The sequence below is a fragment of the Bacillus sp. mrc49 genome, assembly GCF_002803435.1.
In genome coordinates, this window is record NZ_PHNG01000800.1 from 691760 (window position 1) to 749430 (window position 57671).

54 protein-coding genes and 1 pseudogene (2 of these 55 running past the window's edge) are annotated in these 57671 nt (G+C 40.7%); 46 read left to right on the forward strand and 9 right to left on the reverse strand.

What is annotated here, in order from left to right; all coding sequences use genetic code 11:
• The 27 genes from CVN76_RS29705 to CVN76_RS32515 all read left to right on the forward strand — a co-directional run.
• Nucleotides 1-286, forward strand: partial view of an ABC transporter permease gene (locus tag CVN76_RS29705; RefSeq protein WP_061144673.1) — the 3' end only. The gene continues 758 nt to the left of window position 1, outside the view; only the last 286 of its 1044 coding nucleotides appear in the window; its start codon lies beyond the left edge, outside the window; it ends in the stop codon at nt 284-286.
• On the forward strand, nt 287-1246 hold the full coding sequence (locus CVN76_RS29710) for an ABC transporter permease (RefSeq protein WP_100534137.1): 960 nt from the start codon (nt 287-289) through the stop codon (nt 1244-1246).
• A gap of 221 nt (nt 1247-1467) precedes the next feature.
• Nucleotides 1468-2748, forward strand: a complete 1281-nt coding sequence (gene yfmF, locus CVN76_RS29715) for an EF-P 5-aminopentanol modification-associated protein YfmF (RefSeq protein ID WP_100534138.1) — start codon at nt 1468-1470, stop codon at nt 2746-2748.
• Entirely contained in the window at nt 2748-4034 is a 1287-nt protein-coding gene (yfmH, locus tag CVN76_RS29720; protein ID WP_100534139.1) for an EF-P 5-aminopentanol modification-associated protein YfmH, read from the forward strand. Before yfmF ends, yfmH begins: the two co-directional genes overlap by 1 nt.
• Before the next feature lie 19 nt (nt 4035-4053).
• Complete coding sequence (gene ymfI, locus CVN76_RS29725) at nt 4054-4779, forward strand: elongation factor P 5-aminopentanone reductase (RefSeq protein ID WP_100534140.1); 726 nt, start codon at nt 4054-4056, stop codon at nt 4777-4779.
• Between the two features lie 80 nt (nt 4780-4859).
• The gene (locus CVN76_RS29730; protein WP_061144677.1) at nt 4860-5117 is read left to right on the forward strand and encodes a DUF3243 domain-containing protein; all 258 of its coding nucleotides are present in this window, start codon (nt 4860-4862) and stop codon (nt 5115-5117) included.
• A 237-nt stretch (nt 5118-5354) separates the two neighbouring features.
• Nucleotides 5355-6146, forward strand: coding sequence for a DUF3388 domain-containing protein (locus tag CVN76_RS29735; RefSeq protein WP_057913349.1), 792 nt, complete (start codon nt 5355-5357; stop codon nt 6144-6146).
• Between the two features lie 8 nt (nt 6147-6154).
• A complete protein-coding gene (locus CVN76_RS29740) occupies nt 6155-7072 on the forward strand; it encodes a helix-turn-helix domain-containing protein (protein WP_332850705.1) in 918 nt (305 codons plus the stop codon).
• Nucleotides 7073-7252: 180 nt separating this feature from the next.
• Nucleotides 7253-7837 (forward strand): CDP-diacylglycerol--glycerol-3-phosphate 3-phosphatidyltransferase, encoded by a 585-nt coding sequence (pgsA, locus tag CVN76_RS29745; RefSeq protein WP_100534142.1) that lies wholly within the window; start codon nt 7253-7255, stop codon nt 7835-7837.
• A gap of 22 nt (nt 7838-7859) precedes the next feature.
• Complete coding sequence (locus CVN76_RS29750) at nt 7860-9092, forward strand: competence/damage-inducible protein A (RefSeq protein ID WP_100534143.1); 1233 nt, start codon at nt 7860-7862, stop codon at nt 9090-9092.
• A gap of 344 nt (nt 9093-9436) precedes the next feature.
• The gene (gene recA, locus CVN76_RS29755; protein ID WP_061144684.1) at nt 9437-10480 is read left to right on the forward strand and encodes a recombinase RecA; all 1044 of its coding nucleotides are present in this window, start codon (nt 9437-9439) and stop codon (nt 10478-10480) included.
• 355 nt (nt 10481-10835) lie between these two features.
• Complete coding sequence (gene rny, locus CVN76_RS29760) at nt 10836-12395, forward strand: ribonuclease Y (protein ID WP_100534144.1); 1560 nt, start codon at nt 10836-10838, stop codon at nt 12393-12395.
• A gap of 150 nt (nt 12396-12545) precedes the next feature.
• Nucleotides 12546-13343, forward strand: coding sequence for a TIGR00282 family metallophosphoesterase (locus CVN76_RS29765; RefSeq protein ID WP_100534145.1), 798 nt, complete (start codon nt 12546-12548; stop codon nt 13341-13343).
• Nucleotides 13344-13531: 188 nt separating this feature from the next.
• Nucleotides 13532-13792, forward strand: coding sequence for a stage V sporulation protein SpoVS (gene spoVS, locus CVN76_RS29770; RefSeq protein WP_029281188.1), 261 nt, complete (start codon nt 13532-13534; stop codon nt 13790-13792).
• Between the two features lie 124 nt (nt 13793-13916).
• Nucleotides 13917-14852 (forward strand): dipeptidase, encoded by a 936-nt coding sequence (locus tag CVN76_RS29775; RefSeq protein WP_100534146.1) that lies wholly within the window; start codon nt 13917-13919, stop codon nt 14850-14852.
• A gap of 217 nt (nt 14853-15069) precedes the next feature.
• Nucleotides 15070-16827, forward strand: a complete 1758-nt coding sequence (locus tag CVN76_RS29780; protein WP_061144688.1) for a 2-oxoacid:acceptor oxidoreductase subunit alpha — start codon at nt 15070-15072, stop codon at nt 16825-16827.
• On the forward strand, nt 16814-17680 hold the full coding sequence (locus CVN76_RS29785; RefSeq protein ID WP_100534147.1) for a 2-oxoacid:ferredoxin oxidoreductase subunit beta: 867 nt from the start codon (nt 16814-16816) through the stop codon (nt 17678-17680). The genes CVN76_RS29780 and CVN76_RS29785 overlap by 14 nt, the downstream gene beginning before the upstream one ends.
• 218 nt (nt 17681-17898) lie before the next feature.
• A complete protein-coding gene (locus CVN76_RS31335; protein ID WP_157805835.1) occupies nt 17899-18060 on the forward strand; it encodes a hypothetical protein in 162 nt (53 codons plus the stop codon).
• A 228-nt stretch (nt 18061-18288) separates the two neighbouring features.
• Nucleotides 18289-19329 (forward strand): L-threonine 3-dehydrogenase, encoded by a 1041-nt coding sequence (gene tdh / locus CVN76_RS29795; RefSeq protein ID WP_442857620.1) that lies wholly within the window; start codon nt 18289-18291, stop codon nt 19327-19329.
• Nucleotides 19330-19780: 451 nt separating this feature from the next.
• Nucleotides 19781-21325 (forward strand): tRNA (N6-isopentenyl adenosine(37)-C2)-methylthiotransferase MiaB, encoded by a 1545-nt coding sequence (gene miaB, locus CVN76_RS29800; protein WP_100534149.1) that lies wholly within the window; start codon nt 19781-19783, stop codon nt 21323-21325.
• 1 nt (nt 21326) lies between these two features.
• On the forward strand, nt 21327-21755 hold the full coding sequence (locus CVN76_RS29805) for a RicAFT regulatory complex protein RicA family protein (protein WP_100534150.1): 429 nt from the start codon (nt 21327-21329) through the stop codon (nt 21753-21755).
• Between the two features lie 213 nt (nt 21756-21968).
• Nucleotides 21969-22508: an outer spore coat protein CotE gene (locus tag CVN76_RS29810; RefSeq protein ID WP_061144692.1), complete on the forward strand. Its 540-nt coding sequence runs from the start codon at nt 21969-21971 to the stop codon at nt 22506-22508.
• Between the two features lie 217 nt (nt 22509-22725).
• Nucleotides 22726-25350: a DNA mismatch repair protein MutS gene (mutS, locus tag CVN76_RS29815; RefSeq protein WP_100534151.1), complete on the forward strand. Its 2625-nt coding sequence runs from the start codon at nt 22726-22728 to the stop codon at nt 25348-25350.
• 20 nt (nt 25351-25370) lie between these two features.
• Complete coding sequence (gene mutL, locus CVN76_RS29820) at nt 25371-27317, forward strand: DNA mismatch repair endonuclease MutL (RefSeq protein ID WP_100534152.1); 1947 nt, start codon at nt 25371-25373, stop codon at nt 27315-27317.
• A 569-nt stretch (nt 27318-27886) separates the two neighbouring features.
• On the forward strand, nt 27887-28405 hold the full coding sequence (locus tag CVN76_RS29825; RefSeq protein WP_100534153.1) for a hypothetical protein: 519 nt from the start codon (nt 27887-27889) through the stop codon (nt 28403-28405).
• 642 nt (nt 28406-29047) lie between these two features.
• Entirely contained in the window at nt 29048-29404 is a 357-nt protein-coding gene (locus tag CVN76_RS32025; protein ID WP_232732507.1) for a M15 family metallopeptidase, read from the forward strand.
• Nucleotides 29405-29813: 409 nt separating this feature from the next.
• Nucleotides 29814-29981 (forward strand): peptidoglycan-binding protein, encoded by a 168-nt coding sequence (locus CVN76_RS32515; protein ID WP_100534241.1) that lies wholly within the window; start codon nt 29814-29816, stop codon nt 29979-29981.
• A gap of 150 nt (nt 29982-30131) precedes the next feature.
• Here CVN76_RS32515 and CVN76_RS29840 read toward each other — a convergent pair whose 3' ends face one another.
• On the reverse strand, nt 30132-30569 hold the full coding sequence (locus CVN76_RS29840; RefSeq protein WP_157805836.1) for a DUF3997 domain-containing protein: 438 nt from the start codon (nt 30567-30569) through the stop codon (nt 30132-30134).
• A 731-nt stretch (nt 30570-31300) separates the two neighbouring features.
• Here CVN76_RS29840 and CVN76_RS29845 point away from each other — a divergent pair.
• Nucleotides 31301-31879: a hypothetical protein gene (locus CVN76_RS29845; RefSeq protein WP_100534155.1), complete on the forward strand. Its 579-nt coding sequence runs from the start codon at nt 31301-31303 to the stop codon at nt 31877-31879.
• A 155-nt stretch (nt 31880-32034) separates the two neighbouring features.
• Nucleotides 32035-32295 (forward strand): hypothetical protein, encoded by a 261-nt coding sequence (locus tag CVN76_RS29850; RefSeq protein ID WP_100534156.1) that lies wholly within the window; start codon nt 32035-32037, stop codon nt 32293-32295.
• Between the two features lie 133 nt (nt 32296-32428).
• Here the strand turns inward: CVN76_RS29850 and CVN76_RS32520 are convergent.
• The 3 genes and pseudogenes from CVN76_RS32520 to CVN76_RS29865 all read right to left on the reverse strand — a co-directional run.
• Nucleotides 32429-32602 (reverse strand): annotated as a pseudogene (locus CVN76_RS32520) (DDE-type integrase/transposase/recombinase); the annotation flags it as partial.
• A 116-nt stretch (nt 32603-32718) separates the two neighbouring features.
• On the reverse strand, nt 32719-33768 hold the full coding sequence (locus CVN76_RS29860) for a ketopantoate reductase family protein (protein ID WP_100534158.1): 1050 nt from the start codon (nt 33766-33768) through the stop codon (nt 32719-32721).
• 16 nt (nt 33769-33784) lie between these two features.
• A complete protein-coding gene (locus CVN76_RS29865) occupies nt 33785-34528 on the reverse strand; it encodes an acetoacetate decarboxylase (protein WP_442857621.1) in 744 nt (247 codons plus the stop codon).
• 165 nt (nt 34529-34693) lie between these two features.
• Here CVN76_RS29865 and CVN76_RS29870 point away from each other — a divergent pair, with 165 nt between their 5' ends.
• The 15 genes from CVN76_RS29870 (at nt 34694) to CVN76_RS29940 (ending at nt 49845) form a co-directional block, all read left to right on the forward strand.
• Complete coding sequence (locus CVN76_RS29870) at nt 34694-35581, forward strand: LysR family transcriptional regulator (RefSeq protein WP_100534160.1); 888 nt, start codon at nt 34694-34696, stop codon at nt 35579-35581.
• A gap of 374 nt (nt 35582-35955) precedes the next feature.
• Nucleotides 35956-37143: a hypothetical protein gene (locus tag CVN76_RS29875; protein WP_100534161.1), complete on the forward strand. Its 1188-nt coding sequence runs from the start codon at nt 35956-35958 to the stop codon at nt 37141-37143.
• An 18-nt stretch (nt 37144-37161) separates the two neighbouring features.
• Complete coding sequence (locus CVN76_RS29880; protein WP_100534162.1) at nt 37162-38394, forward strand: Zn-dependent hydrolase; 1233 nt, start codon at nt 37162-37164, stop codon at nt 38392-38394.
• Nucleotides 38391-39578 (forward strand): amidohydrolase, encoded by a 1188-nt coding sequence (locus CVN76_RS29885; RefSeq protein ID WP_100534163.1) that lies wholly within the window; start codon nt 38391-38393, stop codon nt 39576-39578. Before CVN76_RS29880 ends, CVN76_RS29885 begins: the two co-directional genes overlap by 4 nt.
• Nucleotides 39579-40113: 535 nt before the next feature.
• Nucleotides 40114-41016, forward strand: coding sequence for a hypothetical protein (locus tag CVN76_RS29890; protein ID WP_100534164.1), 903 nt, complete (start codon nt 40114-40116; stop codon nt 41014-41016).
• A gap of 189 nt (nt 41017-41205) precedes the next feature.
• The gene (locus CVN76_RS29895) at nt 41206-41979 is read left to right on the forward strand and encodes an SDR family oxidoreductase (RefSeq protein WP_100534165.1); all 774 of its coding nucleotides are present in this window, start codon (nt 41206-41208) and stop codon (nt 41977-41979) included.
• 356 nt (nt 41980-42335) lie between these two features.
• A complete protein-coding gene (locus CVN76_RS29900; RefSeq protein WP_157805837.1) occupies nt 42336-42548 on the forward strand; it encodes a hypothetical protein in 213 nt (70 codons plus the stop codon).
• A 741-nt stretch (nt 42549-43289) separates the two neighbouring features.
• Nucleotides 43290-44609, forward strand: coding sequence for a GntP family permease (locus CVN76_RS29905; protein WP_100534167.1), 1320 nt, complete (start codon nt 43290-43292; stop codon nt 44607-44609).
• Between the two features lie 258 nt (nt 44610-44867).
• Nucleotides 44868-45122, forward strand: a complete 255-nt coding sequence (locus CVN76_RS29910; RefSeq protein WP_157805838.1) for a hypothetical protein — start codon at nt 44868-44870, stop codon at nt 45120-45122.
• A 440-nt stretch (nt 45123-45562) separates the two neighbouring features.
• Complete coding sequence (locus CVN76_RS29915) at nt 45563-46138, forward strand: LysE family translocator (RefSeq protein WP_100534169.1); 576 nt, start codon at nt 45563-45565, stop codon at nt 46136-46138.
• A gap of 25 nt (nt 46139-46163) precedes the next feature.
• On the forward strand, nt 46164-46940 hold the full coding sequence (locus tag CVN76_RS29920) for an AraC family transcriptional regulator (RefSeq protein ID WP_100534170.1): 777 nt from the start codon (nt 46164-46166) through the stop codon (nt 46938-46940).
• A gap of 130 nt (nt 46941-47070) precedes the next feature.
• Nucleotides 47071-47448: a hotdog domain-containing protein gene (locus tag CVN76_RS29925; protein WP_100534171.1), complete on the forward strand. Its 378-nt coding sequence runs from the start codon at nt 47071-47073 to the stop codon at nt 47446-47448.
• A gap of 602 nt (nt 47449-48050) precedes the next feature.
• Nucleotides 48051-48449, forward strand: coding sequence for an IDEAL domain-containing protein (locus CVN76_RS29930; RefSeq protein WP_100534172.1), 399 nt, complete (start codon nt 48051-48053; stop codon nt 48447-48449).
• A gap of 116 nt (nt 48450-48565) precedes the next feature.
• The gene (locus tag CVN76_RS29935; RefSeq protein ID WP_100534173.1) at nt 48566-49024 is read left to right on the forward strand and encodes a flavodoxin; all 459 of its coding nucleotides are present in this window, start codon (nt 48566-48568) and stop codon (nt 49022-49024) included.
• Between the two features lie 47 nt (nt 49025-49071).
• Nucleotides 49072-49845 (forward strand): hypothetical protein, encoded by a 774-nt coding sequence (locus CVN76_RS29940; protein ID WP_157805839.1) that lies wholly within the window; start codon nt 49072-49074, stop codon nt 49843-49845.
• A 227-nt stretch (nt 49846-50072) separates the two neighbouring features.
• On the opposite strand, the gene vanY is transcribed toward CVN76_RS29940, so the two are convergent.
• The 4 genes from vanY to CVN76_RS29960 form a co-directional block, all read right to left on the reverse strand.
• Nucleotides 50073-50951 (reverse strand): VanY-A/VanY-F/VanY-M family D-Ala-D-Ala carboxypeptidase, encoded by an 879-nt coding sequence (vanY, locus tag CVN76_RS29945; RefSeq protein ID WP_100534175.1) that lies wholly within the window; start codon nt 50949-50951, stop codon nt 50073-50075.
• A gap of 117 nt (nt 50952-51068) precedes the next feature.
• The gene (locus CVN76_RS29950) at nt 51069-52166 is read right to left on the reverse strand and encodes a HAMP domain-containing sensor histidine kinase (protein WP_100534242.1); all 1098 of its coding nucleotides are present in this window, start codon (nt 52164-52166) and stop codon (nt 51069-51071) included.
• Nucleotides 52159-52854 (reverse strand): vancomycin resistance response regulator transcription factor, VanR-F/VanR-M family, encoded by a 696-nt coding sequence (gene vanR, locus CVN76_RS29955; protein ID WP_100534176.1) that lies wholly within the window; start codon nt 52852-52854, stop codon nt 52159-52161. Before vanR ends, CVN76_RS29950 begins: the two co-directional genes overlap by 8 nt.
• Nucleotides 52855-53393: 539 nt before the next feature.
• Nucleotides 53394-54080, reverse strand: a complete 687-nt coding sequence (locus CVN76_RS29960) for a cupin domain-containing protein (protein ID WP_100534177.1) — start codon at nt 54078-54080, stop codon at nt 53394-53396.
• A 335-nt stretch (nt 54081-54415) separates the two neighbouring features.
• Between CVN76_RS29960 and CVN76_RS29965 the strand changes: the two genes are divergently transcribed.
• On the forward strand, nt 54416-56308 hold the full coding sequence (locus tag CVN76_RS29965) for an OPT family oligopeptide transporter (RefSeq protein WP_100534178.1): 1893 nt from the start codon (nt 54416-54418) through the stop codon (nt 56306-56308).
• Nucleotides 56298-56663, forward strand: a complete 366-nt coding sequence (locus tag CVN76_RS29970) for a PqqD family protein (RefSeq protein ID WP_061142780.1) — start codon at nt 56298-56300, stop codon at nt 56661-56663. The genes CVN76_RS29965 and CVN76_RS29970 overlap by 11 nt, the downstream gene beginning before the upstream one ends.
• A gap of 537 nt (nt 56664-57200) precedes the next feature.
• On the opposite strand, the gene CVN76_RS29980 is transcribed toward CVN76_RS29970, so the two are convergent.
• Nucleotides 57201-57671, reverse strand: the 3' end of a protein-coding gene (locus CVN76_RS29980) for a sigma 54-interacting transcriptional regulator (RefSeq protein WP_100534179.1). 1551 nt of this gene lie beyond the right edge of the window; 471 of the gene's 2022 nt are visible here — the last part of the coding sequence; its start codon lies off the right edge, out of view; the stop codon is at nt 57201-57203.

A 57671-nucleotide genomic window follows, 5' to 3' on the forward strand; every position in this document is an offset into this window, starting at 1 on the left:
GATGGAAGGTCTGGGGACATTTGGCTATGCAGCGATCAAGGGCGGATTTACGGGAATCGGGTTTGATGGTATTGCCGTTGCCTTATTAGGAGCCAACTCCGCAATCGGAGTTGTCCTGGCCGCTTTCTTGTTCGGTGGACTTAAAGCAGGGGCAATCAATATGCCATTACAGACCGGCATCCCAAGTGAAATTGTGGATATTGTCATTGCATTGATTATATTTTTTGTTGCATCAAGCTATTTTATCCGCTGGATTGTGCAACGCTTTAAGAAGGGGGCGAAATAAGTGGACTTTTATCAGGTGCTACAAATCATCATTCCGTCCATGATTGCTTACGCTGCCCCGCTGATTTTCACTGCGCTTGGTGGTGTGTTTTCTGAACGATCTGGTGTTATCAATATAGGACTGGAAGGGCTTATGGTGATTGGGGCCTTCACAGGAATCGTTTTTAACTTAATGTATGCAGATGTTTTGGGAGCCTGGACACCATGGCTTTCCGTTTTAGTGGCCATGATTGCTGCGTTGGTATTTTCAGCACTTCATGCAGTCGCGTCCATAACATTCCGGGCGGATCAAACCGTAAGCGGGGTGGCTATTAACTTATTGGCAGTCGGGCTTACCTTATTTCTCGTTAAGAAGATTTATGATAAAGGACAAACGGATATCATCACCGAAACTTTCCCGAGGATCGATATTCCTTTGTTAAGTGATATCCCTTTCATAGGTCCAATATTGTTCTCCAACGGCTACTATATTGCTTATCTGGCCATCATCGTGGCAATTTTCGTTTGGTATATCATTTTTAAAACACCATTTGGACTCCGACTCCGTTCGGTAGGGGAGCATCCGATGGCTGCTGATACGATGGGCGTAAATGTGACCAAGATCCGCTATCAAGCTGTCCTTCTATCAGGAGCCTTCGCGGGTATCGGGGGAGCCATTCATGCGACTTTGTTTGCGAATGACTTTAGCCATACTACCATCAATGGACAAGGCTTCATGGCCATTGCCGCGATGATATTCGGTAAATGGAATCCGCTTGGAGCAATGGGGGCTGCACTATTCTTTGGCCTGGCACAAAGTTTAAGCATCGTCGGTTCCAGCCTTCCGTTCATAAAAGACATACCGTCCGTGTTCTTATTGATTATGCCATATATCTTGACAATCATTGCCCTAACCGGATTCATTGGACGTGCAGATGCTCCAAAAGCATCTGGACAGCCATACATCAAAGGTAAAAGATAAATTATGCAACCGGTCAGTCAACATTGCTGACCGGTTTTTCCGTAGATACGTGCAAAAGATCAGATCATAATTGCAGAGGGCATAGTGAAAACCCAAAAAAAGTAGCTGTTACTTGCATGATTTTTCCTTTCACATGTATATTTTAAGTAGATGTTTAAAAGGGTTGCTATATACAAACAATAAGCTACTAAAGGTGATTTATATAATGAGGAGGATTATTCATGTCTATCGCTTCCGATACAATAATGGAAAAAAGCGGCTACAAACTTCATGTGGTCCGTACGGATAAATATAAAACGAATACGCTTGTGCTGAAGATGAAGGCTCCATTGACGAAAGAGAAAGTTACATATCGTGCATTGGTGCCATATGTATTACAGAGCAATACGAGTAAATATCCCACGACGCCTGAGCTTCGATCCTATCTTGATGAGTTATACGGCACAGGCTTTTATGTGGATGTTGCTAAAAAAGGAGAATATCAAATCGTTAGTTTCACTATCGATATCGTCAATGAAAAATTCCTTAGTGATTCCACACCGCTTCTTGAAAAAGCTTTTAACTTATTATCTGAGGTGATCTTTCACCCGAAAAAGAATGGCGAGGCCTTTGATCCTAAAACGGTTTCCAACGAAATCCGTTCATTGAAACAGCGGCTTCAATCCATTTCCGATGATAAGATGCGCTATTCAGCTACAAGGCTTGTGGAGGAAATGTGCAAAACTGAACCATATGCCCTCGAAGCAAGCGGAAACCTGGAGGACTTGGAAACGATTACGCCAGAGTCCCTTTTCTCTTATTATCAAAAAATGCTGGCTGAGGATGAAATCGACTTATATGTAATCGGTGACATTGATGAATCAGAGGTGGAGGCTTTAGCTGATAAGTATGTGTCATTGAAGGATCGGGCACCGGTACGTTTGCCAAGGAACACGGGCAAGGAAGTGGAAAAGGAAAAGGAAGTCATCGAAAACTCGGATGTCAAACAAGGAAAACTGAATATCGGCTACCGGACCCATGTTGCCTATGGTGATCCGGATTATTATGCACTGCAGCTTTTCAATGGGATTTTTGGTGGTTTTTCACATTCAAAACTATTCATCAATGTTAGGGAGAAAGCCAGTTTAGCGTATTATGCAGCTTCAAGGCTCGAGAGTCATAAAGGGCTATTGATGGTGATGGCGGGCATTGAAAATGCGAACTACAAGCAAGCACTCGAAATCATTCATGCTCAAATGAATGAAATGAAGCAAGGAAATTTCTCCGATGCCGAACTGGAACAGACGAAGGCGGTCGTAAAGAATCAGCTTCTTGAAACGATTGACGTTTCTAGAGGGCTTGTTGAAATTTTATACCATAATGTGATTTCCGGTCAGAATATTTCATTGGACGATTGGTTTGCTAAAACGGAACGGACGACGAAGGAAGAAATCGTTGCCGTCGGTCAGAAGATTCAGCTTGATACAATTTATTTCCTAACAGAAGCGGGGGTGCAAGAGTAATGGAGAAAATAGAATTCACTCAATTGAAGGAAGAACTTTTCCATGAAAAAATGGCCAATGGCCTAGAGGTATATATCCTTCCGAAAGAAGGATTCAATAAATCATTTGCGACGTTCACGACGAACTACGGTTCAGTGGACAATCATTTCAAGCCTTTGAATGAAACCGAATTTTCTAAGGTGCCCGATGGAATTGCCCATTTCCTTGAACATAAGCTTTTTGAAAAGGAGGATGGCGATGTTTTTCAGCAATTCTCAAAGCAGGGGGCATCTGCAAATGCCTTCACTTCTTTCACCCGTACGGCCTATCTGTTTTCCAGCACGTCCGATTTCAATAAAAATTTGACGACCTTAATCGATTTTGTCCAAGATCCCTACTTTTCGGAGAAGACGGTAGAGAAGGAAAAAGGCATCATAGGACAGGAAATCAATATGTATGACGATAACTCTGACTGGCGGCTTTATTTCGGGACGATTGCCAACATGTATCATCATCATCCAGTGAAAATCGATATTGCTGGTACTGTGGCATCGATCGCCGATATTACGAAAGATATGCTTTATGAATGCTATAACACGTTTTATCATCCGAGCAACATGCTTCTGTTCGTTGTAGGGCCTGTCGATGTCGAGAGTACAATGAAGTTAATCCGCGATAATCAAACGAGCAAAGGCTATAGTGAACAGCCTGAGGTGGAGCGCAAATTCGAAGATGAGCCAAACACCGTTGCCAAGAAAAAGGAAATCTTAAAGATGAATGTCCAGACTCCGAAGGTCATGCTTGGAATCAAGGCCATCAATGTTCATCAATCAGGTATACAGCTCTTGAAAAGGGAATTGGCGACCAATATTTATTTGGAAATGCTGTTTGGCAAAAGCTCGCCATTGCATGAAGAATTGTATGAGGAAGGACTGATCGATCAAAGCTTCTCTTATGACTATACACAGGAGCAGGGCTTTGGATTTGCATTGGTTGGCGGGGACAGTTCCAAGCCTGAAGAATTGACGGAGTCAATATTTACGATCCTGCAAAATTCCAAAGCCGGGACCGGTTTGAATGAAGAAAGTCTGCAAAGGACGATTAAGAAAAAAATCGGTTCTTTCCTTCGTTCGCTGAATTCACCGGAGTATATCGCTAATCAGTTTACCCGATATGCATTCAATGATATGAACTTGTTTGATGTGGTTTCGGTACTGGAAAAACTAACGATTGAAGATATCAGGAAGGTCGCCGTAGATTTAATTGCAGATGAACGGATGACAGTGTGTCAGATACTTCCTAAATAAAAGTAAAGGGGGCTGGAATGTGGGGAAACGTTTTGCCCTTATAACTGGTGCCAGCGGAGGCATCGGCAGGGAAATCGCCATTAAGCTTGCCGAAGAGAATTATTCACTTTATTTACATTATAACAGCAATGAAGAAGCAATCATGGAGTTAATAGAAGAGCTTAATCCGCATCAGGTGGAGCTCATTCCGATACAAGCGGATTTATCTACACCGGACGGATACAAGGTATTGGCGGAAAATATCTTCGCCCTTCATGCGATCGTTCTCAATAGCGGGAATAGCTATTATGGGCTCATATCTGATATGGATGACAAGGTTGTTAGTGAAATGGTCCAATTGCATGTAACAAGTCCTTTCCAATTAACGAAGGAACTGCTTCCAAAGTTGATGTATCAAGATCGGGCTGCCATTGTTGCCGTCACATCCATATGGGGGCAGACGGGAGCATCTTGTGAGGTATTATATTCGATGGTCAAAGGTGGGCAAAATGCTTTTATCAAAGCGTTAAGCAAGGAAGTCTCACTTAATGGAATCCGGGTGAATGCAATTGCCCCAGGTGCAATTTCGACATCCATGCTTGAATCTTTCAGTGCTGACGATTTGGAAATCATCAAAGGTGATATCCCGATGGGCAGGATGGGAAGCGCTAAAGAAGTCGCCGAGGCTGTTTTCTATTTACTTTCCGACAAAGCATCTTATATCACTGGACAAATCTTAGGCGTCAATGGTGGATGGTACACATGATTTTTTTTATGCTATGTATAATTTCCTCTGTTCCTTCACAAAATATCTATGTACTATTTTGAAGGAAAGGGTGACCATTCATGTCTGTACTAGACAATTGGGATCAATGGAAAAATTTCTTAGGCGACAGATTAAATCAAGGTGAGCAACAAGGATTATCAGGAGGCGCTGTGAACAACTTGGCTTTTGAAATCGGTGATTATCTAGCTAAGCAGGTTGAGCCCCAGAATGATCAAGAAAAAGTCCTTGCTGATCTTTGGTCAGTCGCTAACGAAGAAGAAAAACATGCCATGGCAAGCGTTATGGTCAAGTTAGTCGAGAACAACGGAACAAAGTAAACACTTCAAGCCAAAGGCCCTGTTATTTATTAACAGGGCCTTTGGCTTGAGGATGACCGGTAATTATCCTCGAATATAAAAATGGAGACTTTTATAGGGTTTTTCCTTTTAACTTCTCATGAAATGCTATATTATAGAAGCTAGACAATAATTATGCGTACAGACCTTGAAATTTACGATGGATAAGTTTTGCTCAGATGTTTGGGGTAAAAGCTTCTAGGCTTAAGGAGTGTTATCGTGGAGAAAAAAGAATGGTATTTTGAATATGAAATCCAAGTCAACCGTCCGGGTTTATTAGGGGATATATCATCCCTCCTGGGAATGCTGTCCATCAACATCATCACGATAAACGGTGTGGATGAAGGCAGACGCGGTTTACTTTTAAAAGCGGAAGATAGCCGTAATATAGAAAGATTCGAATCAATCCTCCATACGATGGATACGATAAAGGTCATTAAGCTTAGGGAGCCTAAATTACGGGACCGACTGGCTGTCAGGCATGGCCGTTATATCCAGCGCGATGCGGATGAGAAGAACACCTTTAGGTTCGTTCGTGATGAGCTGGGCTTGCTTGTCGATTTCCTGGCCGAGCTGTTTAAACAGGAAGGCCATAAATTAATCGGGATACGAGGCATGCCGCGTGTCGGCAAAACCGAATCGATCGTAGCCTCGAGTGTATGTGCAAACAAAAGATGGTTGTTCGTGTCGTCAACCCTTTTAAAGCAGACCATTCGCAGTCAGCTTATCGAGGATGAATATAATAATGATAATTTGTTCATTTTAGACGGAATTGTTTCCACTCGCCGTGCGAATGAGCGGCATTGGCAATTGATTCGTGAAATCATGAGACTTGATGCGGTCAAGGTCATTGAACATCCGGATGTATTTGTCCAAAATACGGAATATACTCTCGAAGACTTTGATTATATTATTGAGTTGCGAAACAATCCAGACGAGGAAATAACATATGAAGTTGTCGACCAAAAAGACCAGTTTTCGGGGTCCGATTTTGGTTCCTTTGACTTTTAAGATGGCAGGTGTTTGATTTGACTGAGTTAGGTAATCGATTAAAGGAAGCTAGGGAAGCCAAAGGCCTTAGCTTAGAAGATTTACAGGATGTAACGAAGATCCAAAAGCGTTACCTTGTTGGCATTGAAGAAGGAAATTACAGCATGATGCCTGGAAAGTTTTATGTACGGGCATTCATCAAGCAATACTGTGAAGCGGTCGGCCTTGATTCAGAAGAGATTTTTGAACAATACAAGAGCGAGGTTCCTTCCGTCTATAGCGAGGAACTACCGGAACAGCTTTCAAGGGTCCAATCCCGGAAAACGCTACCCGCAGGAAATTCCAAAGTGGTTGAAATGTTACCGAAGATATTGGCAGTCGTTTTGGTCATTGGTGCGGCCATCTTGATATATGTACTGGTATCTAGCTATATGAGTAAACCGGATAATGCCGATAAAAAGGACGACAAACAGAGTGAATCCGTGGGCTACGGCAAGAGTGAAGAGTTCGACAAGGAAGAAAAGAATGCAAGCAAGAAACAGAACGAAGAAAAACAACCCGCTTCTTCCGATAAGAAGAATGAAGATGACCTTGATGCTAAAAAAGATGAAGAAAAGAAAGAGCAAAAACTCGACGTTATCAGTTCCAGCGGTAAAAATAGCACGTATGAATTGAAAGGTACGGATACCTTCAAATTAAAAGTGACATCCAAGGGTTCACCTTGGGTTGGCATTAAAAATGGTGAAGGCAAGTTGCTTTACCAGGGTACCATCGATAAGGACAAGAGCGAGGAAATTGATTTCACCAACGAAAAAGAAGCCGTCATCAATATAGGCAGGGCATACGAAACTGAAATTTTTGTGAATGATGAGAAGCTGGAGTATTCCATTTCACCGACTGAAGTGAATACGCAATTGGTCACGATACAATTTACGAAAGCCGAATAGTCATCTTAATAGATGACTATTTTTTCTCTACATACTAATAAGCCGGGTTTCGGCATATAAGATTGGGTTTTGAGTTAAATTATACATAAATGCACCGGATGGCCCTTCGCCATATCATTTTAAGATCTATAACGCATTGCCCGGCCCAAAGGGCTGGCGTAAATTTTGGAGGTAAATGTTTTGAATCTGCCTAATAAGATTACAGTAGCAAGAATTTGCTTAATACCAGTTTTTTTAATCATCATGCTCGTCCCTTTTTCATGGGGCACGCTGACATGGGGGGAATACAGCTTGCCAGTTGCACACTTGGCTGGGGCCATCCTCTTCATAATCGCTTCCACTACGGATTGGATCGATGGACATTTTGCAAGGAAATATAATATGATCACTGACTTAGGGAAATTTCTAGATCCTTTGGCCGATAAGCTTCTGGTTTCGGCTGCCCTGATTGTATTGGTCGATTTGGATTTGATGTACGGTCAATCCTGGATTGCCATTGTCATCATAAGCCGTGAGTTCGCCGTGACGGGATTGCGTCTTGTGCTTGCCGGCACTGGGGAAGTCGTAGCAGCGAACCAGCTTGGTAAAATTAAAACGTGGGCGCAAATTGTTGCGATTTCGGCATTGTTGCTGCATAACCTTCCCTTTGCCCTCATTTCACTTCCATTTGCCAATCTCGCCTTATGGATTGCCTTAATCTTCACGATATGGTCAGGGTTGGATTATTTTGTAAAAAACAAACAAGTATTTGTTAATTCCAAGTAAAACGAATGGTGGTCATGAAAAGATGGATGCAGAAATCATTGCAGTAGGCTCCGAGCTTCTTTTAGGACAAATCAATAATACTAATGGGAGATTCTTATCACAGCAGTTTGCCCAAATGGGAATCAATGTTTTTTACCATACTGTGGTTGGGGATAACGATCGTCGTTTGCAGCAAGCAATAGAGATTGCAGAATCAAGGGCGAACTTGATTGTCTTTACTGGTGGACTAGGTCCTACCAAGGATGATTTAACGAAGGAAACGATTGCTCGCCATATAGGCAAGAAACTCGTTTTTAACGATGAAGCCTTGCAATCCATTGAAGCTTACTTTCAAAAACGGGAACGCCCCATGACGGAAAATAATAAAAAGCAGGCTCTTGTTTTAGAAGGCAGTGAAGTGCTGGCAAACGATCATGGCATGGCACCGGGAATGGTTTTGTCCAAATCCGGGATTACATATATGCTCCTGCCTGGGCCACCTAGTGAAATGGAACCGATGTTTTTAAGTTATGGCTATGAATCGATCATGAATAAATTGGATAAGCATGATCGAATCGATTCGAAAGTACTTCGATTCTTTGGCATCGGTGAAGCGGAATTGGAAACGGTGATAGATGATCTACTTGTCAATCAAACGAATCCTACGATTGCACCGCTGGCTTCCGAAGGCGAAGTGACATTAAGGATCACGGCGAAGGACTCGTCCAAACAAAGATGCGAAGAGCTTATTTTATCCGCAGAAAAAGAAATTATGGACAGGGTTGGGAAGTTTTACTACGGAGCTGATAATACTTCGCTTATAAAGGAACTTGTAAAAGAATTGACGGTCCGCAAGCTTTCGATTGCCGCGGCGGAAAGCTTGACCGGGGGGATGTTTCAGGAACAGTTGACAACCATCCCGGGTGCCGGTAAAGTCTTCAAGGGCGGCATTGTAAGTTATACGAATGATGCGAAGTCGAGTGTCCTAGGCGTCAGCGGCGGAATCATTTCCGAGCATGGTGTGGTCAGCGGTGAGTGTGCCAAGGAAATGGCTTCCAATGTCCGGAAAATGCACGATGCGGACGTAGGCATAAGCTTCACGGGTGTTGCAGGGCCCGATGAACAAGAAGGCAAGCCTGTAGGTACCGTATTCATTGGCATTTCGTATCGTGATGGAAACACGCACTTTAAAGAGTTGAATCTATCAGGCAGCAGGGAGCAGAACCGCATTAGAAGCGTCAAGTATGGCTGTCATTACTTGCTTAATGATTTGTGAATGAGGGGGCAGAGCTTTTATAGCTCTGCTTTTATTTAGTTTAATGAGTTTGTTTCCTGTATAAAGGGGAAAAAGAAAAAAATAATTCCATGATTTTCAATTACTGCGGATGAAGTGGAATGAAAATGAAGTTTCATTTAAGGTAAAACGCTTTTTTTTGAAGAATATCCGAAAAGAAAAAAACGAATGAATGTTCGACTTTTTGCTTGGCAAAATAGAAAAAAGAGTATATAGTAAAGATAGGTTTTGAGACAAGATACAAACATTTGTCTCGCAGATTTTTGCTAACGTAAGAGCATCATTAATCGGACAGCCGATTATTTGAATATAGAGGAGGAAATTGAGTGAGTGATCGTCAAGCGGCTTTAGATATGGCTTTAAAACAAATTGAAAAGCAATTTGGTAAAGGTTCCATTATGAAACTTGGAGAACAGTCTGATCGAAGGATTTCAACGATTTCAAGTGGTTCATTGGCATTGGATGTAGCATTGGGAGTGGGCGGATATCCAAGGGGACGGGTCATTGAGATATATGGACCTGAAAGCTCAGGTAAAACGACTGTTGCATTACATGCGATTGCAGAAGTGCAAAAAACTGGCGGTACTGCAGCATTCATTGATGCCGAGCATGCTTTGGATCCAGCCTATTCGGAAAAACTAGGTGTGAATATCGATGAGTTACTGCTGTCACAGCCCGATACAGGTGAACAAGCCTTGGAAATCGCTGAAGCGCTAGTTCGCAGTGGAGCGGTGGACATCATTGTCATCGACTCGGTTGCAGCCCTTGTTCCTAAAGCTGAAATCGAAGGTGAAATGGGAGATTCCCATATGGGTCTGCAAGCCCGGATGATGTCCCAGGCGTTAAGGAAACTATCTGGTGCCATTAATAAATCAAATACCATCGCCATTTTCATTAACCAAGTCCGTGAAAAAATCGGGGTAATGTTCGGGAATCCGGAAACCACTCCAGGAGGCCGGGCATTGAAGTTCTACTCGACTGTACGTCTGGAAGTGCGTCGTGCGGAACAGTTAAAACAGGGCAATGAAATCGTCGGTAATAAAACCAAAATCAAAGTTGTGAAAAACAAAGTTGCGCCGCCATTCCGTCAAGCGGAAGTTGATATCATGTATGGTCAAGGTATTTCGCAGGAAGGTGAAATCATTGATATGGGTGCAGAGCTTGATATCGTCCTTAAAAGCGGTTCGTGGTATTCATACAACGAAGAGCGTGTTGGACAAGGACGGGAAAACGCGAAGATGTTCTTGAAAGAAAATCAAGATATCGCTCTGGAGATTTCTCAGAAAATCAGGGATCATTATAATCTTGATGGAGAGCATGAGCTGCCGCCAGAGGAAGCGGAAGATGAACATTTTGAATTACTTGATTGATGGTAGGAAAAGGCCTAAGCTTATTTGCTTGGGCCTTTTCTATAAATATTATGAACTGAAAAGTGCGAAATTTTCAGCGAATTCAGTGGCTGGAAAACAGAATTGCCGTCTCCTTCCATGAAGAATGTAGCACATTCCAGTGGTGAATATTTAAGAAAACTTGAATAATCATTGATACATAAGGGACAAACGCTTGACAATGAAAATTCTCAACTATACAATTAATATGTATATTTTACAATTTTTCAAACTAAAATTTTGAAAATTAAGTGCTGTATATTGAATTTATGTGCAATGTACTTGCCGACAGTTCAACATTTTATGTAAAAAGTTCATAGCAAGGGGAGGTGAAACGATGGAACCCATGACAATCATCTTCACTTTGCTTGGCCTAATCGTCGGTGCAGTTGTTGGTTATTTTATTCACAAATCAAAATTTGAGAGTAAAATAGCAGGGGCAAAGGGCTCTGCAGAACACATCCTTGAGGATGCAAAACGTGAAGCGGAAGCACTTAAGAAAGAAGCCTTGTTGGAAGCAAAAGATGAAATTCATAAAATTCGTTCAGATTCTGATCGGGAATCCCGTGAAAGAAGGAATGAATTACAAAAACAAGAAAATCGGTTATTGCAAAGAGAAGAGAATCTGGACCGTAAGGATGATACGTTAGACAAACGTGAAAACCTTTTGGAGAAAAAAGAAGATTCTCTAAACCAAAGACAACAGCATATTGAAGAGATGGAAAGCAAAGTGGACGAGACGGTTCGTAAGCAGCAAACAGAGCTTGAACGTGTTTCAGGTTTAACTCGTGAAGAAGCTAAAGCAATCATTATAGACCGAATGGAAAACGAGCTGGCTCACGATGTAGCGCTTATGATTAAAGAAAGTGATACCCGTGCCAAAGAAGAAGCTGATAAAAAAGCAAAAGAAGTTCTTTCTCTTGCCATTCAGCGTTGTGCGGCTGATCATGTTGCAGAAACCACCGTTTCTGTAGTGAATCTTCCAAATGATGAAATGAAAGGACGGATAATCGGACGTGAAGGACGAAATATCCGGACGCTAGAAACGCTAACAGGTATTGACCTTATTATTGATGATACTCCTGAAGCTGTCATTTTATCTGGATTTGATCCAATTAGACGTGAAACGGCACGCTTGGCTCTTGAAAAACTTGTTCAGGACGGACGGATCCATCCGGCTCGAATTGAAGAAATGGTTGACAAAGCAAGACGTGAGGTAGATGAACATATTCGTGAAATTGGTGAACAAACAACTTTCGAGGTTGGCGTTCACGGTCTCCATCCAGACCTAATCAAAATACTGGGACGTTTGAAGTTCCGTACAAGTTACGGACAAAACGTGCTTAAGCATTCAATTGAAGTGGCGCAGCTTTCAGGGTTGCTGGCTGCTGAGCTTGGAGAGGATGAAGTCCTTGCCCGCCGTGCCGGTTTATTGCATGATATCGGGAAAGCGATCGATCATGAAGTGGAAGGCAGCCACGTTGAAATTGGCGTGGAATTGGCAACCAAGTATAAAGAGCATCCTACTGTTATTAACAGCATCGCTTCACATCATGGCGATACGGAGCCAACTTCCATTATTTCAGTGCTTGTTGCAGCCGCTGATGCTTTATCAGCTGCAAGGCCGGGCGCTAGAAGCGAAACACTTGAAAATTACATTAGAAGACTTGAAAAGCTTGAGGAGATTTCCGAATCCTACGATGGAGTGGAAAAATCATTTGCGATTCAAGCCGGGCGCGAAGTGCGGATTCTAGTGAAACCAGAGCAAATAGATGATCTTTCGGCCCATCGACTCGCACGTGATATCCGCAAACGGATTGAAGAAGAGCTCGATTACCCAGGTCATATAAAAGTCACGGTCATCCGTGAAACAAGAGCAGTCGAATACGCTAAATAAAAGTCGTTAAAGAAAAAGCGAAGAGGGGCAAACCTCTTCGTTTTTTCTTGTTTTTAACAGGTAACGGCTCCGATATTCATCCGATATTATGTTACAATACATACTTGATATTCTTATCACGAGAAATGTGAATCTAGAAAGGGTTTTACAATGAAACTGCTATTTATTGGAGATGTCGTAGGGTCTCTAGGCCGTGAAATGGTTCAAGAATACCTTCCGAAATTAAAGGAAAAGCATCGGCCGCATATTACGGTCATCAATGGGGAAAATGCGGCAAGTGGCCGTGGAATCACGGAAAAGATTTACCGAAACTTTTTAGAGTGGGGCGCACAGGCGGTGACAATGGGAAACCATACATGGGATAATCGCGATATATTCAATTTCATTGATGATGCGAAATATCTCGTCCGTCCAGCAAACTTTCCTGACGGTGCACCGGGAGAAGGAATGAAATTTTTAAAATTGAACCAGCAGGAAATTGCGGTCATCAATTTACAAGCCAGGACATTCATGCCGGATTTAGATTGTCCATTCAAAAAAGCGGAGGAGCTTGTGGCGATGGCGCAAAAAAGGACACCCATCATCTTTGTTGATTTTCATGGTGAAGCAACAAGCGAAAAGCAGGCTATGGGGTGGTTCCTTGATGGCAAAGTTACAGCCGTTGCCGGAACGCATACACACGTTCAGACTGCCGATAACCGCATATTGCCTGCGGGAACTGCTTACATATCGGATGTGGGCATGACAGGGCCGTATGATGGTGTCCTTGGCATGGAAAGAGGCGCGGTGCTCCAACGGTTCCTGACAAGCCTTCCTGTCCGTTTCGAGGTGCCTAAGGAGGGCAGGACCCTATTAAGTGCGATCCTTTTGGAAATCGATGACAAAACCGGTAAGGCAAAAAAAATAGATAGGATCCTCATTAATGAGGATCATCCCTTTTATCATTGATTGATTAAATGAGGTGGATGGACAGTCAAATGCTGTCCATCCATTTTTTCATTCAATATAAATCTTGTTGGACAATCCCGGTTTTCTTTGTCATACAAGTTTTACTTGATGAATATAGTAGCAGTGGAAAGTGTTATAACTATTGAGCCTATGATCATAATCGGCAGGGAAGACAAGGAGGACTAGGAATGGAAATATTAAAGGTTTCAGCAAAATCTAATCCTAATTCTGTAGCAGGCGCACTAGCGGGAGTGCTCAGGGAAAGAGGGGCAGCCGAAATTCAAGCTATCGGTGCAGGTGCGTTAAATCAAGCCGTCAAGGCAGTAGCAATCGCAAGAGGATTCGTCGCACCTAGTGGAGTTGACTTGATTTGTATTCCTGCCTTTACAGATATACTTATTGATGGTGAAGAGAGAACGGCTATTAAGTTAATCATTGAACCAAGATAACTTCATGAAGGGGTGTCCTGTTTGTCCATTGGCGAGCAGGCTCTTTTTTGTCTTAAAATGACGGTACGGATTATAATGGAACATGTAAACATTAAATGAATGGGGACAGGAAGGGGGGATCAAGTTGGCGATTTTTGATGCACATTGTGATGTGTTAATGAAGATGTTCATCGATCCGGAACTATCTTTTTTGGATAGTGACACATTACATATAACCAAGCGGGGATTATTGGATGAAGGGGGAAAAGTCCAATGTTTTGCGATATACATCCCTGAAAAAGTCCATCCGGATATGAGATTCCAGGCGGCATTGGCCATGGTTGATATTTTTCATGAAAAGATAGTATCTGAGCCAGAAATGAAATTCGTAAAGACGAAGTCTGACATTGAATCTCTTAAAGAAACTGAAATCGGTGCAGTGCTGACGCTGGAAGGGTGCGATTGCATCGGGAATGATTTATTGAAACTGAAAACGCTCCTTCACCTTGGCGTTACCTCTGTGGGGCTAACATGGAATCACGCGAACTTGGTAGCTGATGGGGCATTGGAAACGAGGGGAGCGGGTTTAACGGATTTTGGGGCAGAGGTGGTGGCCTTGCTAAATGAGAAGGCAATTTGGTGCGACGTATCTCATTTATCAGAAGCTGGATTTTGGGACACCATAAAGAGGGCGGAATTTCCCATTGCCTCCCATTCCAATGCACATTCTCTTTGTTCCCATCCGCGAAATTTAAAAGACAGCCAAATAAGAGCCCTTTTACAAAAAAACGGAGTGATTGGGGTAACCTTTGTCCCGCAATTTTTATCCAATGGAGACTCCGCTTCGATAAAGGATATTGTGGGGCATATAGACCATATATGCAGTTTAGGGGGAGAGCATCAAATTGGATTGGGATCGGACTTTGATGGCATCGATCATATGGTGGAAAATCTAACCTCATATAAGGATTATCATATTTTGATCAATGAATTGAACAGGCTTTATTCCAGTGAGTTTGTCAAAGGGCTTCTTTTTGGGAATTTCGCCAGTCACTTTCCTGGAAAAACGGAAAGATTTTAGAAGATTTTTAATTCATACTATATAGATATGAATAAATATTCTGAAAATATAAAAAATAGAATCAAAAAGGTTGCAATTTAATGATTTAACCGATAGAATTGAAAGCGTTTAGTACACCTTTCCTAAATTAGAACGATTTAATTTACATAAACGAATGTTCTGAAGAGAGGTGCATTTAAATGCATTTATATACGAACGTTCTAAAGGAGTGTAAGACATGATCAATCAACTTTCATGGAAAGTTGGCGGACAACAAGGTGAAGGTATTGAAAGTACAGGAGAGATTTTCTGTATCGCCCTCAATCGCTTAGGATATTACTTGTATGGCTACCGTCATTTCTCATCCCGAATCAAGGGTGGACACACGAATAATAAAATTCGTGTAAGTACTACCGAAACTCGTGCTATCTCTGATGATTTAGACATCTTAGTCGCTTTTGACCAAGAAACGATTGACGTCAATTATAAAGAATTACATGAGGGTGGCATCATAATCGCGGATGCAAAATTCAAACCTGTCTGCCCAGAAGATACGAAGGCAGAATTATATATTGTTCCATTTACTGAAATTGCAGCAGAACTAGGAACATCATTAATGAAAAACATGGTTGCCATCGGTGCGACTTGTGCAGTCCTTGGAATGGAAATTTCCGTTTTCAACGATGTTGTTGATGAAATCTTCGGCCGTAAAGGCGAAGAAATCGTCAAGAAGAACATGGATGCCATTACCGCTGGCTACAAGGCAATGGAAGTATTGCTTGGAGAAAAACTGGGTGCAATGGAGCTGGAAAAGGCAGATGGACAAAAACGATTGTTCATGATCGGTAACGATGCCATCGCATTGGGCGCAGTTGCAGGCGGTTGCCGCTTCATGGCGGCCTATCCAATTACCCCCGCTTCGGAAATCATGGAATACCTGATTAAAAAACTTCCGCAATTGGGCGGGACGGTCATCCAGACTGAAGATGAAATTGCGGCAGCTACAATGGCGATAGGGGCAAACTATGGCGGTGTTCGTGCCATCACGGCTTCAGCTGGTCCTGGACTATCCTTGAAGATGGAAGCGATTGGTTTGGCTGGCATTACCGAAACGCCGATCGTCATTGTCGATACGCAACGTGGCGGTCCATCCACTGGGCTTCCTACGAAGCAGGAGCAATCGGATTTGATGGCCATGATTTACGGCACACACGGTGAAATCCCTAAAATCGTCATGGCTCCAAGTACAGTTGAGGAAGCTTTTTATGATACGGCAGAAGCATTCAACCTTGCAGAAGAATATCAATGCCCAGTCATCGTATTATCGGACTTGCAGCTTTCTTTAGGTAAACAGACGGTTCAGCCGCTTGATTACAGTAAAGTGGAAATAAGGCGCGGGAAATTGGTGGACCATGAAATTGAAGAGTCTGAAAACAAGTCCTACTTCAAGCGCTATGAAGTCACGCAAGACGGCGTTTCACCTCGAGTCGTACCTGGTATGAAAAACGGTATCCACCATGTTACGGGAGTTGAGCATGATGAAACCGGAAGACCTTCGGAGACGGCTTTGAATCGTAAGGCGCAAATGGATAAACGGATGCGTAAGCTGGATAACTTAACGAATACATTCAATACACCGGTATACAAAAAAACTCCGCATGAAGAGGCGGATTTATTAATACTTGGTTTTAATTCCACACGCGGGACGATCGACGAAGCGATCGGCCGATTAGAAACGGATGGCATGAAAGTGAACCATGCGCAAATCCGTTTGATACACCCATTCCCTGCTGATGAAGTCCTTTCTTTAGTGCAAGCGGCGAAGAAGGTAGTGGTTATCGAAAATAATGCGACTGGACAATTGGCTAATATCATCAAGATGAATGTCGGACATGTCAATAAAATCAAAAGCATCCTAAAATATGATGGAAATCCATTCCTCCCGCATGAAATTCACACACAATGCAAGGAGATGTTCGAATATGGCAACGTTTAAAGAGTTCCGTAATGATGTAAAACCTAACTGGTGCCCTGGTTGCGGGGATTTCTCCGTTCAGGCTGCCATGCAGCGCGCGGCGGCTAATGTAGGGTTGGAACCAGAGAATTTGGCTGTCGTTTCCGGTATTGGCTGTTCAGGCCGGATATCTGGTTACATCAAGTCATATGGTTTCCACGGCATCCATGGCCGCTCACTTCCAATCGCACAAGGAGTGAAAATGGCCAACCGTGAATTGACCGTTATAGCCTCTGGCGGTGACGGAGATGGCTTTGCAATCGGGATGGGTCATACCATCCATGCGATCCGCCGTAATATCGACATTACGTATATCGTCATGGATAACCAAATCTATGGATTGACAAAAGGCCAGACTTCCCCTCGATCAGCGGCAGGGTTCAAAACGAAGTCCACGCCGGAAGGATCGATTGAGCAGGCTGTTTCACCAATGGAATTGGCATTATCCGCCGGCGCAACCTTTGTTGCCCAAAGCTTTTCCACTGACCTGAAGGACTTGACGGCAATCATTGAAGCGGGAATCAATCATAAAGGTTTTTCCTTCATCAATGTGTTCTCTCCTTGTGTAACATATAACAAAATCAATACGTATGATTGGTTTAAACAAAACTTAACGAAATTGAATACGATCGAAGGTTACGATTCTACAAATAAAGAACAGGCCATGCAGACGCTGATGAAGCATGACAGCCTTGTGACGGGGATTATCTATCAAGACCCTTCACGACCTTCTTACCAGGAATTGGTCCCTGGATATGCTGAAGAAGCTTTGAACAAATCTGACCTGACTCTGGATCAAGCTCATTTTGATAAGCTTGTTGCAGAATTCATGTGAAAAATGAAAAGGGTTCACCCCTCAAGATGGGGTGAACCCTTTTTGTGTTCTATTGAAAAGCTGTTACAAGAGGGTTTCCTCATCCTCTCAGGTTTAGCTTACCAAAAGTTACGATTACATCCGCAGCCGAATGAGAAGAAATTGCAACGATTTCTTCTACAACAACAGTTGTTATTGTTATTGTTGTTGTTGTTGTTGTTGTTGTTGTTGTGATGGTGATGATGGTGCTGCACGCGGTTACAATCACGGTCATTATCGCGGTCCCGATCACGATCGTTGTCGCGTTTTTGACAACCTTTCACCGCACGACAAAAATCGTCTGCAATCCGATCGTTATCGTTATTGTTGTTGTTATTATGGTGGTGATTATTGTTACATGACATATAAGTCACTCCTTGGTTTGTTTTTTTGTTGTACAAGATATCTTATTCAATAGCGGACAAGATGCTATAGAAACATGACCCATTTAATAAAAATGTACGTATGCCCCCTAAATCCAATGAAGGCTGGTACACAAGCGATTATGGTATTTTTTAGAGTAGTATTTCATACATTTACATATTAAGGATGATGAAAGAAACAGCCCTATTTCAGGGGGAATGTACATGTTGAGAGGTAAAATGAATGCAGTTGTCAAACATCACCGAGGTTATGGAGCACAACTGCAGGTTGTCGATATTCCTGAATTTCGTGAGGACGAGGTTTTGATTCGGGTAAACATGGCTTCAATCTGCGGAACGGACATCCATATATACACTTGGGATAAATGGTCACAGGGAAGAGTGAAACCGCCATATGTATTCGGACATGAATTTTCTGGGGAAGTAGTGGCAGTAGGAGCAAATGTGGCCAATGTATCAGTTGGTGATTCTGTTTCTGCAGAAACACATATTGTTTGCGGTAGATGCCGGCAATGTTTAACGGGGCAGTTTCATATTTGTAAACATACAAGCATAATCGGTGTCGATACACATGGGTGCTTTTCGGAGTATGTGGCGCTGCCGGCCAAGAACCTATGGAAAAATCCAATCGATATGCCCACCGACATTGCTACCATCCAAGAACCGATGGGGAATGCTGTCCATTCCGTGCTTGCTGGCGATGTACTTGGCAAAACGGTAGCCATCATTGGTTGTGGACCGATTGGGCTGATGGCAGTGGCCGTGGCAAAGGCCGCGGGAGCTGACAAAGTGATCGCTCTTGATATAAATGAATATCGCCTTCAGCTTGCAAAAAAGATGGGAGCTACCCACCTCATTCAATCGAATAAGGATGACCCTTTGGAGATCATCCAACGGCTTACAAATACGGACGGGGTGGATGTGGTTTGTGAAATGAGCGGCAATCCAGCAGCAATCGATCAAGGGTTTAAGATGGTGACAAATGGTGGAAGGGTATCCATCCTAAGTTTGCCAGCGCAGCCCGTCATGCTCAATATAACCGAGGATATTGTCTTCAAGGGCCTTACTGTCCAAGGAATCACCGGCAGGAAAATGTTCTCAACCTGGCAGCAGGTGTCAAGTTTGCTAGGAAGCGGGAAAGTGGATGTAAAACCGATGATTACGCACCGCTTCTCATTAAGCGACTTTGAAAAGGGCTTTGATTTGATGATAAAAGGTCAATGTGGCAAGGTACTCCTGATTCCCTAAGAGATAAAAGAATTCATATAGAAACGGCACAAACTCGCGAGTAAAAGGCCCGAATTGGCGAGAAAAGCGGCCAAACTCGCGAGTAAAAGGCCCAAATTGGCGAGTAAAGCCCAAACTCACGAGAAAAGCTTCAGAAGCGAGAGTAAAAGGGATAAATTCGAGGAATGGCGTTTTCCTCTATTTTCAAAATGTTAGGAATTAGGCTTCCTCCTTTGTGTTCTTAAATTACCTTGAATGTTAAATATTCCTTACAATTGCGGAGGACATGACAGAATGATTGTTTCTTGTTCTTAAAAGCTTTATACTAAGTTAATGTGGGTATATCACACTAAAAAACGTACCATGACTGGTAATTTCAAAAATGAAAGCTGCATAAAAGCGTTTGTAGCAAGATAGGTGTTGTAATAGTTGGTAATAGAAATAAACTAACTATTTTGAAAGGAGAATAACCATGAACGAGAAACAAAGATTAGAATCACAGCAAGTGAATGCTGAAAATCCAGCGGACAAAAAATCCGATAAGGATTACAGCAAATACTTTCAAGCGGTTTATATTCCGCCTTCTTTAAAAGATGCGAAAAAGCGCGGGAAAGAAGAAGTGGAATATCATGATGATTTTGCAATTCCAGAAGCATTCCGCGGAATGGGAGAAGGCAAAAAATTCTATATTCGTACATATGGCTGCCAAATGAACGAACATGATACGGAAGTTATGGCGGGCATTTTTACGGCACTTGGCTATCAGCCGACAAACACGGTCGATGATGCTAATGTCATTTTACTTAACACATGTGCGATCAGGGAAGGCGCAGAGAATAAAGTATTTGGTGAGTTGGGACATCTGAAATCATTGAAGTTGGAAAAGCCGGACTTATTGCTTGGTGTATGCGGCTGTATGTCCCAGGAAGAATCAGTCGTCAAGCGGATTCTTGAAAAGCACCACTTTGTGGATATGATCTTCGGAACCCATAATATCCACCGTCTGCCGCAAATTCTTAATGAAGCTTATCTTTCCAAGGAAATGGTCATTGAGGTTTGGTCCAAAGAAGGCGATGTAATTGAAAACCTTCCAAAGATACGAAAAGGAAAAACGAAGGCATGGGTCAATATCATGTATGGCTGTGACAAGTTTTGTACATATTGCATCGTACCTTATACAAGAGGGAAAGAAAGAAGCCGCAGACCGGAAGATATCATCCAGGAAGTACGTCATCTTGCCGCTCAGGGCTACAAAGAAATTACGTTACTCGGACAGAATGTCAACGCATATGGGAAAGATTTTACCGATATTGAATATCGTTTTGGTGATTTGATGGATGAAATCCGCAAAATCGACATTCCGAGAATTCGTTTCACGACGAGTCATCCCCGAGACTTTGATGATCACTTGATTGAAGTTCTCGCTAAAGGCGGCAATCTTGTCGATCATATTCACCTTCCTGTTCAATCGGGAAGTACCGACACACTAAAAATCATGGCTCGCAAATATACACGGGAACAGTATTTGGAGCTAGTAAAGAAGATTAAGGAAGCCATTCCGAGTGCATCATTAACGACTGATATCATTGTAGGCTATCCGAATGAAACGGAAGAGCACTTTGAAGAAACGATGTCTTTATATCGCGAAGTCGGGTTTGATGCAGCATATACTTACATTTATTCGCCACGTGAAGGGACACCGGCTGCTAAAATGCAGGATAACGTACCTATGGAAGTGAAAAAGGAGCGCCTGCAGCGCTTGAATGCCCTCGTTAATGACACGTGCGCCTTGAAAATGAAAGAGTATGACGGGCAAGTTGTTGAAGTGCTGGTAGAGGGTGAAAGCAAGAAGAATGCGGAAGTATTAGCAGGTTATACAACGAAAAATAAGCTCGTGAACTTCAAAGGACCAAAATCTTCCATCGGTCAAATCGTGAAAGTGAAAATCACTGGAACGAAAACATGGTCACTAAACGGAGATATGGTTGAAGAAGCAGCGGCAATCGAGGTGGAGTAAGATGACGAAATATACTAAAGATGACATTCTGACAAAAGCGGCAGAGCTTGCAGAAATGATTGCCAGCACGGAAGAAGTCGATTTCTTTAAACGGGCAGAAGCTCACATCAATGAAAATCAAAAAATCCGCGAGATGATTGCCAGTATTAAAAGTTTGCAAAAACAGGCGGTCAATTTCCAGCATTATGGCAAGGATAAGGCGTATAACCAAGTTCAGACCAAAATCGATGCACTGGAAAAACAATTGGATGAGCTTCCTATCGTCCAGCAATTCAAACAATCTCAAGTTGATGTAAATGATCTATTGCAAATGGTTTCGTCACAAGTATCGAATAAGGTAACGGACCTGATCATTGAAGCTACTGAAGGCGACATCCTTCGCGGCGAAACAGGTTCACACGTACAAGCTGGCGGCGGAAGCTGTTCATGAATATCAAAAAGCCCTTCTGATAAATAGAAGGGCTTTTTTAACACCCGGAAATCCTTATACAGCGCCCATTCGTGACACATATCCCAAAACATGCGCATAAAATAACCTAGGTTTAAAACATTACAGCAGTTTTCAAACAAAAAAAATTCTACGCACACTAGACTTTTACCACGCATAGGATGAATGGAAACTGTATGAGGAGGGTTCGCTAGCATGTCACAATATAGAGAGATAATTACTAAAGCGGTGGTGGCAAAGGGACGTAAATTCACAAAGTCCTCTCACACCATTTGCCCGGCTCATCATCCTTCTAGCATTCTAGGTTGTTGGATCATCAACCATAAATACGATGCCAAGAAAGTCGGCAAAAAGGTAGAAATTCACGGCAGCTACGAAATCAACGTTTGGTATTCCTATAACCATAATTCAAAAACGGAAGTTGTCACTGAAAAGGTGCAATATACCGACGTGATTTCGCTGAAATACCGTGATCCCGATTGCCTTGATGACCATGAAATCGTTGCAAAAGCTGTCCAACAGCCGAATTGCTTAGAAGCTTGCATCTCGCCATGCGGACAAAAAATCATTGTTCACGTGGAAAGGGAATTCTTTGTGGAGGTCGTCGGCGAAACGAAAATTTGTGTCGCCGTTAGTCCAGATGGCCGCTGTGAAGATGACTGGGGCTGTGATTTCGATGATGAGGAATTCGAAGATTTAGATCCGGATTTCCTAGATGAATTCGAAGACGAATAAAATATAGAAAGTAACTACCGGATGACACATTTTCATCCGGTTTTATTTATTTTGGATCGGGACGAGTCCATCCCAGAGTTGGCCGACATGTCCCGTTATTTTCACTGCGGATCGAGTTTCCATGCAATTTTGAATACAGGCAATGTTGCTTTCTCGTATGTTATAATGAAGGATATGAATGAGAAAATAGATTATAGTTTGGAAAGGTTTTGAAGGAATGGCTGGATATACTCCGATGATACAGCAATATTTAAAAATTAAGGCAGAGTATCAAGATGCCTTTTTATTTTTTCGTTTAGGCGATTTTTATGAGATGTTTTTTGATGATGCATTGAATGCCTCCCAGGAGCTTGAAATCACATTGACGAGCCGGGAAGGCGGAAGTGAAGACCGAATTCCGATGTGCGGCATTCCATATCACTCGGCTGCTAACTATATTGATATCTTGATAGAAAAAGGATTCAAAGTAGCTATATGTGAACAGACGGAAGATCCAAAACAAGCAAAAGGTGTAGTCCGCAGGGAAGTGGTCCAGCTGATTACACCGGGAACGAAAATGGATAGCAAAGGCCTTCGTGAAAAGGAAAATAACTATATTGCCACCATCACTTCTTTTCCTGATGGTCCATTCGGATTTGGATACAATGATCTTTCGACAGGGGAAAATAAGGTCACTTTGATTGAGAGTTTCGACGAAGTTCTCAATGAATTCGCGATACTTGGTGCGAGCGAAGTGGTCATTGCAGATGATTTCAATGAAGAATGGAAAAAAAAGCTGCAAGAACGGGGAGCCGCGGCCCTATCGATCGAGAATAACCTGATCGAAAGCGAGTCGTTCCTTTCCTTGCTGCAGCAATTGAAAGACCCAAAACAAGCTGCAACCACCTCCCGTTTGTTGAATTACTTATACCGTACACAAAAGCGCAGCCTGGATCATTTACAGCCAGTACTGGCTTATGAGACGTCACAATATATGAAAATCGATTATTATAGTAAACGGAATTTGGAATTGACTGAAACCATCCGTTCCAAAGGAAAGAAGGGTTCACTATTATGGCTGCTTGATGAGACGAAAACGGCGATGGGCGGAAGGCTGCTGAAACAATGGATTGACAGGCCGCTCATTAATAAAAAACAGATCGAGCGGAGGCAGAGCCTTGTTGAAACCTTGAAAAATCAATACTTCGAACGGCAGGATTTACGTGAACGACTGAAGGAAGTCTACGACCTGGAGCGGCTTGCCGGAAGGGTCGCTTTTGGTAATGTAAATGCAAGGGACCTGATTCAGTTGAAACGCTCTTTGCAACAAGTTCCAATCATCCGTGAAATTGTCAAGTCGATGGCCTCCAATCAGGAAATATCGGTTCTTGCCGGGAAATTGGATCCGTGTGAAGAAGTGACGGATCTGCTGGAAACTGCGTTGGTTGAAAATCCCCCGTTGTCCGTAAAGGAAGGGAATATCATCCAGGACGGTTTCCATGAGGAGCTGGATACATACAGGGATGCCAGCCGAAACGGAAAAACGTGGATTGCCCAGCTGGAACGCCAAGAGCGCGAACGCACTGGAATCAAATCATTGAAGATCGGTTATAATCGTGTGTTTGGCTATTATATCGAAGTCACACGGGCCAATTTGCATTTGCTTGAAGAAGGGCGCTATGAACGGAAGCAAACGTTAACGAATGCTGAACGCTATATTACCCCTGAATTAAAAGAAAAGGAAGCTTTGATTTTACAAGCAGAAGAAAAGAGCATTGGTCTGGAATATGACTTATTCCTCAATCTGCGTGAAGAGGTCAAAAGCTATATCCCCCGTTTACAGGAGTTAGCCAAAGGCGTCAGTGAACTGGATGTCCTTCAATGCTTTGCGACGATCAGTGAAGAACGTCATTATGTGAAGCCTGTCTTTTCGGATAGCCGGAGAATCGTTTTGAAGGAAGGACGTCATCCGGTAGTGGAGAAAGTGCTCCAATCACAGGAGTATGTCCCCAATGACTGCATGATGGATGGTGAGCGGGAGCTGCTTCTGATAACAGGCCCGAATATGTCGGGGAAAAGCACATATATGCGTCAGGTTGCGCTGACATCGATTTTGGCGCAAATCGGCTGCTTCGTTTCGGCAAGCATAGCCGAATTGCCTATTTTTGATAAAGTGTTTACCCGGATCGGCGCGGCAGATGATTTGATTTCAGGTCAGAGTACATTCATGGTCGAGATGCTTGAAGCGAGAAATGCGATTATGAATGCAACCGAAAATAGCTTGATATTATTTGATGAGATCGGGCGGGGTACATCCACTTATGATGGGATGGCACTTGCTCAGGCCATCATTGAATATATACATGAGGAAATTGGGGCAAAGACCCTTTTTTCAACGCATTATCACGAATTGACTATCCTGGCATCGGAATTGCCTAAGTTAAGTAATATCCATGTCAGTGCTATTGAGCAGAACGGAAACGTCGTTTTCCTTCATAAAATCAAAGAAGGGCCAGCGGATAAAAGCTACGGAATCCATGTTGCCAAGCTTGCTGATTTACCGAAGCCGTTAATTGAGCGGGCGGCAGCCATATTAGCACATTTGGAGGAGGAAAATGGACAAGCAAAGGCCATGCCTGAACAGCCGGTTGATCTGGTAAAAGCCCCTATTGCCGAAGTGGTTCCGGAATCTGCCGATGAGGCACAGCTTTCCTTCTTTGGCGAAGAGGCTCCTAGAGGAAAAGCGACCTCCTCACCTAAGGAAAAAAAGGTGCTGGATGATATTAAATCTCTTGATATTCTTGAAATGACGCCGCTGGAGGCGATGAATATCCTTTATAAATTGCAGAAGAAACTTAAATGAAATAAAGCGAGGCGATGGAAATGGGAAAAATCATACAGCTGGACGAGTCTTTATCGAATAAAATCGCAGCCGGCGAAGTTGTAGAACGCCCTGCCTCAGTCGTAAAGGAACTGGTTGAAAACGCCATTGATGCAAACAGCACAATCATTGAAATTGAATTGATCGAGGCGGGACTTGGCTCGATTCGGATTGTGGATAACGGCGATGGGATTTTGGCTGATGATGTAGAGGCAGCATTCAAACGGCACGCCACAAGTAAAATAAAGGATGAAAATGACTTGTTCCGAATTCGAACGCTAGGTTTCCGCGGTGAAGCGATGCCAAGTATCGCTTCCGTTTCCCGCTTCGAAATGAAAACAAGCACAGGCGATGGGGCAGGTACGCGCATCCTTCTCGAAGGCGGCATGGTCAGTGAACTTGAAGCTTCGTCGAGCCGTAAAGGAACGGATATCCTCGTTTCCGATCTATTTTACAATACACCTGCAAGATTGAAATATATGAAAACCATTCATACAGAGCTTGGAAATATCACCGATGTCGCCAATAGGCTCGCCCTTTCGCACCCGGATGTTTCGATACGATTATCACACAATGAAAAGCGTATCCTGCATACGAATGGTAACGGTGATGTCAGGCAGGTGCTGGCGGCCATCTATGGTATGAATATTGCCAAAAAGATGATCCCTGTTCAAGCAAGCTCACTGGATTTCACGATATCTGGCTATATCGTGATGCCTGAGATCACCCGGGCTTCAAGGAATTATATTTCAACCATGATAAACGGCCGTTTCATCAAAAACTATGCACTTGTGAAGGCCATCCTTGATGGATATCATACGCTTCTGCCGATTGGCCGCTTTCCGATTGCCTTGCTGAATATTGAAATGGATCCGATACTTGTCGACGTCAACGTCCATCCATCAAAAATGGAGGTAAGGCTCAGCAAGGAACAGGAACTGTACAGTTTAGTATCGGAAACGATCAAATCTGCGTTTAAGAAGCTATCCCTCATTCCAAGCGGGTATGCACCGCCTGCCCCTAAGCCGGAACAGGCAAAGAGTGAGCAAACAACGCTGGATTTGGACCATGTCGTGGAGAGCGGCAAGCGTGTTCTTGAAGAAGCGAAGAAAGAAGCGTCACTTTTGAAGGATACATTGATCCGTGAAAAGCAGGAACAAAAGAATCATGAGGCTTTCATTTCGGATTTCAATCTAGAACCAATCAAGGAATTGATCTACAGCAATGAGGAACAGCAGCAAATGGCCGACGTCTATATCCCGGTATTGCCAGAGGGAGAAAGCAAACCATATTACGAATCGGCTGAAAAGTATACCACCTACACAGTCGAGCTAGAGGAAGAAGTCGAAGAGGACGAATCGGCAAGCCGGGTCCCGCCGATGTATCCAATTGGGCAGATGCATGGAACATATATATTCGCCCAAAACGAAAATGGCTTATATATCATCGATCAACATGCCGCCCAGGAACGGATCAAATATGAATATTTTAAAGAAAAAGTCGGGCAAGTCGAAAATGAGCTGCAAGATATGCTCGTCCCGATCACGCTTGAATTTTCGACAGACCAATGCATCAGGATAAATGAATATCAGCATGAGCTGGAAAAAGTCGGCGTCTACTTAGAGGAGTTTGGCTACAACGCCTATATTGTCCGGTCACATCCGCAATGGTTCCCAAAAGGGATTGAACAGGAAATCCTGGAAGAAATGATCGAACAACTACTGTCGATGAAAAAGGTCGACATCAAAAAACTGCGCGAAGAAGCAGCCATCATGATGAGCTGCAAAGCCTCCATCAAGGCAAACCGCCATCTGCGTAATGACGAAATACAAGCACTGCTCGATGAACTAAGAAGGACGACCGATCCCTTCACATGCCCGCACGGAAGGCCCATCATCATCTCCTATTCCATTTACGAAATGGAGAAAATGTTCAAACGGGTCATGTAAGTAAAAGCAATGGAGAACCCTGATGAAAAGGGGTTCTTCATTGCTTTTTTCGTTAAATGACCACATTCATAGGTCCATGCCCTTTTTTTTCTAGAGCTTTTGAAAAGTTTTCTGCAGAGGAGTCCTGTATATTCTGAGTAACATGACTATATTTGTCTAATGTTAAAGGGGCTTGTGGGTGTCCTAATCTTTCTGATACCACTTTTGAAGTTTCTCCGATTTTCAAAAATCTCTTCAAGCCCTATTAAAAAAGGAATAAATTAACCACGTACAATATTTAGATTGTCATACAGCTAAATTAGCGATTTTCCAATTTATTAAAGGTGGGTATAACCGAAAAAGAATTAATGATAGCGTTGGCTATCAAACCCCACGAGCCGTTGTAGATCGAATTAGGAATACAGCTTAAGATTTAACTTTTTAGTGTCGAAAATATTGACTTAAATCCAAAGTTTAAAAGGTCGACCCAGTATAACGTTGTAAAAAAATTGGTTGAATATGTAATTTAGTTAAGATATACTTGTTTCGTGTTTCACTGTGAGTGTGAATACATATAAGGAGGGGATATAATGACATTACACCATTATATAGCTGCTGAAAAAAAACTTCCTATGGGTAGCTTTGGATTAAATGCAACAGATATAGAGGTAGATAAAGTAAGACTACCCGGAAAGAAATACAAAAATAGAGTGTACGATAAAGAGAGAGTAAGTGTTTATCAAACTGAAGATACTTCTCTAGGTATTGAAGTCATTGAAGTGGATAACGGCTATAAAGAAGTAAACAAGCATTTTAATCATTCTTTGGTTTATGAAGTAGTGGGATATTTACAAAATCCAGGAAAAAGTATAAAAGAACTATTTAAATATGTAGATCAAAACTTATCTGAAGGGGAATCAATTGAAGTTTATTCCTGCTTAGATGGTGAGGAACAAAAACCTAGAGACAACAATTTAGATGTTGTAATAAACTTAAAAACATATCAGTTAGGTAAGCATATTAAATTGGATAAAAAGAAATATCTACAACAACTTGGAGAATCTTTCAAGTTAGAAAACAAACAATTTATTCAAGTGATTAAAGAGTGAATATTCAAATATTACTATAAAAAAACTCACAAACCTTAGGTTAGTGAGTTTTTTTATAGTAATGGTGTTATTTTAAAATTTATCATAACCACCCTAGTTTTGTGTAATTTTGATTTTGTTTAATATTCCCAGTAAAATATATGTCGAAAGACAAAATAATATATCGAAAATGGTAGGTAGGAGGTGATAGATGAGAAAATAGTATAAAAACACAGGAATTTAGGAGGGGTTTATTTTTCGAAAAATAGTACTTATTGTGGTTTTTTTTGATTTTCTTAACATGTACAACGCTAGTAATATTAAAAAATAATTCTGTTGAGAATGATGATAAGAAAAAGGAAATAGTATTAGTAAACTAAAAAGTTGTGCCTGTTTCTTAACTTTGTAAGATTGTAATTCTTCAATCCTCTCATTAGTAATAGAAATATTTCTTTTTCCGCTATGTGTTTTAGGTGTTTGTAAAACAAGGCCTTGACCTGAAATATAATAAAGGGAGTGCTGCACAAGAAAGCCAAGGAATAAGAAGAAGTGTTGAAAAATCAAGGATTAAAATGAGTGCCCACCGGGTGGCTTTTTATTATGAATGAACATGAAAAGGATATATGAAAATTACAAACCTTACTGGATAGATCAGTTATAAAAATGGGAGTTCGGATTAATTCGGTTGTGAAGGCCTCTGCACTTGAGGTGATTAGAAAAGCGTATAAGGAAGGGATTTACGTCCAAAAAAGTTCAGGTTATCGCTCAATGGAAGAACAAGCTACACTAAATGGTCAAAGTCGTCTTTATAGCTACAATGGTAAAAATTATAGCAATTTAGCCAAGCCAAAAGTGACGCAAGCGAAACGTGGACAATCTATTCACAATTTTGGATATGCCATTGATTATTTTCTTGTTAGTGATGATGGAAAAACAGCATTGTGGACTGTAAATGCGAAATGGAGACGAGTAGCTGCCATTGGGAAAGAACTTGGCTTTGAATGGGGAGGAGATTGGTAAGGCTTTAAAGATTATCCGCATTTAGAAAAGACAGGTGGCTTGTCCTTTACACAGCTGCAGGCCGGCAAAAGACCGAATCTAACCTTGAAATTTAAGTCAGGTTCAGAAGCAATTGTTGCTGAGCCAACTAAAAAAGAAGTAGCTCCTGAGGTAAGTAAGAAGCCCTTCAAAGGCAAAGGAGATAACACTATTATTTCCATTCAGAAGACATTAAATAGTCGATATGGTTGTAATCTCATTGTTGGACGGTATAATTGGATCTAAAACTAAGTCAGCACTTAGCTAAGCATTAAAAACAGAACTTAACAAGCAATATAATAGAAAACTTGTTGTGGAGGGAAAATGGGGAGCTAAGACGAAGGCGGCCATTGTCACTGTTCAAAAGGGTTGAAAAGGCAATCTCACTTGGATTCTACAGGCTGCACTTTATCTTGAAGGATCACTTGATTCCACCTTTGGGACAAATACCCAAAAGGCGCTGAAGAAACTTCAAGGTAAAAAGGGTTTATTCGTAGAGGGGAAGCAGGTGAAAATACAGTTGCTAAATTATTTGCATGATAAAGTTGCTAGTATTTAAACACAAAATAATAATACGGTAATATTTTCTACAAGCACTCAATCATCATCATTTTAGAAGCCCTTACACTTTACTGAGTAGGGGCTTCTATATCCATTTATACAATTATGATATAACATATATTAGTTTTAGCATTAATACAATTTTTGCTCAGCGAATATCTTCTACATTTTTCAACTTAATATCTTTTGATATACTTAACTCGGATTTTTTATCAACAAAGTTTTGTTCATCTAATGGTCCAGTTACCACTCCAGTTTTAATATCTATTATCCAATAATGATAGTTTTCCGTAGCTGGAATCTCTGTATTATTAGTATTTTCGGGGTCATCCAATAATACAACTTGCTTAGCTAAAATGAAATTTTTATCCCATCCAACTTCCACAACTTTTACTGGTACAGCTGCACTGTCCCAAGAACCTTCACTAATTTTAGGGCTAATAGTAACTTGATGCTCTGATGTGCTAACTATAGAATAACTCCCTGGTAAATCAACTTCATAATCCGATAGACCTGAACATCCAGCTAGCGAACAATAAAAACATAGAAAAATAAAAATATATTTTAAACCACTCGTTAACCGCACTAAAAACCCTCCTTTTTTCTTTTTTACCAATGTATCACTAAATCTATCAAACTTTTTTTGAGAACTTTAAACTCATTACAAAAACACTAAACAGCCGTTAGATATGTAATCTCTTTGTGGATAGTATTCCCTCTAAAACTAAGTTAGCCCTCATGAAAGCATTACAGACAGAACTTAACAAGCAATTTAAAAACTTGTTGTGGACGGGACATGGGGAGCTAAAACTAAAGCAGCCATTGTTACCCTTGAAAAAGGCGCGAAAGGCAATCTTACTTGGATAATACAAGCAGCGCTTTACACGAAAGGATATAACCCTGGATCACTTGATTCCATCTTTGGAAAGGCCACAGAAACGGCATTAGAATAATTCCAGAAAGCTAAAAAGATTACGGCAGATAAGAAGGCTGGCAAAGCTTCTTTCACTGAATTATTTGCTGCATAAATAAAAAAACATTGGAGAAAGAATAATTATGGTATTAACTCCACAGGTACCTCCATTAAAAATGCCCTTACTCGCTGTGAGATAATTAGAGGTAATAATATCAAGTTCAATATAAAATAGTATTCTACCATATTGAAAGAACTCAAACATTATTTGTTTAACCCTTTTCTTTTTTGGAAATTTAGTATAACATTACATTTGTGACATAAAAAGCTAAATTTATAATACATATGAACTATTAACAGTTAGATACACATTGCATATGTACTATAAAAAAGGTGCAAGCACGATGTTTAAGAAAATATCAAGGATTATGATAATGGTTTTATCAGTGGTTATGATAGCTGGAGGAATCTTACCGAGCGTGGGACATGCTCAAGAGAAAAGTGAATCAATTAATAATGACATTGATTCAGAGAGTACAAAAAGTACAGTGTTGACTGTAGATAATTCCATGACAGTTAGTAAACAAAACTCCATCATTAATGATTGTCTAAGTGACCCAGATGTTGAAGAGTTAATTGTTCTTGATGAATCATTATTAATAGAGAATAATGATAACGAAAATGACACTACCCCCAACGCACGTGCTATATTTAATAAGTATAAAGTTAATAATGTACGAGGAGGGTCTGATGTAACAGGATCTAGTGGAATTGCCACTGCTATTGGTGAGGTAGGAATAGTATTAAATATTGGTCAGACAAAATCAGTGGCTACTACAATTAGTGCGGATTTTGGTACTAGTAATGCTGCACTATCAGGGGCTTTAGGTTATAGTGTTACGGGTTCAACAAGTATAACAATTTCTGGTACATATAAAGTTCCTAGTACAGTAAACGAAAAAAAGTTAAAACGTGTAAAATAACGGCGTATCCTATATATAAAACTAAACTATATGATGTACATAAAATGCCATGGAATTCCTTTACTTGGTCTAAACAAGGAACAGGCAAGTCAAAAAAAGCTTATGGTGTATCATATAAAAAAGTATATACCTATAAATAAAGGATGGAAGTTTAAATGAAAAAAAAGCATATAGTTATCATTTTAATGCTGATTATAATTATTGGAAGTTTGCAGATTCCTAGTCTACTAGAATCAATATATCCATTGGCTAAAGAAGATAGAACTGAAGCTTTTTATAATATTAGATATTTATTGCAAGGGACTTTTTCTTTGGTAGGTATAATATTTGTTAATATTATACTGTTAATATATTTCAAGAATAGTGATGTTGATAAAAAAACTAGTCAAATAAGTAATTCAAGCCCTCTTCGATGAGGGCTTTTCTTTAATACCGCCATTTATGACTTTTTACATTTCCCTGTCGATACCTTAATAGTTGTCTTACTTTTTTGATGCCTTGACTTTTATGTATGACAGCAATCTTTCCCTCAAAGCGATTGGAGGTAACCAGTTTCATTAGCTTGATGGGCATGCGGCTGGACCCTTTATCTACTTTTATCACACGAGGTTTAGAAACATACAAAAAAGCCAAGGCTTTCTTGATAAAGCGCTTGGCTGCTTGTTTATCTCTAGATTCACTTAGATAAAAGTCAATGGTATGCGTTTCTAATTCAACTGCACGTTATAAGTACAACTATTGTACTATAACCTTGATATAACTTAAATAAATTTTGCTTTTCCACACTAATCAAACACCTTTTTTAGAGTAGTGGTATTAGTATGTCAAATTTTGAGAGATTACTTGCAGATATCTTCAGTTTTCTGTTTATTCAGGTTTTCAAAAAATTGAATATTGATTTCGAAAGTCGGTACTGATTGTGCTTCTTCGGCTTGTTTTACCAATTTTACAACTCTATCGTTATAAGGTGTAGAAAGTCCTTTGCCTTCAGCCAGCCGCGGAACGACCCCATTTATATAATCAATTTCAGTCTTGCGTTCCTTTTCCAGGTCCTGCAGCATGCTTGCTTTTAACAGTCTGGATGGTTCCATGAAATTGCGAAGTGTTTTGACACGTTCAGGCATTTCATCTTCGCTATTCATTTCTAATGAAGCAATATCGAATGTATTCATTTTGGCGAATTTCACACCGTTTGCGTGGCCGACTTTGATCGTTTCGTCGGCAATATGCGCCGCACTCACAATACCGACCTCATGATCAAGTACTCCGCCATACTCGGTGTTAAGTGCCGCGGATAAACCACTGAATGCATTGTTGATCAATAATTTTGACCATTTCGTTCCAACCAGGTTCTCGGAAATGTGGGTGCCGCCCACAAGGTCTAAAATGGATTTGACTTGCTTGATTCTATCTGTTATTTGACCGTTTAATTCTCCAATTTGAAAAGCATACTTTTTAAAGTGGTTGAACTCTGTGGTAAGACTTGAAACTCCAGGTTCAATAAACGTAGCGCCAAATTCAACTGACCCGGCAATTACACGTTCCCGCCCGACTATTGAACCCACCTTTTCTTCCGGGATACCGTTTTGTAAGGAGAGCACTACACTTTGGGCGCCCAAAAATGGGAGCAAGCCTTGCAGGACTGAATCATTATAAAGTTGCTTTGTTAATAACAAGACTAAATCATAGGTTCCAGACATGTTGTCAGGTGTAATGGCTTTCACCTTTGCTTCAAAATCTGTAGTGCCGGTAATTTTTGCTCCTGACTGATTTAAAGCGTCAACATGAGCTTGATAGACGTCAATCAACTCTACATTTTGTCCTCCAGCAGCAATATATGCTCCTGCGATGGTTCCTAAAGATCCTGCTCCTAAAACTGCAATTCTCATGTTTTTATCCTCCTTATTATTCAGCTAAATAATCGTATATAACCGTTGGTGAAGCCAATGTAAGCTCCGTGATGATATGAGAAGCCGAAATGACCTCCAGGACGGGCAGATCGGCCATTGGTGCAAGAGCATGGGCGCAAAGCTCCAGTCTTGCAGGTCCTGACCAGGCACCAAGTATTTTAATATCATTAATTTGGCTCCGGACCAATTCACAAATCCTTGGATATCCATCATATCCCGGCATCTTTTTCAGCATATAATTTGGCTTGACTATTTCTTTAAGCGCTTCAGAATGATCAAGCGGAAAATGCTTGTACCCCATCGTTGCTGTAGCTACTCTCAAAGTCCCATAATCCAAGAGACCGACCAAGGTGTCGGAATCGACATATAAACTAGGCTTGCCCAGTTTTTTGGGATACGCGGCTATTTCGCGGCCGGATGCGATTGCTGGAAAGCTATCCACATACATGGCGTGGAGATAATCGCCTTGCTCCCCTTCATAGCTTACAGGTATTACCTGCCCGCACTCCGTGTAGGATCCAAGCCCTGTAACATCAGGCATTTTCATTATTTCGAATCGGACGAGCGGATCTTTGACCTCCAATGGCTCCGGAACAATTTTCTTTAACTGTTCATGGTCGGTTCTATATAAAATGTTCAAGTATTCGCGATTATAAAAACGATAGGGCCCCAAAGGATACGCTCCCGCATCCAGCGGAGTCGTAAACCTCTTAACCACTTCATCCTTTCTCATCTGAATGACACCTTCCTTTTTCTGATCAGATACTAATGATTTTTTGATAGTAGCTTGATTTTTTTACTATCCCTTGCACACACTATTTTAAATCGGATTTTACATTTAATCTAATACATAATAATATATAAATACATTTATTGTAATAAATAAAAGGGGTGTAAAAAATATATGGAGCTGCTTCAATTAAAATACTTTCAGACGGTCGCCTATACAGAGCATATCTCTAAGGCTGCCCAACATTTACATATTGCCCAGCCTTCTTTAAGCCTGACCATCAAGCGACTTGAAGATGAATTAGGCACTGACTTATTTCACCGGAAAGGGAGGAATATCGAGTTAAGTTCCACTGGGAAAATCCTTTTAAAACATGTAAACAAAATTCTTATCGAAATTGAAAATGCAAGAACGGAAATTCAATCCAAGGAACAGGAAAATGCAAGTATCATCAAAATATCGATTTCTAATCCAAGATTCCTGTCCGGGTTGATCAGTGACTATATTACCCAGTTTCCTGATTCAAAAATACAACAAGAAATCGGATTAAAAAGTGATATCCTCACAAGCTTGAAAAAAGGGGAGATTGATTTAGGGATAGCAGGTCCTCCTATAGTGGATGAAGAGATAGAAAGCTGTGCATTGGTTGATGAAGATATCGTACTGGTTTTGCCATCCAGCCATAAGCTGGCAAGTAGACCTGAGATTTCGCTCATCGAAGTGGCCAATGAACCTTTCATTTCCCTGGCCAATAATGTGGAATATAGTGGTTTTACGACAGCTCTTTGTGAAAGAGCTGGATTTTCCCCTATCAATAATTTTGCGGTGGATTCAAATTTATTAGCAGAAATAATAAGGCTGGATCAAGGTGTGGCCCTGCTTCCCATTTCAGTATGTAGACGATATCACTTAAAATACGTAAAAATCGCAGATATTGACCCTACCTATACCGTTGGGTTATCCTGGGTGAAAGATTGTTCATTATCTCCTTCAGTAAAAGGTTTCCGTGATTTTATCATCTCGTACTTCAAAGAAAACTATGAAATGTTCAAAGTTTCTTGAACGATAGCAGGATCCAATTAAAGCTGTCTTTAGATGGCTTTTTTTTTTGAGCAAAAAGCTAGCGAGCGGGGAAATGAGGAAATGACTGGTACATCAAGCAGAGGCGGTTTCCAGCAGGATGGTTTTTAGCCAGTAAAGGGTGATTTAATTCAGCCCCTTTATAAAAGAAAAATGATAAATAATACTATTTTGGTATATCCAATTGTTTCAATTTATGTAAAAAGAAGGATTAAAACTTCTTAATAAAACACTTACATTTCCTTTTATCTATGTATAATTACCTGAATATATTGAATTGCCTTTAAATTAATATAATTCAGTGATATTGTTTTATTAGAATATTCAAACTATTAATTCGAAGGTGAGGCACTCAAATGTCACAGATGTTGGCTTTAGTTATTGTTATTTTGATTTTATTTGCAGGAGACATAGTGGCTGTTCGAACCAAAGCCTGGGTACCTTCCGTTTTTATTTCCGCAATCCTATTTCTGGCTGGTTATTGGACATTCTTCCCGAAAGACATCGTTTCAATCGCAGGTATTCCTCCTGTAGTGGCAACCATGATGATGTACCTTTTGATCACGAATATGGGAACCTTGCTTTCGATACGGGAATTGATGAATCAGTGGAAAACGATTGTCATCTCCCTATCTGGTATTCTTGGTATTGTAGCGCTACTATTCGGAATCGGCGTATTAATCTTTGATTTGCAAACGGTGCTTGTCGCGATACCTCCTTTAGTCGGCGGCATGGTATCTTCAATAATCATGTCGGAAGGAGCTGCAGATGCAGGTCTGACGAGTTTGTCCGTCTTTGCAATCGTTATTTATGTGATGCAAGGTTTCGCTGGCTATCCTTTGACATCCATTATTTTAAAGAAAGAAGGCAAGAAGCTTCTTGGACAATATCGAACTGGACAATTACCGGTAAAAAAGAGTGATTCGGCATCTGAAGCTGGAGGCATGACGGAACTTAAGCTGTTTAAAAAGCTTCCTGATAAATATAATACGGAATATTTTAAATTTTTCAGGCTCGCTGTTGTTGCTTTTCTCGCTTACCTTGTTTCAACTGGTTTGGCACCGATCATATCCATCAACGCTTTTGTTCTTTGCTTGCTTTTTGGAGTCATTGCAAAAAGTATCGGTTTCCTGGAAAGACAGGCTTTGCAAAAAGCGAATGGGTTTGGTTTTGCCATCATGGCCCTTATGCTTTTCGTTTTTGACGGATTGAAAAGTGCAACGCCAAGCATGATGATGGAGATTCTTTATCCACTGGTTGTTTGCATTATCTTAGCGGTGATTGGAATGTATATATTCTCATTCATTGCAGGTAAGTTACTAAAAGTCAGTAAAGAAATGGCCTTTTCTGTATCTTTAACGGCCTTATATGGATTTCCAGCTGATTACATTATCACCAATGAAGTAGTCAATTCATTGACAAAAGATGAAAAAGAAAAAGAAGCATTGCTAAGCTATATGCTGCCGCCGATGCTAGTCGGTGGATTCATATCGGTCACTATTGTATCGGTCATTCTAGCAGGAATATTCGTGCAATTTTTGTAAGCAGAGGAGGAATTCCAGGTGAGTCTTGATGAACGTATAGAAAAGCAAATAAATGAGTTGAGCAAATTTACAGCAACACCAGGTAAAGGGACTACCCGGCTTACTTATAGCAAGGAAGACTTACTTACCCGAAATTATATGAAAGATAAAATGAAGGAGTATGGACTAACGGTTCGGGAAGATGGATTTGGGAATATTTTTGGAAAGCTTGAGGGTACTGTAAAAGATGCTCCGAGCGTTCTGATCGGTTCACATTTTGATTCCGTCCCAAATGGCGGTGCGTATGACGGGCCAGCGGGCGTAATTGTCGCTCTTGAAGTGGCAGCCCTTTTTGCCGAGAATCAATTGATACCTAAAAATCCGTTGGAAATCGTTGCGCTCATTGAAGAAGAAGGTTCGCGTTTTGGCGGGGGGCTAATGGGGTCGAGAGGCATGGTAGGCTCCCTTAGTGAAGACGATTTTAAAAGATTGAAGGACAAAGATGGCATCACAACCTTAGAAGCGATGGCGGAGATCGGACTGGATGGTTCGCTTCCAAAGAAGAGAGAAGCCATGACCATTAAGTCATTTCTCGAATTGCATATTGAACAAGGCCCCATTCTTGAAGAAAAGAATATCCCCATTGGGGTTGTAGAAGCTATCGTTGGTTTAACACAACTGGAAGTAACGATAGAAGGAAAGGCAGGACATGCAGGCACAACTCCCATGGATCGCCGTACGGATGCATTGGTTACGGCCGCCCAAATCATTTCCCGATTACCGGGCTTAGCGATCGAGGAGGGAGAAGGGACGGTCATCACGACGGGCCGCCTTCATGTTTTTCCAAATGGAGCAAATGTCATTCCCGATAAAGCGGTATTTTCAGTGGATATACGATCTGGCAAGGAAGAAAATATGAACCATGTCATCAGCAAGGTACGGGAATTAATCGATTCCTATCAAGATCAGGGTTTCCAGACAACGGCTGAACAGCTATTATATATGCCGCCTAAAATCTTGAATGAAGAGATCATCGCTTTGATGAAAGAGATCAGTGCCGATTCAGGAATCCCATACTGTTCGATTAACAGCGGTGCAGGTCACGATGCGATGGTTTTTTCCGATGTCACTGATGTCGGCATGCTCTTCGTTCCTAGTAAAGCAGGACTAAGTCATTGTCCAGAGGAATGGTCTGATGCACGTCATTTGGCGTACGGTGTGCAAATATTTTACGAATTGGCTAAACGTTTAACGGAGGTAGATATGAGATGATCAATCAAATGATAAAAGCAGCCATTCAAAATCATGGAGCTGAATTAACGGAAATACGCAGAAAACTTCATAGCGAACCTGAGGTATCCTGGGAGGAAGTAAAAACGACTGCCTTTGTTTGTGAATATCTTGAAAAATTAGGCATCACTTATAGAAAAGCGGAACCAACTGGCGTTATTGCGGAAATTAAAGGAGGCAAATCAGGAAAAACGGTAGCATTAAGAGCGGATATGGATGCACTTTCTGTTGAACAGTTAAATAAAGATTTGCCGTATGCTTCAAAAGAAGCGGGTAAAATGCATGCATGCGGTCATGATGCACACACAGCCATGCTATTGATTGCAGCGAAGGCCTTGAATGCAGGTAAAGAAGAATTACCAGGAAATGTTCGATTAATTTTCCAACCAGCCGAAGAAGTGGCAACAGGTGCAAAGGAAATGGTTAAACAAGGGGCAGTCGAAGGTGTCGATAATGTGTTTGGCATTCATATTTGGTCGCAAATGCCGACAAGCAAGGTCGCTTGCACTCAAGGCCCTTCATTCGCTTCAGCAGATATCTTTACTGTAAAGTTTAAAGGCAGAGGGGGGCATGGCGCGATGCCTCAGGATTGTATCGATGCAACCATCGTTGCCTCTTCCTTCGTCATGAATGTTCAATCGGTCGTATCAAGAACGGTCGACCCCCAACATCCCGCTGTTTTGACAGTTGGAAAAATGGAAGTTGGCACCCGATTTAATGTCATTGCTGAAAATGCCGTGATAGAAGGGACTGTCCGTTGCTTTGATCCGAAGACACGTGACCATATTGAAAAACAGCTTCAGATTTATGCTGAAAATGTCGCTAATATATATGGGGCGATGGCGGAGGTTGAGTACTATCGCGGCACGCAAGCTGTCATCAATGATGAATCCAGTGCCAAGTTAGTGCAAAACGTGGCTGCCCATGCATTTGGCGAAGATGCCATATATAATGAAAAGCCCACAATGGGAGGGGAAGACTTTAGCTTCTATTTAGATGAAGTTCCTGGAAGCTTCGCTTTGGTTGGAGCTGGTAACCGAGAAAAAGATACGCAATGGGCCCATCATCACGGGAAATTCAATATCGACGAGGATGCGCTGGCTACAGGAGCAGAGCTTTATGCTCAATATGCATGGGCATATCTGAACGAAGGGACTGAAAAATAGGGGGAACCTGCAAATATGGGTAAAGAAGGCAGCTGATTGGCTGCCTTCTTTTTTTTTGTAATCGTCCCATTAGGACGCTTGCTTGTTTCAAACAATAGAGAATCCACAGATGGAAAGTGGTGTTGTTTTCCGATCAAAGACTTGGTCTGATCAAAATACCCTTTCCGTGGACAATCATTAGTTGGTCTTCGGTTTTGGGGATTGCTACAGCTGAAAGCAAGCGTGATGCGCTCACACCGTTTTACCGCTGCTTCACGTGACTGCTCGATAGATTTGTAGAAAGGACAAAAAACATTGGCAAGTCCGTTCCAAATGTTAATCTCGCTTTGTTCTGCTGCAAGGTTTGAATCCAAAAAATATGTAAAAGAAAATTGCGTCGAATCAAGATAGTTGGTCACGATAAAGAATTTTTGTTTTGGCTAGTTAGTCTTATTGTCTTTTCGGCCAATCATAATAATGGTAAAATATTCATATTGATTAGCTTGTAACGGATAATCAATCAAGACGATTTCCTAGCAGAGAGGAGAACTAAATATTGGCATCCATTGTTTACACAGCCATATTGATTAGTAGCATAATATTTTTAGCGAGGAAAAATGTCGATAAAGAAACTTATTTTCCGTTAAAAATATTTGGATATTTTATATTAGGTTCTTTTACCTTTCATCTCAATCAAATTTCCCTTCCACTTGGGTTTATCGTCTACTTGATATTTTTTCGGCCAAAATTGAATGTACAGGGTAAACGAATAGCTGCGGTCTTTGGTTTTTCGGCCTTTATAATCGTCCAATGGATGATACCATATGTCATTGATGGATGGGAAAATCGGCCAATATCGATGGAGCATGAACTTGGTTCAGTATATACGGTGGATTTTCAAGAAGAAAATGAACGGGTTATGCGGAAATTGAATGTAGAGAGCAGCAGTTTGAGGCTTGATAACTTCGAGGTCGACTATACGGAAGATGGCAGTATTACGGATTTAAGCTGGAAACTGGGTGGGCAAAATGATGATGGCTATACCCTCTATCAAATCGAATATGATATGGATAAGAATAGATATCACATCATGAAAAGTCAACTTGAAACGGGTCCCCATTCCAACCAATCTCTTGACGCTGAGCGTTTTTTTAAAAATCTTAGTGTGCTTGATATAAAAGATATAACACATGCTAAGGGTGACTTTACTTCCTATGTTATCAAAAGTACTGGGGAACGAATTCATTACTCGGAAGGAAAACCAACCCATATCATATCAGAGGGAGAAATAAAATTAGTGGAAAATGACCAGGTACCAATTGAGGGGTATATCATTTCCACATTTGCCATGAAGAAAACGGGAGAAAAAAGGAATGATCGAGGGAATATCTCACAAGAAAGCTTCGAGAGCACTGAATCATCTGAGTATCTATTAGATGTGAATGCTGGTGAGAAATGATAGAAATGATGGTTGAATAGCTGCTAAGCAGATGGGTTTGGCAGGTAGAGAAGCAGGAGACATTATTCCTTCAAATCTGTTTCTAGTAATTTTAGGGAGATGCTCAACTCGATTATTAATTTAAAAAGAAATACCGCAATATGGATGATTATTAAAGGTTAAATTCACTTTTATCATGGAGGGATATCAATGGATCAGTTAAAAGGAAAAATTGCGATCATAACGGGAGTAAGCCGGCTGAAAGGGATTGGGGCTGCCATTTGTCAGGAGTTAGCTGAATCCGGGTGTCATATATTTTTCACTTATTGGACCGAGTATGATAAAGAAATGCCCTGGGGCATTGAATCCGATGAGCCCATGAAATTACAAGAAGAGTTATTGAAAAAAGGTATAAAGGTATCGTGTATGGAGTTGGATTTAACTCAAAATGATGCCCCGGAACAGCTCATGAACCAAGTTTCCGAACAGCTAGGTCTTCCGGATATCTTGATTAATAACGCAGCATACTCGACCAACAACGATTTTTCCAATATAACCGCCGAAGAATTGGATCAACATTATATGGTGAATGTCCGTGCAACAACCCTGTTAAGCAGTAAATTTGCCCAAAGGTTCGAAAAGAAATCAGGCGGAAGGATAGTCAATCTTACTTCAGGGCAATTTCAAGGGCCAATGCCAGGCGAATTGGCCTATGCCACAACAAAAGGGGCAGTAGATGCGCTAACCATAACATTGTCCGCTGAATTGGCTCCATTAGGAATAACGGTTAATGCAGTAAACCCAGGTCCAACTGATACGGGGTGGATGACGGATGAAATAAAAAATGGGCTTAAACCGATGTTTCCCTTCGGTAGAATAGGAAAACCGAAAGATATTGCAAAAACGATCAAATTTCTCGTAAGCGAAGAAGCAGATTGGGTAACAGGCCAGGTTATTCATTCAGAGGGCGGATTTAGAAGATGAGTTAACCTGCTTTTTTTTGCGTTAGGCAGACAAAACCAGCCGTCAGATCGCAGCTGGTTTTGTAGTCGTAAAACCTTCCATTATGACCGTTCAGATTTTACCAGGATTTTCACCTGGTTTTTTTGATCAATTAATCCCAGTGGATTGAATGGCTTGACGCTATATAACAAATACTCCTGTCACTTCAAATGAGAAATCAACACCGCCATTCAATTTCAGCGATTGTATCCTCAACCTCAGCTGGATTGATGGCCATGTCTCCTGTTTTTTTGTTTTCACCTGTCTTTTCAGTGGCACCTGCTGCCTTCGATGATCCTATATCTCAGAATGAGTATCCCTATGGTGGGAATAATCCTATGATGAATATCGATCCAGGTGGTGACTTCTTTTGGAGAACTATTAATGTTGGTCTTGCAGCTTATGATGGCTATAAGCTTACAGAGCTGGAGGTAAGGCTGCGAAAATTGCAGGAGCTGCAGTCTAGCATTAAAGCTGCAAGAAAGGCTACTCATGCAGTGTATACTTTATTGCGAGACTTATATTTTTTAGGAGTCTCTCTATTAGATTAAGCCATCTTCTTTTAGCAGAATAGTGGTTTGCGTAAGTTCCTTGTAACGAATTTCCTCATTACTTCTAAATGTTTGGAAACCTCCGTAATTTTAAGGTCTCTGTTAATAAGCCCCTATTTTCCCCTAAGTGACCGTAACAAGATATTAATTCTCACTCCTTTTCTAATCCATAAAGGAATATTTGCTGTGCAATCTTTTATGAATTTGCGTCATACTCTATTTATAAATTTTACGAATATATTCTATAAAAAATATATATTTTTATTATAATTGTTCTGTCCATATAATAAAGCACGTAACAAATGATAAAAATAAGCAACGCTTTAAATGAGAAATAACGGAAACGGCTTCCGTGATTCTGCAATGTCTTAGGAAAGTTAAGATGGAAAGGTGAAAAATGTCAAGTAGGGAAGACTGTGAAGGTACGTTCCAAAAGGCTGAATGACAAATCAGGACGATGGCGGAAATGACACCATCAGGAGACAAGTTCATCTTTTTTTAGATGGTAATAAAAGCAGAATGATTTGTAAACGGTTTACAGCTAATCATTTAAAGTGGTAGAAATCAATCATTTAAATTATAAATCAAAAAAGAATAAGGGGAATGATAGGGGTATGATTCCGCTTATTTTAACATTACATTTATCCAGGTATTGCTTTTTTGTATCAATGCAGGTGGTTAGCGTGCGTTGATATATAAAGGCCAGCCTGTTTGAAGGTTTAATGTTGAGGGGAGAAAATTATGGAAATTATTCAGGTGGTAGGTATATTACTAGCGATTGCATTTATTATATATGCTGCAATGAAAGGGTTTAGTATATTAATTGTTGCTCCGATTGCAGCAGTTATCGTCATTTTAACGAATCAAATGGATTTTTTTCCTGCCTTGATAGGGAAAGAGAATTCTTATATGACGGGTCTTACAGGTTTCGTCGTTAATTTTTTTGCTATATTCATCTTAGGTTCCATTTTAGCGAAATATATCGATGTGAGTGGGGCAGCGCAATCAATCGCCGAAAAGGTTTTAGAAAAAACAGGCACGGAAAAACCGTTTCCAGTACTGGTAGCCATTTTCTTTATAAGCGCCCTGTTGACATATGGCGGCATTAGTTTATTTGTAGTAATCTTTGTACTCATTCCACTTGCAAAACCATTATTTAAACAATTAAATATTGCATGGAACCTAGTTTTGATTCCTGTTACACTCGGATTTGGTTCGTTTACGATGACGATGCTGCCTGGTACTCCCTCTATACAAAATGTTGTTCCTACAGCCTATCTGGGTACATCACTTACAGCAGCACCACTTTTGGGAATGATAGGATCGGTAGTGGCCATTGCTTTTACACTATGGTATATGAATTCCATGTTAAAGAAAAGTATGGCCAAGGGAGAAACGTTTGCTGATTTTGATGTTTCCGGTTCGGAAGGAGATGTGAAAAAAGAGCTTCCCACCGTCTTCATCAGTATACTTCCGATATTATTATTGATTGTCATTATTTTGGTTGGCAGTACGTTCAAAGTGGGCAATATTCTTATTATAGGATTAGTCGTTGCGATCATCGTTTCAGCATTCGTCTTTAACAAATACATTCCAAGTCAAAAAGCGTTGATAAATGAAGGAGCGAGCGGTTCCATCATGCCCGTTTTCTTAACTTCATCAGCTGTAGCTTTTGGTGTTATCATAACACTGGCACCAGGATTTAAATTTATTTCCGATACGATCTTGGGGATTCCCGGTAACCCGCTAATCAGTTTATCGGTCGCTTCTGCCGTTTTTGGTGCCATAACAGGTTCATCGTCAGGCGCATTAGGGATTGTCATGCAGGCATTTGGCCAAAGTTATTTGGATATGGGAATCAACGCCGATGTGATCCATAGGGTCTCAGCGATTGCATCCTCAGTATTAACAATCATGCCTCACACCGGGGTCGTGTTAACATTATTCGCATTAACGGGACTTAATCACAAAAACGGCTTTAAGTATCAATTCATAGGAATGACCTGTGCGAATTTACTTGCATTACTTGCAGTAATTTTAGCAGCTATCATTATTTATTAATAATTGATGGGAAGGTAAATAAAAATGCTTGAAAAAGGGCTTTAAATGGCAGAACAAAAAAACTCCCTTGATAAGTGATAGGCATTTTATCATGCATAACCCTTGTGGGAATATCCGGTTGCCTAAACCTGAACTGATTAAAGAAAGCATAGATATCCTTCTATACAGATATTCAATCTAGGATTAACCATTCATTCTAAAGGGGCATTTTGACTGGAGTTTTTGCGATATTACCGTAGGTTGGCATCTGTTTGCATCATGCATAGGACTCTTATTTTTCACAAGCATGATCAGGACATTGAACAAGCATTCATGGAATATCAAGAAGAACGCATTCCTCGAACGGCAAATGTTCAGAGCAGTGCAAGACTGTGGGGGGAAATCATCCACAATACGACTGACGCCGGCATTCTCCTACGGGATACCATCCTATCAAGTCGTACGGATAAGGATTTCAAATTCATTGATGAATTCCAAGGATATAATAAAAAGGCCCGTGAAAGCATCATTTGATTTGTTTCTTTGGAAGTCGGGAAGTTAGACATTTTACAAAGAATTTTGCCTTTTTTTCTTTTGGGAAAAAGGTTTTTTGCTGGTAATCGAACCAACCATACTTCCTATATGATACGATAATAAAAGGGTATAAGCCGACCTTTTCTTAAAATATGAAAGAACATTAAATTAATATAACGAAATAGTTAATGGTGTGAAAATATTGCGCTGACTAATATACACATGAAACAATATGGAAAAAGGCATTCGCCCCGTTTGATGTAGAGCTCATTCTCCGTAATAGAACCTTCTTTACAATAAAAATTTCTCTCTTGAACATTCGATTTTATGATGTGCTCGGATTTTATCCCCTCGTTGTTATACTTTCCGCAATAACATACTATAGGCTTTTACAGTTAGAAGATACAATTGATGAGGATAGCTTGAAAGGAGCATACCTCATGAATATGGCCTCTTTTATCTTTTACTGTTTTATCGTCACGTTTACACCAGGACCCACCAACATCGTCATATTGACTACCGTACATAATTCCGGGACTAAAAAGGCAATGGAATATACGTATGGAGCAACGATCGCTTTTAGTTTCCTGCTTGCAATTTCAGCTATATTCAATACGGTACTTGTAACGGTCATACCAAGAATTTTACTCGTCATGCAGATAATCGGAAGCGTTTATATGTTGTACCTTGCTTATCAGGTATACAAAATGGATTCATCAAAACCATCTGTAAACGAAACAGGCAGCTTTATGTCTGGATTTCTTACACAGTTTTTAAACCCAAAGGTATTGCTCTTCACAATGACTGTAATTCCTACCTATATTACGCCCTATTCAGTTTCCATGTCTGCGATTACAATAAGTGTTGTCGCGATAACGATTATTGGGTTCCTGGCATTCATTACATGGGTACTTTTTGGAGCGATTTTCAAGGAGTTTTTACAGAAGCATAAAAAGGTTGTTAATATATTGATGGCTTCGTTTTTAGTTTATGCTGCAATCATGATCTGGATATAGGCAGGCCATTTAAGAGGTGAGATATATGGATAAGTTCATCTATAAAAAATCGGCAGGCATTACAGCCTTGTCAGCAAGCATTTCTGATTTTACGTATAAGAAGCACGCTCATAAAGAATATGCGATAGGGGTCACCTTGCGTGGTATCCAACACTATAACCTTGATGGTCATTTACACTTGTCCTATCAAAATGGCATCATGTTTTTTAATCCGGAACAGGCACATGACGGAATGGCCCATGATGAGACAGGGCTCGATTATGTGATGCTGTATATTGATCCACATCTGCTTCTAGAGGTTATGGAGAAAAAGGATATCATACTCTTTTCAAATCCCAATGTGTATGATGATAGGCTTAAACAAGAAATACTACGACTTTCCCATGCTATATTAAGCGAAAAAGATGAGTCATTGTGCAGTGAATTACTTGTATCCCTCACAGATAACCTTATTGAAACGGATCTTTCTACAGGTTACAAGAAAGATCATACGTTAATTAGGAAGGCAAAAGATATGCTTCATGCCAACTTACAAAGTGTACTTAAGCTTGATAAGATGTGTAAAGAGCTCAATTTATCCAAATTTCAGTTCATTAGATTATTCAAGGCCCAGACTGGCATTACACCCTATCAATACTTCCTTAACTGCAAGATCGAACATGCAAAGCAGTTAATAGAAAAAAAACGAGATATTTATTCAGCAGTAGCCGAGTGTGGTTTTGTTGATTTAACCCATTTAAACAAACACTTTAAAAGCGTATATGGAACAACCGCCTATGAATATATGTCACATATTAATTGAAGGAAATTAACGGTTATAAGAAACGGTGAACCGCCAATCCAACCTTGCTGAATGAAACAAAGCAGGTAGAGAAGGCAACCCCAGCTGATTGTTGGATACAGGTCGTTTGAACCAGGGAGGAGTAATCATCATGCCAATGAAAGCAGGAGATATCATTACGTTTGCACGGACTTTTACGGTGAGCGATGTTGAATTATTTACAGCTATTTCCGGTGATGAAGGGATTCATCATATTAGCCCGGATGAACAGGGAAGACTTGTCGTTCAAGGGTTATTGACGGCAACTCTGCCAACAAAAATAGGCGGGGAGCATAACGTGCTGGCTCGAACCATGAATTTTGAGTTTTTAAGACCTGTATTTACAGGAGATACAATCATTTGTGAAGTGGAAATTGAGAAGTTTGAAAAGCAAGAAAATGATAGAATGGCTATTCATGCAGCTTTTTTATGTAAAAACCAAAATGAAAAAGACGTGTTAAAAGGGGATTTCTCAGGCATAATTCTTTAGAATCCACTTATTTTCACTTTAGGCTTCGGCAAAATAGGTGAATGCCGCTTTAATAGGGCACCAAATACAAGTCTAGTTTAGCTCCATTCCATTTCCAGTGCATTTATTTAACAATGCCGGGCTTTCAAAGAGATAATCTAATAATTCTGGCGTTTACTCGCGAATATCTTATGCAAAAGCATCTATCCCATCTTCACGCCTGGATAGATGCTTTTTGTCATCCTTCAGCATTTCAATGGCTTAGGTTTAGGCATCCTGTCAGATAAAACATTGCCGAGGTCCCTTCATTTTACCCCTATATATCCTTCGTTGATGAATGAATCATGCTGGAGGGATGCCTATTTGGACTAACGGAACATGGTCATATTTCCTCAAATGCAAACAAACACGAGAAAAGTTACCAAAACAAGATTGACAATGATAATCATTATCATATAAAATAGTAAATGAAATTGATAATCATTTTCATTAAACCTTTTCTTTTATATGTCAGTCATAAGAATGACAATGTGGATAAACAGAACTGGATCAGGATAGATAAATTATAAAAATAACCATAACCGATTGACGAAAAAAATCAATGTAAGCGGGGGAATAAACCAATGGATAAAAATCATGTAATTTTAGAGCCATTTCAACATCAAGTAAGCTGTTGCTGCCCGGGGCAGAAGCACCTGCATATGATCGACTTCTTTCCAGGAGATGTATGGACAATTACAGATGAGCGGAAATATGTAGATTGTCTAGGATGGCACTTTTTGATCGTGGTCAACGAAGAGTATCAGTTTTTTATGCAAGTGGCAGACATCGAGGAGCTGTATTCCAATGGCACCATTTGCTCCATATTGGATTTGGATCTGAGAATTAATCATTTGGGCTTTAAAATAAACGAAGCACTCGATGCACATGATAGGGAATCGTTTCTTTCGTTTGCTGATGAACTGAGCAGCGTCCAGGAAATAAAGAATAAAATGAACACGGAAGATGTGCATGCGTATTAAGCAAACAGGGTGCAATTGCTAAGGTGTATGCTATGATGACGTTCTTTCTCCTGAAGCTAAGAATGAAAGGATAAGCAGTCAAATAATAAAAAGCATGGTTGGAAGGGGAAAATTGCATGTCTAAAATCATTATGATTTTTGCCAGTATGAGTGGCAATACAGAAGAAATGGCGGACTCCATTGCAGCAGGAATCAAGGAGAATGATGTGGATATTGAAATGATAGATATAATGGACAGTCCAGAAGCATCCATACTTGAAGGGTACGATGGTATCTTATTAGGTGCATACACGTGGGGGGATGGAGATCTGCCGGATGATTTTTTAGACTTTTATGATGAAATGGATGATGTTGATTTAACCGGAAAGAAAGCTGCGGTGTTTGGTTCAGGCGATTCATACTATACACACTATTGTGCAGCTGTAGATATTTTGAGCGAAAAATTAAGGGAACGGGGCGCTGATATCGTCATGGAAGGGTTAAAAGTCGAATTAACCCCAGAAGATGAGGAAATCAAAAAGTGCCAGGATTTCGGGAGGGAGTTCATGAAGAAAAGTTTTGTTTCTTCCATATAATTTCATAATGATTTCAGACAGCATAGGGGAAAGAGGAGTGAAGGGAATTGATGGGGAAGGAATATCAGGTTTCGATTGCCACTTTGACTGATTATCATTTACAAGATTTCATAAGATGTCCTTATCAATTTTACTTTCATCATATTGAAGGAAAAAGCGGAGCTCAACAAAATTGGCGAAAGATGGTTCAATTCGTCATCAATCAAGTTGTAAGTCGATATTATAAACTTCCTCCTGAAAGCCAGACGACGAAGACGGTTATGGAGCTCATGGATGAACATTGGAGAGTCATTGATGTACGACAGTTCGAGTCAAAGATTCAGTATTATTTGGCTCTTGCCAAAATATCAGACCATTTAAGCCAATTTTTAACTTCTGGGAAAAATGAATACCCTCCCTTATTTTTATATGAAAAGCTCAACATGACTATTGATGAGCTTGGGACCGACCTTTCCTTAACTCTCGAAGTGGCAGAATGGTCAAGCAACTCATTCATCATCAAGAAATATTTAGTCGATACTACTGAAGAAATGAACATTTTGTTTATTCATATGATTTCGGTATTTTGTCAAAAGGCATTTGGTCAATTACCTGAGAGAATTGAAATCATCTCGCTAATGGACGGTAAACTGAAACCATACATTCCAACCATGGAAGACGTTTCGGACGGATTGGAGTACCTTAACATCATCAAGAATCTTTTGCTAGAACCTAAAAATTACTTGAAAACGGATTGCACAACGGTTTGCAATAGTTGTTCTTATCAAAAAAGGTGCTATGAAGGCATTAATATGAATCACGATGGTGTTATAATCCAATGACTATGTTCGCGGTTGCGATCATGTTAGTATTTTATGGGCATCCGCTGATGAAGGGTGAGAAAAATGACTTGAAAACGGGTAATTACATATTTTTTTAGATGCGGATCATTCCATAACGGGATAATCCGCATTGTCGTTTATATAACGTAGCACATCACCCGATATCCTCTAACCTACAGCTATGAACATGGAAAAGGCTCTTATCAGTTCTTTCTCAAAATTGCTGATCATTCGAACCCGGTTACTATTACTCCATCGATATTGTTGCCCGAAATCTCGTAATGGTTATTTTGTGGTACTTTAATTGTCATGCTCTCAGAAACAAGGTAATAAGAAATCGTATATTGCACCCCGTTAACATTTGCAGAAGCGGACTTTTCTTTTTTTAGGAAATCTAAATATTCCTCCAAGACGAAATTTTTTTTATGCATGATCGCGCTGTGCGGCAAACCTACAAAACGGATATGCCACGGTTCATATTGAATGCCTGTAACATCGATTTTATCCTTTGGATAGCGTAAAATAAAGCCGTATTTCCAAGCATTCCTTTCTATCCACTTTCCTTCCGCCGCTTCACTCATTTTCATCTGCGATGAACCTACATCAAGGGATAAACCCAAATTGTGTTCACTATAGCCGGCAGGCAAGGCATAGTCAGGTCCCATATCCCGGTAAAGTTCACGTTGCTTATTCATACCCCGGTATCCACTATTAATCAAGAAATGATGAACCCCATCTTTTTTGGCAGCTGTTATCATCTTCGAAAATGCAAGTGCGACATCCCTTGATAACTCAATATTGCCATCAAGCAATCCGTAGCCCTCTGTCAATTCCTTGTTTGCAAATAAATTTACGATATCCGACTTTTCACTCTCAGGATGAACAGGAAATTCACTGTTGACCAGGAGCAGGTTTCCTTGATATACCTGTTCATTGGAAATCTCTTTCCGCTGAATGTTTTTAGGAATCCCTATATCGGCTAATTTAATTTTTTCATATTGATCATATGTTTGAATCTCTACTTTCCCTTGAAAAGTCGGTGCTATATAAATGAAACCAAAACCGATACTCAATCCAAAAAACAATAAATACCCCAACTTTTTCAATGTAAGCTTCCTCCTTGATCTTATCTTCTTATAAGATAGGACAAACTTTTTAAAAAAAGAGTGGGGTAATTCTTAACTTTTTCTTAAATCATTCTTTAGGATTTAAGCTTCATCATTTTATCCACTTTCTTGGGGTAATCGAACTTCAAAAACTGTATGCATAAAACTACTTTCGGCACTGATTGTCCCGTTATGCTGCTCCACGATATTTTTTGCAATGAACAAGCCCAGTCCAGTGCTGTCTTCTTGATGAGCTCGAGCTTTGTCACCAGTATAAAACATATCAAAAAGATGCGGCAGTTCGTTTTGAGGGATGGGATCTCCATAATTCACAACTTGAACAACCAATTCCCCAGAATGAATAAAGCCGTTAATGTCTACAAACTGACCGTCGCTTCCATAACGATTTGCATTGATTAGAAGGTTTTCAAACACGCGGGCTAAGAGGGCTCCGTCAGCAACAGTAGGCAATTGGGAAGGAATATTCATTCGCGCGGTTAAATGATTCTTTTCAAAAACAGGGTACAATTCTTCCGTTAGTTGGTTGAGCAAATCGGCTAAGTTAATTTGCTTTTTATAAACTGGCAGCATCCCATAGTTCATTCTCGTTATTTCGAATAATTCATCTATAAGCCGTTCTAAACGCTGTGATTTAGTAAACGCAATCGTTAAAAAATGTGTGATCTGCTCCTTAGTCAATTTTTCATCTTTAAGAATTAAATCGATATAACCTAAAATAGACGTAAGGGGCGTACGCAAATCATGTGCTAAATTTACGACCAACTGATTCTTGCTGCTTTCCGAAAAATCTCCTCTTTCAATAGCTTCTTTCAACTTCTCGCTTGCCAAGTTGATATCTTGGGCAATATCCCTGAATTCATCATATGTATTTATTTGAACCTTATACGAGAAATCTCCTCGAGCTAGATGGTGTATCCCTGTCGAAATCTTATTGAAGTAGGTCGAATAGGGCTGGGTCAATACATAAAAAAACAAGATCGAAAGCGGGATGAACAGTAGTAAAAAGAAGTTAATGTCACCAATTTCATTCATCATTTGACGATAAAAAGTCAGCCTGTCCCCAAACTGGACATAGGTATGATAATAAATTTGAAGTCCCTTAAAGATTGAATAGGTGATGATACCAGCAAATAGCATACTTAAACCGAATAATAGCACCATCTTTGAACGAAAACCGCGTACAGCTTTAGCCATTGAATGCATATCCGACACCCCATACGGTTTTAATCCATGTATTCTTCCGTGTATCTTTTTCCAGTTTTTTTCGTAACGTGCGGATATGTACCATAACGGTATTTCCACTTTCAAAATAAGCTTGGTCCCAAACGTGCTGGAAAATGTTTTCCACACTATAAACCTTCTTTGGATGACTGGCCAATAAATGCAAAATATCAAACTCCTTTGGGGTAAGTTCAATGTTTTCACCATATAAATTTACGGTGCGCTGATCAGGAGAAATAACCAGCCCGCCAAATTCCAAGTTCATTTTATGATCTGTTTTTGGTTGATTAAGCTTCGTAAAGCGCCTCAGCTGAGCGTTGACACGGGCAACCAATTCCATGGGGATAAATGGTTTGGTCATATAATCATCTGCTCCAATCACAAGTCCATGGACCTTATCGAAGTCAGAGGTTTTTGCGCTCAAAAATATGACAGGCATATTATGCCGTTCGCGAATGTGACGGATTACTTCATATCCATCCATTTTCGGCATCATGATATCCAGAATCAGCAAATCAACCGTTTGTGTCTCGGTAACATCAAGCGCTTCTTGACCATCAGAGGCTGTAATGACATGGTACCCCTCTTTTTCCAAAAGGATGGCAATTAGATCGGCAATTTCTTTCTCATCATCCGCTATTAAAATTGATAGTCGTTTCATTCATTCCCACTCCCATTGAAAATTACAATCTAATTGGCTCTTGCCATAAGAAACGCCATAGCTTGGGGATCTTTAGCAAGATCTTTCTATCATGAACGTTAATTCATGCAGCTCTTCTTTATTATTTTCCATTATACCCTTAACTACTTCAAGGATATGGCCTTTTTTCTCAACTGTTATTAATACTATTGCTATCCAGCTATATAAGCAATCTTCCCTTGCTTTCATAGAAAAATGATACTGTCGGAGGAACTGAAAAGAAAGTAAGGGAAGCCGTTATGATAGGCAGGAGCCAATTATGGATGATCTGATAAATACATGAGGTCGCAGTCGAGAATCAGAAATAGCGAAACGTTTACCTTGACGGAACGATCCTGTCCTAACAATATAAATATTTCGCTTTGAAAAAGGCAAAAAACAAATGTCGGGCTGGAAAAATTGTATAAGAAACGTCGTTATATATTCAGGCAAGATCGTACAAAAAGTGATAGGAAATTAACAACGATGGAAGAAGAGGACTCCATCGCTTCTTTCATTTATCAATAATAATAATATTGGGGATTAGCTGGTATTTGATAATTATAGGCCGGGGCAGGGTATACTTGGTTATCATATTGATTGATATATTGCGGATATGGCTGCTGCGGAAGTTGCGATGGCTGCTGCTGTGGCTGCCTTTCATCTTCAGCCCCCCGTTGGCAGTTGGCTGTCGGACCGATGAACGTTGCTGGCTGTACGGGGGCAACTGCTTTTTTCCATTGGTTTTCATCCATGCAATACGTATGCGCCATGATATTTGCTGGTGTCAATTTCAGGATATCGGAACCAAGTACAACTTCAGGGGTTGGCGCATCAAAAATGGCAAGCAGATGCGTATTATCGGAAGTTGCGACTTCATAATGCCACCAGCCTTGTGGAACGTTGGCCACTTGACCGGGCTTAAGGGGATAATTCTGGATTTGTTTCGTGAAAGGATTCAGCAATGAAACGGTTGCGGCTCCAGAAATACAGTAAACCAGTTCAGCTGCATTTTGGTGATAATGCGGTTCCACAACATTGCTAGTGCTGAGGTAAATATCTAGCAAAGAAACATTTTCAAGGGTGTTCAATTGTTTGATACCTACTACATTAATATAGTTTTGATTATCTTTTTTAAAGAGATTGCTATTATTGGCATCGAAAAAAAATTGTGTGGATGGGGATGTATAGTCCATATATGAAACCATGAAAGCATCATTCCTTTTCTGAAGACTTGATTCTGCAGGATATGCTAGCGGCCATTTTAATGTGCAAATGCCTAGTCGCTTTTTTTGAAAATATACCTGCTTCGTTCCTATCTTTAACCCATCGAGTGAAAGGTGGTTTAACTAAAAGGGTGAGGACTTTTTAATAGAAGCGGAAGGTCGATAAGTGGCGGGTAGGACCAATACATGAAACCGTTAATCTGAATGTTGTGCATAATCAAAATTTTAATAAGCAGAATTTTCCCATTGCGTGTGTTTAAATTACAGTGATATAATGTTCTCTGTGATTTTAAAGTTTAACATAGGAAGTGGCTAAATTGTCGAACAATTCAAAAGAGAGTAAATTCGTCCCGTACGTTTCTGCATCTAAATCTTTACCGGAATTAACCGCAACGGCAATAATTCTAGGGATTATACTTGCAATCGTCTTCGGGGCAGCAAATGCGTATTTAGGCCTACTTATTGGTTTGACTGTCTCTGCTTCAATACCCGCGGCGGTAATTTCAATGGCTATTTTAAGAGGGGTTTTCCGCAGGGATTCAATATTAGAAAACAATATTGTGCAAACGATGACCACGGCAGGTGAGGCTATTGGTGCCGGTGCTGTATTTACCATCCCGGCATTATTCATGTGGGATATAGACGTGAGTCAAGCATTCATCATTTTCGTTGTTTTAACGGGTGGATTTTTAGGGGTCTTCATGATGGTTCCCCTGCGTCAGCTCCTTATTGTAAGGGAACATGAAACTTTACCTTATCCTGAAGGTACGGCATGTGCCGAGGTATTGAAGTCAGGAGAAAAAGGCGGTACTAGCGCCAAGCTAATCGGCGCCGGTTTAGTCATTGGCGGTGTAGTGAAAGGGCTTGGTGATGGGTTTAAGCTTTTCAAAACTGAAGTTGAAACAGGAATCACGAATTTTAAAAATGCAGTTGTTGGTCTGGATGCTTTTCCTTCCCTTTTGGGTGTAGGTTATATCATTGGACCGCGTGTTGCAGGTCAAATGCTAGGTGGGGGATTGTTGGCTTGGGTCGTTCTGATCCCGGCAATCAGCTTCTTTGGCAGCAGTAATGGAACAGCCATATTCCCTTCCGAGGTACCGATTGGTGAATTGGATGCATGGGGAATTTGGGATAATTATATACGCTATATCGGAGCTGGTGCGGTAGCAACTGGCGGATTGATCACATTAATCAAAACTTTACCGATTCTTTTCAGTTCGGTTTTTGATACCCTAAAAGGTGTAAAGGCCAATAAAGGACAGCTTAAGGCTGGTTCGATCCGTACTGAAAAAGACATTCCAGCAAAATACGTTTGGTTGGGAATATTCATTGTTATTTTAATCATTGCCTTCACACCTATAACAGATGTAGGAATCATCGGTGCGATCGCGATTGCAATTTTTGGCTTTTTATTCGTGACCGTGGCTTCAAGGGTTGTAGGGATCGTTGGAAGTTCTTCTTCCCCTGTTTCTGGAATGACCATAGCCACACTTTTGATTGTAGCAATTGTTTACAAAGCTACTGGTTTTACCGGAACGACTGGAATGGTGGCCGCTTTGACCGTGGCTGCGATCATTTGTACAGCTCTTGCTGTTTCAGGTGATGTATCCCAAGATTTAAAAACAGGGTACATCGTGGGCGGAACCCCTTGGAAACAACAAGTCGCGATGATGATTGGTGTCGTCGCATCGGCGTCTGTCATCGGTTTTATCCTGGTGTTAATGGATAACGCGTATACGATGGGATCTGCAGAACTTCCTGCTCCTAAAGCGGCTCTTATGAAAATCCTCGCTGAAGGAGTTCTAGGCGGAGATTTGCCTTGGACCCTTATCTTTATCGGTGCGGCCATTGCCATCACATTGGAGTTTTTCGGTTTGAATTCCCTTGTAGTGGCTGTCGGCATATACTTGCCGGTTCATACTAGCGTGCCAATCATGATTGGTGGATTCATCCGCTTCTTCGTTGAGTTCTTCTCGAAGACAAAAGAAGCACTTAAAGCACGCGTCGATAGAGGGGTTTTATTTGCCTCTGGATTGATCGCAGGTGAATCCTTGATTGGTGTGCTTATTGCGATTTTGATTGCAGCAGGCGTCCAAGTTCCAGCTGCAGCCAAATTGGCCAGCAATCTGCTTCCATTCATACTATTCCTCGTTTTAGCTGGATTGCTTTGGTTCGTTTCTAGCAAAGGGAAAAAAGAAGATGCTTCGTAAACGTCAATCAAAAAAGAGGAACCTGTTAACCATGGTTCCTCTTTTGGAAAGACGAGTAACCTTGGAGCAAGGATCTGCGGAAACGACTTTTTTAGTCATCCAACGAACCAATTTTGTGGAACGAATGACGATTCGGTATTTTAAGCAGCCGTCAGTTCGTAAAATCAAGCTTGACAAATTTGGTGCATTTGCCATTAAACAAATGGAGTATAAATGCAATGTGAATCAGATTTCGGAAGCGATGAGTGAACATTTCGGTGAGGAAGCGGAACCGTCCTTGCCACGGCTGATGAAATTCCTTGAAATCCTTGAGGTCCATGAATGGATCGTCTGGGATGAGGAAGAACAAAATTAAAAAAAGCTGAAGCGCTTTTGATGTTTGATAGGATCTCCTTAAGGTAGACAATGTAAAATGCCGCAAACCACCGTGGATGATGCATTCCTGCTTTAAGGGGATTTTTTTATGTTTAAAAAGAAAAGAGGGATATTCAAATAAGTGATTGCCGTACAGATGTATTTGAATGAGGAAAGCGATGAAACGTATATGGCGGACTCAGCCTTGGACCTTTAATAAAAAGATGAAAATAAGTATATATATTGAAAAAAGAAGAAAAAAAGAGATCATTCACTATAACGCAAAGTGGATGGTCTCTTTATGTAATTTTGCATCTTTACCTTTATTTTTCTCTCGTGTTTATGGAAGCTTGTAAGTTATGAAAAAATGCTAAGAAGGAGAGTATTACTTTTTATGAAAAATATTAATCATTTGGAACTTTTTGTAAGTCCAACTGAAACTCAACGCCCGTTCCCGAAGTATCTGGCTCGACCGCCCGGCCATTTTCGATCATCAGCGGCCTAGTTGTATATGGATCAATAGGAAAGCTGTGTACCTCTATAGTAAGGATTCTAAATAGTTCATACCGACTTCCGTTATTCTTGTTCCGCCCCGCCCTTTACGTTTGATGATCAGTCCTTTTTGCTCAAGGTCCTCAAGTCGGCGTCTAACCTGCTGCGGGGACAAAGAAAGGCTTGCATGCTGTTCTTTCGTTTTTGCTGAAATATATTCTCTGCTGGCGGCTTTTCCAGCTTCATTGCATTGCATAACGATCTTTAGAATCATGTGATGTTCAGATTTCTCCAGGGGATTTTGTGGCGGGGCCACTTTATCTTCCGATAGCTGTGCTGTCTGATGCTGCGGTAAATCATTCTTGGTTAATATCGTACCATTACACACTGTCAGCATATAATCGAGTGTGTTTTTAAGCTCGCGAATATTGCCGTCCCACTCAGCCTGTTTCAGCCAATTCATTAACGATTGCTCCACTTTTATCCAATTTCCGTTTTTTGTTATGTAATGATGGAT

What these genes read in the sequence shown, in the direction of transcription:
- CVN76_RS29730 (WP_061144677.1), top strand. Translation starts at nt 4,860, where the DNA reads ATGTCTGTACTAGACAATTGGGATCAATGGAAAAATTTCTTAGGCGAC.
- CVN76_RS29805 (WP_100534150.1), top strand. Translation starts at nt 21,327, where the DNA reads ATGACGAAATATACTAAAGATGACATTCTGACAAAAGCGGCAGAGCTT.
- CVN76_RS29935 (WP_100534173.1), top strand. Translation starts at nt 48,566, where the DNA reads ATGTCTAAAATCATTATGATTTTTGCCAGTATGAGTGGCAATACAGAA.
- CVN76_RS29885 (WP_100534163.1), top strand. Translation starts at nt 38,391, where the DNA reads ATGATCAATCAAATGATAAAAGCAGCCATTCAAAATCATGGAGCTGAA.
- CVN76_RS29930 (WP_100534172.1), top strand. Translation starts at nt 48,051, where the DNA reads ATGGATAAAAATCATGTAATTTTAGAGCCATTTCAACATCAAGTAAGC.
- mutL (WP_100534152.1), top strand. Translation starts at nt 25,371, where the DNA reads ATGGGAAAAATCATACAGCTGGACGAGTCTTTATCGAATAAAATCGCA.
- spoVS (WP_029281188.1), top strand. Translation starts at nt 13,532, where the DNA reads ATGGAAATATTAAAGGTTTCAGCAAAATCTAATCCTAATTCTGTAGCA.
- CVN76_RS29870 (WP_100534160.1), top strand. Translation starts at nt 34,694, where the DNA reads ATGGAGCTGCTTCAATTAAAATACTTTCAGACGGTCGCCTATACAGAG.
- yfmH (WP_100534139.1), top strand. Translation starts at nt 2,748, where the DNA reads ATGGAGAAAATAGAATTCACTCAATTGAAGGAAGAACTTTTCCATGAA.
- CVN76_RS29780 (WP_061144688.1), top strand. Translation starts at nt 15,070, where the DNA reads ATGATCAATCAACTTTCATGGAAAGTTGGCGGACAACAAGGTGAAGGT.
- miaB (WP_100534149.1), top strand. Translation starts at nt 19,781, where the DNA reads ATGAACGAGAAACAAAGATTAGAATCACAGCAAGTGAATGCTGAAAAT.
- rny (WP_100534144.1), top strand. Translation starts at nt 10,836, where the DNA reads ATGGAACCCATGACAATCATCTTCACTTTGCTTGGCCTAATCGTCGGT.
- CVN76_RS29850 (WP_100534156.1), top strand. Translation starts at nt 32,035, where the DNA reads ATGAAAAAAAAGCATATAGTTATCATTTTAATGCTGATTATAATTATT.
- yfmF (WP_100534138.1), top strand. Translation starts at nt 1,468, where the DNA reads ATGTCTATCGCTTCCGATACAATAATGGAAAAAAGCGGCTACAAACTT.
- CVN76_RS29875 (WP_100534161.1), top strand. Translation starts at nt 35,956, where the DNA reads ATGTCACAGATGTTGGCTTTAGTTATTGTTATTTTGATTTTATTTGCA.
- CVN76_RS29900 (WP_157805837.1), top strand. Translation starts at nt 42,336, where the DNA reads ATGATGAATATCGATCCAGGTGGTGACTTCTTTTGGAGAACTATTAAT.
- mutS (WP_100534151.1), top strand. Translation starts at nt 22,726, where the DNA reads ATGGCTGGATATACTCCGATGATACAGCAATATTTAAAAATTAAGGCA.
- CVN76_RS29860 (WP_100534158.1), bottom strand. Translation starts at nt 33,768, where the DNA reads ATGAGAATTGCAGTTTTAGGAGCAGGATCTTTAGGAACCATCGCAGGA.
- CVN76_RS29905 (WP_100534167.1), top strand. Translation starts at nt 43,290, where the DNA reads ATGGAAATTATTCAGGTGGTAGGTATATTACTAGCGATTGCATTTATT.
- CVN76_RS31335 (WP_157805835.1), top strand. Translation starts at nt 17,899, where the DNA reads ATGATGGTGCTGCACGCGGTTACAATCACGGTCATTATCGCGGTCCCG.
- CVN76_RS29825 (WP_100534153.1), top strand. Translation starts at nt 27,887, where the DNA reads ATGACATTACACCATTATATAGCTGCTGAAAAAAAACTTCCTATGGGT.
- CVN76_RS29920 (WP_100534170.1), top strand. Translation starts at nt 46,164, where the DNA reads ATGGATAAGTTCATCTATAAAAAATCGGCAGGCATTACAGCCTTGTCA.
- CVN76_RS29960 (WP_100534177.1), bottom strand. Translation starts at nt 54,080, where the DNA reads ATGGTTTCATATATGGACTATACATCCCCATCCACACAATTTTTTTTC.
- CVN76_RS29750 (WP_100534143.1), top strand. Translation starts at nt 7,860, where the DNA reads ATGGATGCAGAAATCATTGCAGTAGGCTCCGAGCTTCTTTTAGGACAA.
- CVN76_RS29895 (WP_100534165.1), top strand. Translation starts at nt 41,206, where the DNA reads ATGGATCAGTTAAAAGGAAAAATTGCGATCATAACGGGAGTAAGCCGG.
- CVN76_RS29845 (WP_100534155.1), top strand. Translation starts at nt 31,301, where the DNA reads ATGTTTAAGAAAATATCAAGGATTATGATAATGGTTTTATCAGTGGTT.
- CVN76_RS29810 (WP_061144692.1), top strand. Translation starts at nt 21,969, where the DNA reads ATGTCACAATATAGAGAGATAATTACTAAAGCGGTGGTGGCAAAGGGA.
- CVN76_RS29950 (WP_100534242.1), bottom strand. Translation starts at nt 52,166, where the DNA reads ATGGCTAAAGCTGTACGCGGTTTTCGTTCAAAGATGGTGCTATTATTC.
- CVN76_RS29970 (WP_061142780.1), top strand. Translation starts at nt 56,298, where the DNA reads ATGCTTCGTAAACGTCAATCAAAAAAGAGGAACCTGTTAACCATGGTT.
- CVN76_RS29915 (WP_100534169.1), top strand. Translation starts at nt 45,563, where the DNA reads ATGAATATGGCCTCTTTTATCTTTTACTGTTTTATCGTCACGTTTACA.
- vanR (WP_100534176.1), bottom strand. Translation starts at nt 52,854, where the DNA reads ATGAAACGACTATCAATTTTAATAGCGGATGATGAGAAAGAAATTGCC.
- CVN76_RS29910 (WP_157805838.1), top strand. Translation starts at nt 44,868, where the DNA reads ATGCATAGGACTCTTATTTTTCACAAGCATGATCAGGACATTGAACAA.
- CVN76_RS32025 (WP_232732507.1), top strand. Translation starts at nt 29,048, where the DNA reads ATGGGAGTTCGGATTAATTCGGTTGTGAAGGCCTCTGCACTTGAGGTG.
- CVN76_RS29925 (WP_100534171.1), top strand. Translation starts at nt 47,071, where the DNA reads ATGCCAATGAAAGCAGGAGATATCATTACGTTTGCACGGACTTTTACG.
- CVN76_RS29765 (WP_100534145.1), top strand. Translation starts at nt 12,546, where the DNA reads ATGAAACTGCTATTTATTGGAGATGTCGTAGGGTCTCTAGGCCGTGAA.
- CVN76_RS29785 (WP_100534147.1), top strand. Translation starts at nt 16,814, where the DNA reads ATGGCAACGTTTAAAGAGTTCCGTAATGATGTAAAACCTAACTGGTGC.